This is a genomic window from Gemmatimonadota bacterium (genome assembly GCA_026387915.1).
Taxonomy (GTDB): domain Bacteria; phylum Gemmatimonadota; class Gemmatimonadetes; order Gemmatimonadales; family Gemmatimonadaceae; genus Fen-1231.
In genome coordinates this window covers 1-57059 of the sequence record JAPLKS010000017.1, presented here as the reverse complement: position 1 = coordinate 57059, position 57059 = coordinate 1, and the positions used below count along the sequence as shown (strand labels likewise).

The window sequence follows — 57059 nt, the reverse complement described above, 5'->3', positions numbered from 1 at the left end:
CGTTATCAGATCCGGCGCAATGGGTTTGATGACGAAATCCACAACGCCGAGCGCCCGCACCCGTTGAACAATATCGGCGGTCGCTTCACCTGTACAAAACAGGACCGGCACATCCCGTAACCACGGGAGCGTCCGCATCTCCTCGATCAGCTCAAGCCCGCTGCCATCGGGGAGCTGGATGTCGACCACCACCACACCGACAGGAACGGCGCGCAACTGTTCACGCGCCTCAGCAATCGTGCCTGCGAGTCGCGAGGGGAGTCGGAGCCGGCGCACGATCTGCGAGAGCAGCTCACCGGCAATCGGATCGTCTTCAATGAGCAGAATCATACCACCCCGCCTTTCTCCCGCCGCAATTGCGACAGCGCGCCCCGGAGTGGAACGCGCTGCTGCGCTGCTGGAGGTGCCCAGCCCTTCGTGTTAGGCCTTCGCGGTGACTCCAAACACGGAATCTGCAATCGCCTGACGCGTTTCCTGATTGTTCACCGTCGCGTGCATATCGAACGTTGGCGCCGATTCATTCATGGGCGGCAGTTCTTCGAGCGCCTTGGCGGAGCCAGCCGACGGGTCAAGAATCTGCATAAGGCGCAGCAGTTTCGATTCCATGTCGAGCAGCACATTCGACGCGTAGTTGATTTGTTGCGTCGTAATATCCTGGAACTGCAGCGCCCCGATGATGCCGAAGATTTCGTTGCGCAGCCCATCCTTGATGTTCTCGGAGCTTTCCTTGGTCGCGCCTTCGGCGTCGATTCTGTCAATCAACCCTTGCGCGCGGTCAAGTGCATCGAGAATGCCGGTCGTGGCCGTTTCCGTTGCCGAAGCTACTTCTTGCAACTTGGAGTGCGTATGCTGAATGCGCTCCACCGTGCTCTGCTCCAACATACTGCGACTGTCACGCAGGCTCTGAATGACATGCAAGATCTCGTTATTCGCCATCTGCAGGATGTACGGCAGCGACGCGAGCATGGTGCGCCCTTCTTTCGGTGCGTTTTCTACCGCCGGAGCAGGTTCCAGTCCGGCGTTCAGCTGTCCGAGTTCGCCCTCCACGAGCCGCAACGTTGCTTCGGACTCGTAGAGTACTTCAGCCGCGCGATTGGTTGACATGATGCATTACCCCGCCACCGCGGCCGTCAGCGCATCGATCTTTTCCTTCAAGATCTGCGGAGTGAACGGTTTCACGATGTAGTTGTTCACGCCCGACTCCAGGGCCGTGATGATGTCTTCCTTCAAGGAGCGCGTCGTCATCATGAGGATCGGGACGGTTTTGCCATCGTCTCGGGCCCGGACCGCACGCGCAAAGTCGACCCCACCGAGGTTCGGCATGTTCCAGTCGGTCACAATAAACCCGATGGAGCTGTCGAACTTGCCGAGGGCTTCTTTGCCGTCGGCAGCTTCGGTGATGTCGGTGAAGCCGATGCGCTGCAGCGAGTTCACGACAATCCGTCGCATCGTAGCCGAATCATCAATCACGAGGAACTTCATGAGACGTGCCCTGCTGGCTGAAGGTGTGTGACTAGAGGTCGCCGCTCTTCAGAATGCTTTGCGCGACCTGATCGACAATAGCGGTCGAGTCGTAGGCACCCTGCAGAATGCGCTGGCGAATAAGAGTGGTCCGCTCCGGCGTGAGCCCGCCGCCCTTGGCGAGCGCGCGCCCTTCTGCCGAGAGCTCGATGGTGTCGGGACGAGGCGCACGCGCCTGAGTCGCCTTGGCATCGACTTTCGTTCCCTGCGCCGGCGTCGCCGTATCACGGCTACGAATCGCTTGGGTTACAGCATCGAACGGAACCTTGGTGATTTTCATCGAAATCCTCCTGGGAGGTCAGTATCGGCGAGTGGGGAGCGAACTTGAATGAGCGTCACCGAGTGATGTCGAGTCGAGCCGTGGGTGCCGCAGCGGTCTCCGGCGGTTCGCCGGCTGGAGTGGCGGCGCGTGGCCCTCGTATGGCCAGTACATCCACCAGTTCCGATTCAGCATGCAGGCGGCCGAGTGCTTGGCGAATTGCGGCCGCCGAACGCCGGACCCGGTCCACGCCGACCGCGGCCTTCGCGATCACGTCGCCGATCTCCACGCGTTCAGCCGCGGACTCGTCATGACACACGACCTGATCGAACGAGGTGCGGACCAAGCCCGCCCACCGCGACGAAGGGGCATGCTGCCGTGCAGTTCCCATTAGCCCAAAACCTCCGGCGGTCTTTCCGCCGTACGGTACGCCGACGCCACGGCCTCGACTTCGTCGAGGTGCCGCGTTTCCTGCCGCACACGGTCGTCGGCCACTTCGAGTCGCGCATGTAGCGCGGCCCCAAAGGCCGACTCCGCTGCTTGGCTACTGACCGGGCGCTCAATGAGCTCAAGCGTTCCGGGCAGATGCCACTCGCGTCGGTTTATCACATTCTTATCTTCGGCACATTGGGCTCGGGACTTGAGCGGAAAAGTGCACCTTCTTCATTAGATGTAGCTGGCGCGATTGAGTTCGTTTTGTTCGGTATTTGTTCGTATTTATTCGGTCAATATGACCTGCACCCGGCAGAAAGGTCCCCTTTTGCCATCCTTCTACTGGCACGGATTCTGCACTCTCCCCTGTCGTTAGGATCAATCCGACCTCGGAGAACCCTGGAATGCGCATTACCAACAACCTCGCCACGCAACTCGCGATCTCGAACTTTACGACGGTTCGCGCGCAGCTCGACGCCGCCCAGTCCAAAGTCACGACAGGGCATAGCTTCGAAAAAGCATCGCAGGACCCGACGGCGGCGGCGAGCGTGATGCAGAGCGAGAGTCAGCTGAGCGCCCTCACGCAGTACACACGCAATGTCGGCACGGCGCAGCGGCGCGTGAGCGCCGAGGACAGCGCGCTCAGTCAGCTCAACGACCTGCTCACCCGAGCCAAAGAACTGGCCATGAGCCAGGCCACCGACACGGCGACGCCACAGACACGAGCCGCAGCCGGCGCCGAAGTGAACCAATTGCTCGCGCAAGCGGTGGCGATTTCCAACACAAAGGACGGCGACGAGTTCCTGTTCGGCGGCAACAACTCCACCGTCGCGCCCTACACGGCAAACACCGCCGGCGCGGCCTATACGTTCTCCGTCAATGCCGCCTCAGGCGGTGCCCGTCAGATTGAAATCAACCGCGGGCAGCGCATCGATTCCGCGCATGACGGCGCGCAGGTATTTGGCGACGCCAACTCAGGGATCCTGAAAACACTGCAGGACCTTGCCGGTGCGCTCAATGGCGGCACCCGCGACACCGTCGCCGCGACGCTCACGACGATCGACACGTCAATGAGCCAGATCCAATCGCTCATCGGCGAAACCGGCGCACGTGCCAACACGCTCGACATTACCAAGTCCAACATTACCGCGCTGTCCAATCAGCTCAAGGCATTCAAGTCCGACATACAAGACGTCGATCTTGAAACGGCGATGACTGAACTTGTATCTCGGCAGACGGCGTATCAGGCGGCATTGTCCGCTACCTCGCGCGTGCTAAACCTTTCGATCACGAGCTACTTGTGATGACCGCTTCGTCCATTGCGGTGCCGGTCGCCGGCGCGCGTCGTACCATTGCGTCGGAACTCTTCGGACCCGTCGACGTGGCGGAAGAACACATCCTCGAGTTCCGCGAAGGCATTTTGGGATTTCCCGCGTGCCACAGTTGGATTCTGATTGACGGTGCGAAGCCGGGAACCGCCTGGCTGCAGAGTGTCGACCATTCGACGCTCGCCTTTCTGCTCGCCGATCCGTTCGTCTTTTTCGAAGGATTCACGACGGAGCTTTCGCCGTCAGAGTTGTTTCGTTTAGATGCGCGCGATGCGAGCCAGCTCGCGGTGTTCGTGATTGTCACGCTCCCAGCGTCACGCACTGAGCAAGCCACCGCCAACTTGCAGGGACCGCTGATCATCAACGTCCATGCCAGCCGCGGCGCGCAGGTCGTGCTCGGCGAAACGGCGTGGAGTGTCCGTCAGCCTATCTCATTTAATTGAGAGCGATGCACGCGGTGCCAACACGGGCCGCGCGCAGACGCTGACGCACCATCACACCGACTCGCGCTAAAGTTCCTCGATGTCGCTCCGATACTGAACTCTGGAGCTACTGCACAGATGCAGCGGCTCATGAGGGAACGGATTCCCTCGACCATCAAACAGGGAGCAGGTCATGCGCATCAACACGAACGTCTCGGCACTTGCGGCAGCGAACAACCTCGGTCGCGTGCAGGACGCGGTCGCCAAGTCCAGCGAAAAGCTGTCCAGCGGTTTCCGCATCAACCACGCCTCGGATGACGCGGCGGGTCTTGGTATTGCCAACAGCTTGCGCGCCGACATCAAGGCGCTGACCCAGGCCTCGTCCAACGCCCAGCAGGCGAGTTCGGTGTTCGCCATCGCTGACGGCGCGGCGTCGTCGATTCAGTCCCTGCTCGAACGTATGAAGGAACTGGCCGCTCAGGCCGCGTCGGACACGGTTGACAACTCGGCTCGTGGCAAGATCTCGGCGGAATTCGTTTCGCTCCAGCAGGAAATCGACCGTACGACCGACACCGTGCAGTTCCAGAACCAGAAGTTGCTTGACGGCACCTACGGCGCCACGCAGTCCAACAACCTCGTCCAGGTTGGCGGACACACGTGGGACGTGACGTTCTCCGGCGCCCAGGCTGGCGCGTACACGCTGACATCGCTCTCCTCAGGCACGGACACGGCGACGTTGACGTTCGGTGGCGTGTCGCAGACGATCGCGGCCGTTGACAATCAGCGCACGTTGAACTTCGACGCGCTGGGCATCTCGATCGATACCGGCAACAACTACGCCGCGAACGATGGTACCACCGCCGGCTCGAACAGCACGAAGGTGATCACGGTGGTCGCCGGCTCGGGTAGCTTCCTCGTCGGCGCCGCGCACGGCGCGTACACGACGGATGACGTTCTTTCCGTCACCGGCAACAGCCTCGACCTGACGACGAGCACGATGGGCGTCGACACCGGAACGGTCGACGTACTCAGCCGCGCGAACGCTGCGGCCGCGCTGACCGCGATCGACACCGCGATTGGCACCGTGAACACCGCCCTTGGCGTCATCGGCGCCGGCCAGAACCGTATGACGGCCGCTATCGACAACGTCAAGACGACGATCCAGAACTTCAACTCGGCCGAGAGCATCATCCGCGACGTCGATATGGCGTCGGAAATGGTCAACTTCTCGAAGAACAACATCCTGGCACAGGCCGGCACCGCGATGCTCGCGCAGGCAAACCAGGCTGGTCAGAGCGTGTTGAAGCTCCTCCAGTAGTCTAAGGGGAGTGCAGGCGTAGCATGGGCGACGTCCCCGGGGCCGGTTTCGGCTCCGGGGACTTAGCCTCAGCAGGACCACACAGGGAGTAAGACCATGACGTCAGCTAGCGGTTCGTCCGGATTCGCCACCAATGCACAGCCCACTGCCACCGTCAACGGTGTGGTGAGCGGTATTCAATGGCAGACGATGGTTGACCAGATCATAGCGATCGACCAGAACAACGAACTCACGCCGGTCACGAACCGACAGTCCACGGCCCAGTCCGAAGCGGCAGCGTGGAATCAGATGAAGCAGGTGGTGAGCCAGGTGTATGTTGCGGCCGCCGCCATGAAGGACTCTTCCTCATTCGACCTGTTCAGCACAACCGTCGGCAACAGCGCCAGCACGGGTCATATGCTGCTCTCGGCCACGGCCTCCACGGGCGCGTCACCGGGGAAGTTTTCGGCCGAAGTGTTGCAACTCGCGCGCAGTGAAAAACTCGGCGGCAACGTCGTCACCAGCGCTTCCACGTCGCTGAACTTGAGCGGACAGTTTTCGCTCAACGGTGTCCTCATCACGGTCGTCGCCGCCGACTCGCTCGCGTCTATTCGCGAGAAGATCAACACATCGAATACCGGCACGACGCCATCCGGAGTCACGGCGACGATTATCGGCGCGGGTGCTGGTTCGCAGCTCGTGCTGACCAGCGACCTCACTGGCGCCGCCGGCATTCAAGCAACCGACACCACCGATGGCGTCCTCCAATCGCTGGGCTTCAGCGACGGTACGACGGTCGCTAATGTATCGGCATCGGGCGCCACGCAAACGAACCGCGTCTGGTCCACGACGACTGCGATCGCCGCCGCGCTTGGCGTGCCACTGCCGGCACCGTCCACGATTCGTGTTGGCGGGCAATCGATTACCGTGGATCTCAGCGTCGATTCACTCACGACGATCGCGGCCAAAATAAACGCAGCGCTACCGAGCAGTTCAGCGACCGTGGTGAGCGAAACCGTGGGAAGTCGCACCGCCTACCGACTACAGACCGATGCCACCGTCGAAGTCGACAGCGGCGCGGCGGTGCCCGCCGACAGCGCGAAGACGCTGCTGGCATTGGGATTCACCAACGCGGGGCGGGGCGGACTCACGGGCGCCATTGGCAGTGCGAACGTCTTTAGTAATGGCGTGGGCGGTGCCGCTGCCGGGGCAACGTTGTTGTCGAACGTCCAGATCGGCACACAAGCGCTGGCGCTCGCCACCAATGACGTGTTCACCATCAGCGGTACGCGTGGCGACGGCACGAGCGTCTCAACCACGTTCAAGATTACCAATGCGGCAACCGCCACGGTCAGCGATTTACTCGCGGCGATCAACGACGCTACATCGGGCTTCGGTTCTGGCACGCGGACAGCCACGGCCTCCATTGGCAACGACGGACGCATCGTCCTGACGGACAGCACCACGGGCGCTTCCCAGCTGGGACTGTCGCTCACCGTGGCGCGTGCGTCCGGCGGCACGATCAGCCTAGGCAGCTTCTCGACCGCCACGGGCGGCACGCTCGGTCGCAGTCGTGAACTCGTGGCGGGCACCGATGCGCAGATGCGCATTGACGGGCAAACCGTTGCGCGCGCGACGAACACCATCAGTGACGCAGTAGCAGGCGTCACATTCAACTTGCTCAGCGCCGAAGTCGGCTCAACCGTCACGGTGGATGTTTCGCATAATGTGTCCGCGCTCACCAGCGCACTCAACACGTTCGTGTCGGCCTACAACTCGGCAAAAAGCTGGGTCAAGCAGGCCACGGCAGCCGGTGGGGCGCTCGCGCACAACTACACGGCCAAGGCGATGGTGCAGTCGATGACGGACACGCTGCTTACGCCAATCATCGGCGCCAGCGGGTCGCTGACATCCGCCGCGATGGTCGGACTCCATCACGATAAAACCGGCGTATTGTCGCTCGATACGGCCGTGTTCCAGAAGATGGCCGCGTCGAACTTCTCGGATCTTCAGCGCTTGTTTACCGTCACCGGTACTACCAGCCACAGTCAGCTGTCCTTCATCGCTGCCGGATCCGCGGCGAAGCCATCGAACACACCGTACGCGGTCGCCATTACGCAGGCCGCGACGCTCGCGTCGGCATCGAGCTCGGTGTGGGCGGGTGGTCTATATGTGAACTCAGGAACCGCCGACACCATGGTGGTCACCGACGGCGCCAGCGGAAAGACAGGAACGATTTCGCTCGCGGGCGGCGACACGCTCGACGCTGTCGTGTCACGACTCAACACCGCATTTGCAGACAACGGCATCCGGTTGGTGGCATCGAACAGCGGCGGAAAATTCGCCGTCGATGCGCTCGACCACGGCACGCCAGGCGCGTTCACGGTGGCCTATACGCCGGGATCTGTTGGAGACGGTATTGCCTCACTCATTACGGCGGGATCGTACACCGGGCTCGACGTAGCGGGAACCATCAACGGCGAAGCCGCTACCGGGCGCGGTCAGCTGCTCACGGGAGCCAAGGGCAATGCGAATACGGACAGCATTCTCTTGCTCTTCGCCGGCACGACAACGCCGGTAAACGGTGACGCAGGAACGCTCTCGTTTTCGCTTGGCCTCGCCGGTACCCTTGCCAGGATTTCCGATGGCATTTCCGCGAACTTCGGCGGAACGGCCACGGGGCTGAGCTTTGCAGCCACCACGCGCGCCAGTAACCTCGACTCGCGGATCGCCGCCATTCAGGGGCGCCTCGATGCCCGACGCAAGCAACTCACCGCGCAGTTCACCGCCATGGAAGCCGCAATGTCGAAGTCGAACTCCTTGGGTTCGTACCTCACATCGCAGATGAATGCGCTTCAGGCGCAGTCGAAATAGCCGATACTCCTAAAAGACCTCTGAAGGAGCAACAGGCTTGTCTAATCCGTATTCCTCGTCGGCCAACACTGCGTACCGTGAATCGCAGGTCCTCACTTCGAGCCCCGGCCAACTGGTGGTGCTCACATTCGACGGGCTTCTCACTGCGCTCGCGCGGGCTCGGGTCGGCATTACGGCAAAGAAGGTCGAGGTCCGGTGCGCGGGCTTTGAGAAGTCGCTTGCGATCGTCGGTGAACTGCTGGGATCGTTAGACCGTGAGCGCGGTGGCAACATCGCACACGAACTCAGTGCGCTCTATGTATTCTTGCTCGGCGAACTCTCCACCCTCGGCGTTCGCCCCGATCTCGCCAAGCTCGACAAAGTCATCGCCATCGTGCGCGAACTGCGCGATGCGTTCCACACTATTGCGGCCACGCCGCGCCGAGAGGTTGCGTGATCGCTTCGCCAGAGTCTGTGATTGAACGGCTCGAGCAACTCGAGCGCCTCTTTGACCATGCCCGCTGCCACGCGGCGCATGATGCCTTGGCGCTCGGGGAAATTTTTGAGCAGGCCGACGGGATTCTCGCCGAAGTACGGGCGTCTGGCATTGAACAGACGACCGGACCGGGGCGCGACGCCGTGATCGAAGCCGCCGAGCGTGCTCGGCAGAGCCATGGTGCCATGACACACGCCATCGGCATCGAAGTCGCACGGGTGGGACGCGAGCTCGCCCAGCTGTCAAAAGGCAGCGCGGCGGCCGTCGGCTACACGAGCGCCTCTCGGAACTCAAATACCGGTCTGCTCAGCCGCTCGCTCTAGCAGGCCGGCTGGGCTCATCTACATCTATTAAGAAGCATCGTCGCGCACGGGGCTTTTGGACCGTTCGCGACCGTTGCTTTGTCACGGTATTTCGCCCCTCAACTCCCGAATACCACCCGGCAAGAGTTGCCGGGTGAGGGTTTTGGGTATATCGTTGCTCAGGTTGCACGATCCCCAGACGCCCCCGAATGGCTTCCATACTGTACGTCGACGACGATCCGTCAGTCGGCCTCATCTTGCAGGACACGCTCGAGCGCGCCGGTCATCACACGGCGGGCGCGCGCAACGTGCCGGAAGCTTTTCAAGTTCTCGCGCGCGGCGGCATTGACCTCATCATCTCGGATTACCGGATGCCGGGGTTGTCGGGCTTGGAGTTCCTGAATCTCCTCGCGCGCGATGGCTACGATGTGCCGCTCATTATGCTCACGGGCTACGCGAGCATTGAGAACGCGGTCGCAAGTATCAAAGCGGGCGCCGTCGATTACATCACCAAGCCTATTCGCCCGCAGCAGCTCGAGCTCGCCGTAGACCAGGCGCTTGAGTTCGTGCGCCTGCGCCGAGAGAACGAAGCGCTCCGTCGAGAGGTGATGGAGTTCCGCAACGAACGTCAGATTATTGGCGATTCCGTTCCGTTGCGCCGCATTCTCCAAACCGTTGCGATGGCCGCGCCCACGCGCGCCACCGTCTTGCTGCAGGGCGAGAGCGGCACCGGCAAAGAACTCTTTGCCCGCGCCATTCACGACCGCAGCGACCGCGCCGACCGCGCCTTTATTCAGCTGAACTGCGCCGCCCTCCCAGAGGGACTCATCGAAAGTGCGCTCTTTGGGCACGAGCGGGGCGCCTTTACCGGCGCTATCAAGCGGGTCGAAGGTGCCTTTGAGCGCGCCCACCGCGGCACGCTCCTGCTCGACGAAGTCAGTGAAATGCGGCTCGACTTGCAGGCCAAGTTGCTGCGCGTGCTCCAAGAGCAGGAGTTTGAGCGGGTCGGTGGCACCACGCCGATTCGCGTTGACGTACGCATTATCGCCACCACCAACCGCGACCTCGCCGCCGACGCCGCGGCCGGTACCTTCCGCCGCGATCTCTACTACCGGCTCGGCGTCATCCCGATTCTCATTCCCCCCCTTCGCGAGCGGCCAGAAGATATTCCGCTGCTCGCCATGCGCTTTGCCGTAAAGACCGGCACCGAAATGGGGAAGGAAGTCCGCGGCATCTCTCCGGAGGCGCTGGACTTCCTCACCGCCCAGGAGTGGCTGGGGAATGTTCGGGAACTGCAGCACGCGGTGGAACGCGCGGTCATTCTCTCGAATGACCCAATTATTCAGGTGCATGCCTTTGATCCGCTACGCTACGGGCTGACCCCCGTAGCCGGGATCAACCAGATTCCTCCGTCGGCACGCCCCGCCTCGCTGGGCGCGGGACCCACTCACTTCGCGCCCCCCGCCCCGCCTCTTCCGATGGCGGGGAGCGTCACCGAAGGGCCAACCGCTCCGAGCTCGATGTCCCGCCGTTCCGATGGCGGAGCACCGGCCGCCCAAAGTTCCTCGGGCGTGTTGCTCAACTCGCTGAATGTTGCGGACGCCGAACGGGTGCTGATCGAACGTGCCCTTGAGGCCGCGGGCGGAAACCGCACCCGCGCCGCCGAAATGCTGGGAATTTCGGTCCGGACGCTCCGCAATAAATTGAATAGCCCTGGCGGAGCCGATGGGGCCACAGAAGGTGTCATAGAAGGTGACAGCGCGCCTTAGGAACTAGACACATTGGGTTACCAGCGGGGGTCAGTCGGCAACTATTGCCGACTGACCCCCGCTTTTTGCACCCATCGGCCATCCTGACTAATGGTCCCAATTATGAGCTAACTCGTTGTCAATAAACAACTAACGCCGCGCATACGGACCACGCCGCGGGCGTGGCACTGGGGTTGCATTTAGGATGGTCGACAACCCTACCCGGAATCTCTATGTCGATCGACCTCGTTGGCAGAACCACGATGGCAAACCAGCTCAAGGCGAGCCTAGATGTGAGCGTTCAGCGCTCACGCTCTATCGCCGATCGGGTGGCACGTGCCACGGCTCAGCAGCAGGGCGGGTTTTCGCTGCCCGAGACCGGCGCCACGCCTGGGAGCCAAGAAGAAGGGCCGATCAACATCGAATCCGAGATGGTCAGCCTCGCCGACGAGCAGCTCCGCTTTGAAGCGACCGCGAAGTTGCTGAAAGAAGCCTATCAAGGGCTTCGCGAAGCCCTCAAGGGACAGTAAGCCATGCCAAAACCCATCGGATTTCTTCCCACCGGTGTGCAGCCGCTCGCGCGGCCGATGTTTCGCACACTGGGTATTGCCGCGAGCGGACTCTCCGCGCAGCGCGTGCGGATGGAAACCATCGCCACCAACATCGCCAACGCCGAAACGACGCGCACCGAAGGTGGTGGCCCGTATCGTCGTCGCGTGGTGGAAATGCAGGCCGCAGATCCGTCGCAGTTCAGCGAGGCCTATGCGAGTGCGAGCGGTGTGGCCGGCGTGACGTCGGTGACGCCGGACTCGGTGGTGGGCAATGCGCCCGCCGATCGCGCGGCCGGCGTGCAGGTCACGGCCATCACCGAAGACGCGCGCGAAGGACCGCTCGTGTACGACCCGAGTCATCCGGATGCCAACAAGGATGGCTATGTGCGCTATCCGAACGTGCGCGTGACCGATGAGATCGTTGACTTGATGGATGCGCGCCGGATGTACGAGGCGAACGCGACCGTGTTTCAGGCCACTAAGTCGATGCTGCGTCGCAGCATCGACATCTAAGAGATATCCAGATGAGTCTTTCCGGCGTCAACAACTCTCTCCGCGACGCGCTCACCGCGCGCCTCGATCAGACGCAGACGCGTCCTGCCAACGGCGAAGCAACTCGCGCCTTGGGCACGCGCGCTGACAGCTCGAAACTGGACAGTGCCGCCAACGCGCAGCGCCCGGCCGTCACGGCGAGTGGTGTGCAGGCGCCGGCGGGCACCGATCCGGCGCTCTGGAGCATCCTCACGAATGAAGAGCGCAACTTCTTTGCGCGCTCGGCGAGCTCTGGTCCGCTGACGTATTCGAAAGTCATGAATCTGAAGACCCCGACCACCAACGCGCCGCCGATTCGCGGTCGCCGACTCGACATCAGGGCCTGATTATGAGCGATCCAATTGGCGCAGCGGCGTCGCGATTCACGCAGGGACTGTCCACCAAGATCGGCCAAGGCCTCGGTGACACCGGTGCGAGGCAGGTACCGCTGCTCGGTGGCAACGACGGTTCGTCGTTCGGCGATTCGCTCAAGCGTGCGCTGAATGATGTGGGCGCCCAGCAGGACAAGGCGGCCGACACGCTCGGCGCGTTCATTCGCGGCGACAACGTCGAAATCCATCAAGTGATGGCCGCAACCGAAGAAGCGCAGATCTCGCTGCAGATGCTGATTGAGGTCCGCAACAAATTCACCGAAGCGTATCGCACGCTCGCCAACATGCAGGGTTGACGGTTAGATGCTCAACGAACTGATCGACCGCGTTGGAGGGTTGCGCCGAGTGTTGATCGGCGCTGTCGGCCTCGGTGTTGCCGTGCTGATTCTCGTCGCCTCACGTGTCGCGACCGCGCCGACGATGGTGCCGGCCATTACGAACGTGCCGCTACAGACGGCCTCGGAACTCGCCGACCGGCTCACGCAGGCTGGCATCAAGTACGAGCTCGCACGTGGTGGCGCGGAAATTCTTGTCGCCGAAACGGACTTGGCGCGCGCCCGCGTGGCGCTGGCGAAGGACGGACTCCCAGGCGGCAATCGTCCAGGGCTCGAGCTGTTTGACCGGCCGAGCTGGGGATGGAACGACTTTACGCAGCGCGTGAATTATCGTCGCGCGCTTGAGGGAGAACTCGAGCGCACGATTGGCCGCATGCGCGGCATTGAGCGCGCTGAGGTTCACCTCGCCATTTCGGAGCAGCCCGCGTTTCGCCGCGCCGATGACCGTCCGGCAACGGCGTCGGTGCTGATCGCGATGCGCAGTGGCGGACAGCCGGCCCCGGAAGTCGTGGCCGGCATCGCGCATCTGGTATCGTCGAGCGTCGACGGACTTGGCCCGGACAACGTCAGCATTCACGACGAAACGGGACGCCTCTTCTCTGAACCCAACGACGGCGGCACAGCGCTTGGCTTGAGCAGCAAGCAGCTGCGCGTGCAGCAGGACGTGGAGAAGTACCTCGAAAAGAAAGCGCAGGATCTTATTTCGGAGATGGTCGGTCACAACAACGCCAGCGTGCGTGTGTCGGCCGCGATCAACTTCGACAAAGTGGAGCGCACGGTGCAGGAGATCAATCCTGACAAGCAGGCGCTCACCAACGAACAGAAAAACGAAATCACGCCTGGTGCACAGGGCGGCGCGGCCAGCACGAACGTGGCCAATAGCTACGAAAACTCCAAGAGCACTGAAGTCTTCTCGGGCGCCATTGGCAACATCAAGCGGCTCACGGTGGCGGTGCTGATCAACGACAAGCGCATTGCCCAGAGCGGCGCGGCCGATACGATTCCCCGCTACAAGGCACGCACGGCCGAAGAACTGGCGCGCATTGAGATGCTCGTCCGTAGCGCCGTGGGTGTCGATAGTGCCCGTGGAGACGTAGTGAGTGTGGCGAGTCAGCAGTTCGAAACGCCAAAGACCGTCTTTGAACCCGCGCCGGCGCCGGACATGGCGCAGCGTGTGGAGCAGTTCCAGCGCCCAGTACTCACGGGTGTCGGTCTCTTGCTGGCGTTTGTGCTCGCGATGGCGGCGATGAAGTCGCTCAAGGGTAAGGGCACGACTGGCGGCGGGCGTGGCGCGCAGCTCGCGCTCGCCGGTGTTGGCTCGCCCGCTGCGCTTTCGGCGGGAGCCGATGCGCCGGTGCGTCAGGCGCTCAAGGCGCCTGCGGCGAGCCGGTTTGAGTTCCCAGAAGCCGACACCGAACTTCGTGATCGCGTAGTCCACACGGTCTCGAAGGATCCCGATAGTGCCGCGCGGTTGCTGAAGACTTGGATGAAGGAAGAGGCATAAACCATGGCACAGGCCATCCGCCTACACGACGATGGAAAGCCGCGCTACAATGGTCGCCAGAAGGCGGCGATTCTGTGCATGGCACTCGGTGCTGAACAGGCCGCGAAGATCACGCAGAAGTTGAGCGGCGACGAAGTGGAAGCGATCTCCTTTGAGATTGCGCGTATGGATCGTGTCGAGCCGGCCGCCGCCGAACAGGTGTTGCTGGAATGGGTCGAGACGGCCGTCGCCAGCGAGGCGCTCTCCACGGGCGGCGTGGACTATTGCAAGGAAATTCTAGAGAAGGCCTTTGGCGCACAGAAAGCGCAGGGCATTCTCAAACGCGTCGTAAGCCAGCTGTCCGACAACGCGGGGCTGCAGCGCCTGCGCACGGCAGACCCGGTGCAGATTGCCAACACGTTCCGCAATGAACACCCCCAGACGATCGCGCTGATTCTCGCGCATCTCGCGCCGCCGCAGACCGCGGCGGTGTTCAAGGAATTTGATCCGGCCCTCTCCACCGACGTGGCCTACCGCATGGCGAAGATGGAGAAGGTGTCGCCAGAAATGTTGATGCTCATCGAACGCTCCCTGGGCACCGACATCGACCTCGACTTTCAGGCGGGGATGGCGCTCGCCGGTGGGCCGGCGGCCGTGGCGGCCGTGCTCAATCTCGTGCAGGGTGGACTCATGCAGGCGATTCTCGAGAAGGTCGCCGAGCACGACAGCGAGCTTTCGACGCAGATCAAGAACTTGATGTTCGTGTTCGAGGACATGATCCAGCTCGAAGATCCCGCTATTCAGCGCGTCCTCAAAGATATCGATACCAAAACACTCGCTCTTGCCCTCAAGGGCGCGAGCGCGGAACTCAAGACCCGCATCATGGCGCAGATGTCGCAGCGCGCCGTCACCGGGCTCAAGGACGAAATGGAAATGCTGGGACCGGTACGCATGAAGGAAGTCGAAGCGGCACAGGCGGCCATTGTTGCTCAGGCTCGCGTACTCGAAGAGGCCGGAGAAATCGTCCTCAACGCCTCGGCAAACGACATTGTCGTTTCGTAACGCTTCCAGCTTCCGGCACGCTGGGTTGGCGGGCACCACGTCTACGTGGAGTCCCGACGATCTCGGCGGCGGCCGGCCAGCGTTCGACGCCTTTGGGGTCCCCACTCCGCGCCTCGATCCGGCTGCCGAAGCACAGCGTTTGCGCGACAAAGAACTGTCCGATGCCTACGCGCTCGGCTTTGAAGAAGGACGTCGTGAAGGCGAGGAAGGCGAACACGCGCGTTTGCAGCACGTGTTGCGCGCCGCAGAAGACGCCCTGAACGTGCTTCGCACGAACGAAGAACGTTGGAATGGATCGATCGAAGAAAATATCGCGGCCTTGGCCACCATCATCGCGCGACACGTGATTGACCGTGAAATCGCGTCCGACGAAGGCATCGTGCTGAAGCTCGTGCGCCGCGCGCTTGGTGAGTTCCCGATTGATCAGGCGGTTCGCATTCGTGTCAATCCCAACGATCTCGCATTGATCGAAGCCCACGGCGGCCTCGATCAGGCCGACCTTGGGCCGCGTCGCGAATCGCACTGGATTGCCGATCACCGCATCTCGACGGGTGGCTGCGTCGTTGAAGGCCGCGATCGGATCATCGATGGTCGCGTAGACACTGCGCTCGAACGCGCGTACCGCCGCCTCGCCTACACCTCCACCAATGCCTGAGTTGCTCGCTCGCCGCATCGCCGATCTGCCGCGCCTCGCGCGGTATGGTCGCGTCGTTCGCATCACCGGACTCGTCGTGGAGGCCGTGGGCATTGACGTCGGACTCGGCGAGATCTGCCGGATTTCGTCGTTGACCGAAGGACGCTCTGTGCTGGCCGAAGTGTGCGGCTTTCACGACAAAGGTGTCTTACTCATGTCACTCGGCGAACTCGAGGGCATTCACCCCGGTTCGATGGTGGTGCCGCTCGGCCGTTCGTTTGGTGTTGACGTGGGCCCGGGCCTGCTCGGCCGCGTGCTCAACGGACTCGGCCAGCCGATTGACGGCGGCCCCAAACTCGACTTCACAGAACGCATGCCGCTCTCCGCGGAGCCGCCGAACCCCTTGCATCGCCAGGTCATTGACCAGCCGATGGAGACGGGCGTGCGCACCGTGGACGGCCTGCTGACCATCGGTCGCGGCCAGCGCGTGGGCATCTTCGCCGGTTCGGGCGTGGGCAAGAGTACGCTACTCGGCATGATTGCGCGCCAGGCCAAGGCCGACGTCAACGTCATTGCCTTGCTCGGCGAACGTGGTCGCGAAGTGCGCGACTTCATTGAAAACTCTCTCGGCCCCGAAGGACTCGCCCGCTCGGTGATTGTCGTAGCAACCGGCGACCAGGCCGCGCTCGTTCGCGCACGCGGTGCGTTGGTGGCTACGGCCATCGCTGAATATTTCCGCGATCAGGGCAAGCAAGTGTTGCTGATGGTTGATTCCGTGACGCGCGTTGCGATGGCGTGGCGCGAGATCGGTTTGGCTATTGGCGAGCCGCCAACTACAAAGGGCTATCCGCCCTCGGTGTTCGCGGCGCTACCGCGCTTGCTCGAACGTGCCGGCAACGGCGCCAAGGGTGGTATCACTGGCATCTATACGGTGCTTGTGGACGGCGACGACTTCAACGAGCCCGTGGCCGACGCTGCGCGATCCATTCTCGACGGCCATATCGTTCTGACCCGTAAGCTCGCCGCCGGCGCGCATTATCCGTCGATTGACGTGCTCGACAGTAAGAGCCGCGTGAAAGACCATGTCACGACGAAAGAGCACCAGCAGGCCGTGCTCACGCTCATGCGCTGCGAAGCGGCATTCCGCGAGAAAGAAGACCTGATTCTCGTGGGCGCGTACGCCAAGGGGAGTGATCCGATGGTGGACGCCGCCATTCAGTTGCGTGAACCTATCCTGAACTTCCTTCGGCAGACGCCGCTCGAACACACGGTGTTTGGCGACGCGCGGAGTCAGTTGATTGCGCTCGCCGCAAAGATCGACGCCGCATGTAACCGTAGGTCCGTGGCATGACCGCGCCGCGTTTCCGATTTGCACTTCAACGTCTACTCACGATGCGGCAGAAAGCCGAACGTGAAGCAGCCGTTGAACTTGCGACGGCGAACAACGCCGAGTCGGCTGCGCGACTCAACAAGGACGCCTTGGCGGAACGCCGCGCCGAGGCACGCGATGTCATGCTCCCCGGTCTGGGTCAGTCGCAGACCATCGGCGCGATCCGGCAGGTGGCATTTCTGATGGAGCAGCTCGACACCCGAATCGTCGGCGCCGCCGAGTTGGTCGCGGCTGCGGAACGGAGTGTGCAGGAGAAACAGGGTAAGCTCGGCGAGCGTGTGCGGGATAGGCGAGTGTTGGACCGCCTGCGCGAGCGTCAGCTGGAGAGCTGGAAGGTGGAAGATGCACGGGCGGAGCGGGATGTGATGGATGGCATTGGCCGCACGCGCTTTATGGATAACGGCAGGCAGGCTTCTCAAACGAACGACGATCAATGAAAAAGTCCATTATCATCGCTGCTATTCTTTTTGCACTCGGACTGGGCGGTAGTATCGCCGTCGTCGTGCAACGGGAAAAGGCTGCCGTTGCGGAAGCGACGAAGAAGCTTGCGGCGAAGACAGACAGTCTCGCAAAGGCGAAAGCACCGACAGCCGCAGCCCCAAGTGAAGAGCTTGCAAAGGCCGCCGCGCTTCCGGAGGCGGCCGCTGTTGAGCCCGCCAGCGCCGAAGCCACGAAGGAAGCTGCCGCACCGGCCAAGGCCGAGCCGATGGCCGCGCCTGCTACGGCAAAGGTTGCCGGGTCGGATGCGAAAGTCGTGAGCGCCCCAGAATCGAAAAAGACAGCGCCCGCCACTCCCGCAGCAAAGGTGGCAGCACCCGCGCCCGCGACTGTTGGATCACCGAATATTGTGGCCGGTGGACGTCTATCGAAAATCTTTAGTACGATGTCTTCAAAGGACGCGGCGAAAGTGCTCGAGCAGATGGATGAAGCCGATGTCCTGACCATCCTCGGCGCCTTGCCAGACAAGAAGGCCGGTGAGGTGATGACGATGATGCCCGCAGCACGCGCGGCCGCTCTGAGTAAAGTGCTGCTCAAGGGTAAGGTTGCGTCCAAGTGAGCAACGTCATGCCGACCTTCGCGCCTTCGGGCGCGCCCGTGGGAGGAGGAGCGCCATTCTCGGCGATGCCGGGGAGCGGTGCGGACTCGCAGCGGATGGATGGTACGTTGCCCTCGGCTACGCACGCGCGTTTTGCCGGGCTACTCGCGCGTGTGTTGAAGCCGAACGCAAACGCTGAGAGCGACAACGTTTCGAGTGACGGTACGATCCTGCCCCCGAGCGAAGGTTCGGTCATGACCGTGTCGTCGGATAATGCGCAAATGCCGGTCGATGCTTCGTCGCAGTCGTCGTCTGGCGATGGCACGGTGCAGAGCGATGCGAATGTTTCCACAGCCGATGCGGCGTCCAGTTCGGCCGCGCTCGTAGACGAAAATGCTGGCGCTGTGACCCCACGGCATGCCGCGACCGATGCGCTACGTGAACTGATCGCGCGCGTAGCCGGTGATTCTGACGCTAAGGCGGCAGATGCTAAGGCGGCAGATGCTAAGGCGGCAGATGCCGCTGCGGCAACTGCCACAGCGTTGACCACCGACGCGAAGGCCGCATCGGCCGACGCTTCGACCGCTGCTCCGACCGATGCTTCGTCGACGGATTTGACCGGAGCCGCAACCAACGCCGCGGGCGCATCTCCACTCGACGCCAGCCGCGCACTCGCTGCGGTTGATCCGACACTTATCGTGCGTGATGTGAGTTCGCTGCAGCCGGAGTTCCGCGCGAAAGTAGAACGCGTCATCGAGCGAATGAAGGACGAGTTCGGACACGACGTCACGGTCAATGAGGCGTGGAGAAGTCAAACGCGCCAGGATTATCTTGCCGAACAGGGGCGTACACGTCCCGGTCCGGTGGTCACTTGGACGCGTGCGTCGCAGCACTCCGCTGGCGCCGCCGCAGATCTTGTAGTGGACGGTAAGTGGGACAATGCGGCTGGGTATCAGCACTTAGCCCAGGTTGCGCAGGAAGAAGGGCTGCAGACACTCGGACCGCGCGACCCAGGACATGTGCAGCTGCCGGGTGGTCGTTCGGTGAGCGACATTGGCAAGTTTGCGACTGTGACTGACGTGCAGATTGCAGCGACGGTGAACCCCGCCGCTGACACGGCCACGAACGCTAGAGCTGTTGCGTCCTTGACGCAGGAATTGCCAGCGTCGGCAGCCGCGCTGAACGTGGCGCGGGTGGCCCGTGTGGCAGCTGTTGCCGCTGTGGCCGGCGTGGCGCGTGCGGCGAATGTTGCCGCAACAGGAACGCCCGGCTCCGCAGCGCCCAGCTCCGCAACGCCCGGCTCCGCAACGCAGGTCACAAGTGACACGCTGGTGACCGTAGGCGGCACGCGCAACGACGCCAGCACGCGTGGCGATCGTGAGCGTTCGGCACCGGATCGTCAAGGCGCTGCGGTTCGGAGCGCCTCGGATGCATCGACGTCGCCGACTGATTCGCGCGAGCCGCGTACTCCGGAAGCGCGCCTGGCCGACCTTCGGTCTATTGGCAGTGAGATGACGCGTGCGTTGGTGACACCAACGGAAGGATCGGGACTTGTGGGTACCAGCGCGGCATCGCGTGTGGACCAGGTGCTCGCCCTGCAGGATGCGCGCGACGCGCAGCCGGCCTCGTTCATGACGCTCAAGATGGACAATGGTGAGGGCGGCGAAGATCGTATTCGCGTCGGGGTGCGCGGCTCCACTGTGGGCGCCACGATCGACGTACGAGATGCCGCCACCGCTGAACAGATCAACAACCGGATTCAGGAACTCAGTTCGGCGCTCGAAGCGCGGGGGTTGTCGACCGACGCCCTGCGGGTTCGCGCCTCGGCATTGATTGCCGGCAGTTCGGCGCCCGACTCCGCGCGCGGTCTCGCCGCGTCCGGCGCGGCTGCTCTCGCACGGCCCGGCACGCTTTTCGCAGAGACTTCTTCATCGTCGCGTTCACGCGGCGATGCTCAGGGACAGCGTTCACAACAGGACCCGTCCCGCAACCGCTCCCGTCGGGAGCAGAAGGGAGATACACCGTGACAGCACCAATCGGCAGTACGGGCTACACCAGCACCACCTCCGGCAGCACGGTTGATCCGCTGACGGCCGGCGCTGGCGGCGCCATGGGAAAGGATCAGTTCATCAAACTGCTCATTGCCCAGATGACGCACCAAGACCCACTCGCTCCGCAGGACGGGTCGCAGATGGCGTCGCAGCTCGCGCAGTTCTCCTCGGTGGAGCAGCTCCAGAGTATCAACAGCACGCTGACGGCGCAGTCCAACAGCAATGCATCGCTGGTCAATGCCATCAACAACTCGGCGACGCTGGGCCTGATTGGTAAGAACGTGGAAGTGGCTGATCCGCAGATCGCCGTGGGCGGCACGTCTCCCACGTCGGCGGCGGCGGTCAACATTCCGAACGGTGGTGGCAAACTCACCGTCCGCATCACGGATGCGAACGGCAACACGTTACGGTCACAGGACATGGGAAGTGTGACCAGCGGCAAGCACAGCTACTCGTTGACCACGCTCTCCGACGGGCTCATCCCCGGCACGTATAAGGTTGCGTTCGACTTCAAGGACGGCACGGGAAAGGTCACAAATCCCACGCCTCTTATCACAACGCGCGTCGATGGAATTCAGTTTGGCACGAACGGTGCAGTAATAACCAGCGGTACTCGAACCTTCTCGTCCGGGACGGTCGTGCAAGTGTTCGGCGCTAACTAAACCTCAGGAGTTCTTTAATGCTTCGTTCTCTTTTCGCCGGCGTGTCTGGCCTTCGGAATCACCAGATCCGAATGGACGTGATCGGCAACAACATCTCGAACGTCAATACAGTGGCGTTCAAGTCCGGTCGTGTCACGTTCAAGGAAGGCTTTGCCCAGCTATTGCAGGGCGGCAGCCGTCCGCCTGGCGATCAGGGCGGTATCAACCCGGTGCAGGTCGGACTCGGCATGCAGATCGGTTCCGTGGACACGGTGTTCTCGCAGGGCAACCTCGAAACGACCGGCCTCAACACCGACGTCGCGATTCAGGGCGATTCGTTCTTCGTCGCGCGAAAGGGAACGCAGAGCTACTACACGCGCGCCGGTAACTTCCAGGTGGACGCCAACGGTAAGCTTGTGTCGCCGTCGAACGGATTTGTGGTGCAGGGCAAGGTGGCCATCAACGGCGTGTTTCAAGAAGGCATTACGGACATTCAGCTTCCGTTCGGCCAGAAGACGGCGGCCAAGTCGACCTCGAGCGTCAAGCTCGCCGGCAACCTCGATGCATCCGCGCCGATCTTTGATCTGACCGATCCAGACGGAGCCGGCGCCGGCAACCCTCTCGTCGGTGGATTCGGAACGGATACGCGTGCTGTGGCCGCGAATGCCAAGTCGTGGACGGAAGCGTCGATCACGACCTTCGATTCCCTCGGCACCAAGTACGACGTCAAGGCGTATCTGTACAAGTCCGACGACAGTGAGTGGACGTGGGAAGTTGATAAGGCTGACCTGGCGGCGCAGGGTGTGGACCCCACCACGGTCGCGGGCGGCGGTGTCTTTACGTTCCAAACGGACGGCACCATGTCGTCACCGACACTCCAGACCATCACGTTTACTCCGCCCGGCGCTGCCGCGGTGAGCATCGCCATGGATCCGGGTGTCGGCGTGAACGGTCTCACGCAGTTCTCGGGCAGCACCACCGCCGTGCTGCGCGACCAAGACGGCTACACCTCGGGCACGCTCCAGAACTTCACGATCGATCGCACCGGGAAAGTGACCGGCGCGTTCACGAACGGCGTCAACGTCGCGCTCGCGCAGATTGCGCTTGCCGACTTCAACAACCCCGCCGGCTTGCTGCGCGTGGGCGATAACATGTACTCGGAGTCGTCCAACTCCGGCGGCGCGGTGCTCGGCTTTGCCCTCGAAGGCAGCCAGTCCACGCTCACCAGCGGCGCGCTCGAAATGTCGAACGTCGATCTGGCACAGGAGTTCACCTCAATGATCATCGCTCAGCGTGGCTTCCAGGCCAACAGCAAGGTCATCACGACGAGCGACGAACTGCTGCAAGAGCTCGTGAACCTCAAGCGATAGGCCGGATGGTCGGCGGACTCACACACTGATGTGATCTGAGCGGAGCAGAGCCAGACAGGAGGGGGAGCCGGTCCTACGGGGTCGGCTCCCCTTCTATATAAAGGGGCGGGCACATTGAGCCGCCAAAGACTCGGCAATTATTGCCGTATTTGACGCTCCAGCGGCATTATTTACGGCAATACACCATCCGTAGATATACTGTAACTCGTTGCGAATAAAGGGTTTGACTTAATAAACCTCAAGTCCAGTCTCGGTGGCACGGGGTCTGCCTATAGAGAGCTCGAAAGCAGTTCTCTCAGACTTTTGCCAGACCGAGATTATGGCTGACGAGCAGACAGAAGTAGTCGCCGAAGCAACCGAAGCCCCAAAGAAGGGGAAGCTTGGACCGATCATCATCGTCGCCGGGTTGGTTTTCGGCGTCGGGATGGGCGCATTCGTGGCAGGCCCGACCATCGCCCATCGGCTCGCTCCGCGACCGGCCGGCGACAGCGCGGAAGCTGGCAAGGAAAAGAAGGCGGAAGCGAAGGGTGAGGCTGGCAAGGAATCCCCGGTGCTACTGCTCGACAACCTCGTGATGAATCCGGCCGCGTCTGGTGGCCAGCGCTTTCTGCTCATCTCGATCGGCCTGCAAGTCAGCGATGCGCTGGCGCACGCTGAACTCAAGAAGCGCGAGATCGAAGCACGCGACGCCATTCTGCGCATCTTCGGCACCAAGACCACCGAAGACCTCTCCGACGTCTCGCAACGCGATGGCTTCAAAAAAGAAATCAAGACGGCTCTCGATTCGCTGCTCGGACCCAACGTGATCCGCGGCGTGTTCTTTCCGCAGTTCGTGCTTCAGTAGAGGGATCTCGACATGGCCGAAAAACTTTCCCAGACTGAGATCGATGCCCTCTTGGGCAGCAGCGCAGATCCGCTCGCAGCAGCCGACCCTGGCTACACGACGAGCGAAGATGTGCAGCTGTACGATTTCCGCCGTCCGCGCCACGTCTCCAAAGAGCGTCTCCGGACGCTCGAAGCGATGTACGAGCGTCTCACGAAATCGCTTGAAGCATGGCTGATCGGCCGCGTGCGCCGTCAGGTGGAACTCAAGCTGCAAAGCGTGGAGCAATTCACCTTCGGCGAGTTCACATTCTCGCTGCCGACGCCGTGCGCGTCGTACGGTTTTGACATCGTGAACGTGCCCGGTCAAAAGGGCGTGATCGACGTCGGACACGAGTTCGCCTACTTCCTCGTCGACCGCTTCTTTGGCGGCAGTGACAACCCGGCGCTGATGCAGCGCGCGATGACGCCCATCGAGCGGCTCGCCGTGCGTATGGTCGTCGAACGCATTTCCGGCCTGCTCGCGGAGATCTGGCAAGATTTCGTGGGGCTCGACCTCGCGATCACGACGTTTGAGTCGTTCCCCGAGATGGTGCAGGGCGTGGCCCGCGAAGATCCGGTGCTCGTCGCCAACATCCAGGTGAGCTCGGGCTCGCTCACCTCGCTGCTCGTGGTGTGCCTACCGCTCTCCGTGCTCGACAAGTTCTTCTCGTCCAGCGACTCCAAGCGCGTCAAGGAAATGACGGGCTCTGATGAGGAACGCCGTCGGACGCGCGAACTCGCCGAAGATTCGCTGCGCGCCACCAACGTGGATATCACCGCGCGGATGCCAATGTTCAACGTCACGATGCGCCAGCTGCTCAACCTCCCGATGGGCAGTGTGATCCCCACCGGCATTCCCACGGATACGCCGCTCGAGCTGCATATCGGCGGCCACAAGCGCTACAGTGCCGCCGCCGGCCGTATTGGCAAAAAGCTTGCAGTTCGACTCCTCGACGCCCCAGAAGCACCGGGCACCCGCTGACCTCTCTCTGACCACTGCCATGACTGACAGCCAACAGCCCAACTACACCGAACTCACCACGACCCTCAACGGCCAGGGTGAAGTTCCGCTCTCTATGCTGCTCGACCTCAACCTGCCCGTGTCGATCGAGCTCGGCCGCACCAAGATGACCGTGCAAGAAATCCTGCGCCTCGGACGCGGGTCCGTCATTCAGCTCGAGCGTCTGGCCGGCGAGCCGGTGGACATCTATGTCGGCGACCGTCGCTTTGCCGAAGGCGAAGTGGTCGTCATCGACGAACACTTTGGCATTCGCCTCACCTCCGTGGTGCAGGGCTTCAGCCCGATCGAGGCCGCCGCGTGACCATTGGGTCGTTCATTGGCGTGATGGGCATGCTCGGGCTTGTGCTCGGGCTGCTCGTGCTCACGCTCCGTTTGCTCAAGCGCTATGCGCCGACCACGGCGAGCGGCACCAGCCGTATGCCGCTCGAGGTAGTCCAGCGCTTGCCGCTCGGACCGCGTCAGGGCATCGCGATTGTTCGCATCGGCGAGCAACTCATTGCGGTGTCCATTGGTGAGGGCGGCGTCCGCACGCTGGTCGAAGTCGACACGCCGGCCGGCGCTGATGCGATTGCTGTTCCGACCACCACGGATGTTGCTGGCGGATTCGGCGGCACGTTGCGCCAAGCGCTGCGCCAGTCCACCGGACTGGTGTTCGCGCTGATGTTGGCCATCGGTTCGCTGCAGGCACAGAACGCCGCGCCGACGAAAGCCGCCCCTGTACAAAACGCTGCACCGACCAAGGCCGCGCCGGCTCAGCCATCCGCCGCAACCAAGGCGCCGACACAGAACCCTGCCGCCACGACCAAAACGGCGCCAACGAAAGCCGCGCCCGCCAAGGCCGCGACCGCTGGCCCGACTGTCGCACGCGCGGACACGATGATCGCCAAGCTCGCGCCGCGCATCGACCTACGCGTCGGCGAACAGGCGGGTGGCCTGCGACTCTCCGGCACCGTCGGCGTGGTCGTCATGATGGGACTGCTCACGCTACTGCCCACGGCCATCCTGATGATGACGGGCTTCACCCGCATCTTCATTGTCCTACACTTTCTGCGTCAGGCGATGGGCACGCAGAGTGCCCCGCCGGGGCAGTTGATTGCCGCGATGGCATTGATCCTCACGGGCTTCGTGATGACGCCGACGCTCACCGAAGTGAATCGCACCGCACTCGAGCCTTGGCTCGACGGCAAGATGGAACAGTCCACGATGCTCGCCGAAGGCGTCAAGCCGTTTCGCACCTTCATGCTGCGCCAGGTGCGCGAGCGCGATCTCGTGACCTTCATGAGCATCAGCCGCCAGCCGGCCGTCTCCCGCCCGGAAGATGTGCCGCTCGTCGTGCTCGTCTCCGCCTTTGCCACCAGTGAACTGCGCATCTCGTTTCAGATTGGCTTCGCGCTCTTTCTCCCCTTTCTCGTCATCGACGTCGTGGTGGCTTCCGTGCTCATGTCCATGGGCATGATGATGTTGCCGCCCGTGATGGTCTCCCTGCCCTTCAAGCTGCTCCTCTTTGTGCTCGTCGACGGGTGGTCACTGCTCATTCAGGGCCTCGTCCAGAGCTTCCGCTAATGTCTGATACCATCGTCGTCGACCTCGCACGCAACGCGTTGCTGTTGGCCGCCTCACTCGCAGGGCCGATGCTTCTCGTCGCCCTCATCGTGGGATTGATCATCAGCATTCTGCAAGCCGTCACGCAGATCCAAGAGCAGACGCTCGCCTTCGTGCCAAAACTCACCGCCGTGGCCATGGTCTTTTTGATTGGCCTGCCGTGGATGATTCAGACGGCGGTGCGCTATACCGCCGAACTGCTCCGCAGCATTCCGAATCTCGCGTCATGAACATTGCGGTCGCGCCCTTCGATCTGTTCTCCCGCGGCTCCGGAGAGGCACTCGTGCTCGCCGGTGCGCGCATGGGCGGATTGATGTTGGTCGCGCCGGCGCTGTCGGAGACCGTGGTGCCGCGCATGTATCGCGCGATGCTCGTGGTCATTCTCACCCTGCTGTTGCAGCCCATGGCCTTGTCGGCGATGTCGACGGTACCCCACATCACCGGCGCAACGCTCATTACGGAAACCGTCATCGGTTTCTCGATCGGACTGGGGGCGGCTCTTCTCATTGCCGCCGCCGAGACGGCCGGCGACGTGGTCGCCGTGCAGATCGGCTTGAGCGGCTCGGCGATTCTCGATCCGCTCAGCAACGAAAATCTGCCGGTCCTCGGCACCTTCATGCGGCTGTTCGCCGTCACGTTGCTGCTCTCGTTCAACCTGCACCTCCAAATGCTGTCGGCGCTCGCCGACTCGTTCCATGCGCTGCCGCTGGGTCAGCCCGTATCACTCCCGGGCGGAATGATGGCCATGCTGCAGCTGGGCGGAGCGCTCTTTGCCTTTGGGGTGCGCTTTGCGGCACCAGTGATTGCCGCCGTGCTCATCACCAACGTGGCGCTGGCCGTCCTTGGACGCGCGGCTCCGCAGCTCAACATTCTCTCAGTTTCGTTCCCGATTCAGATCGCCGTCGGCTTGCTGACACTGATCGCCTCCTTGCCGGCCATCGCCCGATTCTTCGGCGGATGGTCCGGTGTCTACGACGGCATGCTCAGCGTCGTTGCCCGCGGCTTTATGGCCGTGGCTATCCGCTGAGGCGCGATTATGGCAAACGATTCTGAACAGGAAAAAACCGAACAAGCAACACCGCGAAAGCGACAAGACGCCAAGGAAGAAGGCCGCATCCCGCGATCGCCGGAACTCGGCACCGCGGCGCTTATGCTGAGTGCGGCCTTTACGATCAACACCGTGGCGCCGGCGATTTCCGCACGAATGATCGAACTCTTTGCGAGCGGACTCCGTCAGGTGGGCGCGATGAAGGGCGGCGAAGGTGCGGCCGTGTCATTGCTGCAGCAGACGGGCCGTGAAACGCTGTACATCATTGCCTTTCTCGCAGCGGGTGTGGCCGTGACGGCACTCACCGTTGCCACCGTTCAGGCACGCGGCACCTTGACCATCAAGCCGCTCGGTCCGAACTGGGAACGCCTCAACCCGATGACCAACGCGGGTCAGATGTTGGGCTGGCGTCAGGTGGCGGAGTTGATCAAGGCGCTTCTCAAGGTTGCGATTATCGGTTGGGCCGTATGGCGCGCACTGTCGGCGGCGTGGCCGGAGTTCACCGAACTCTCGTCGAGAGATCCGGCCAGCTTGCTCGAGACGACGCGTCACTACTCCGTGAAGATGCTCGTCAGCGCCGGCCTCGCGTATCTCGTGCTCGCCGCGGCGGATTATCTGTTTCAGTGGTGGCAGTACGAAAAGAACCTCAAGATGAGTAAGGAAGAGGTTCGCCAGGAATCCAAACAGTCCGAAGGCGATCAGCAGATGAAGGGTCGCATGCGGGCGGCGGCGCGCGCGCGGATGCGTCGCCAGATGTTCCAAGACGTGCCGAAGGCCGATGTGATCATCGTCAACCCGACGCACGTCGCCGTGGCGCTGCTTTATGACGCTCTCAAGGCACCGGCGCCGATTGTGCTCGCCATGGGTCAGCGCAAGATCGCCGAACGCATCAAGAAGATCGCGTACGAGAACAACGTGCCGGTCATTGAAAACAAACCGTTGGCCTGGGCGCTGCTCGGGTCGGCGCAGGTCGGCATGATGATTCCCGCCGACTTGTACGCCGCCGTTGCTGAAGTCCTCGCCTTTGTGATTCGTCAGCGCGCCCGTCGTGGCGCGCCGGCTCGCTCTTCAACCGCCGTCACCGTATGAGCACCATGATCGTTCCGGGCCCGGATGTGCGCCGCGCGCGAATCGCCGAAGTTGGCGTCGCCGTGGCCGTCGTCTTCGTCATCGCCTTGCTGGTGGTGCCGCTGCCGCCGTTCATGCTCGACTTGTTCTTGGCGCTCTCCATTGGCGTGTCGCTGGTAGTCTTGCTCGCGGCGCTCTATACCACAGACCCGCTTGAGTTCAGCTCCTTCCCCGCGCTGCTGCTCTTGCTCACGCTCTTCCGCCTCGCGCTCAACGTGAGTTCCACACGGTTGATTCTTGGGCAGGGCCATGCGGGACAGGTGATTGAGGCATTCGGCAAGTTCGTGATCGGCGGCAACTATGCCGTGGGTCTCGTGCTCTTCCTGATTCTCGTTGGCATCAATTTTATCGTTATCACGAAGGGTGCTGGACGCGTGGCCGAAGTGGCGGCGCGCTTCACCCTTGACGCCATGCCCGGCAAGCAAATGGCGATCGACGCCGACTTGAGCGCCGGTCTTATTGACGAGGCCACCGCGCGCGAACGTCGCTCGATCATCAGCCGCCAAGCCGATTTCTTTGGCGCGATGGACGGCGCCTCAAAGTTCGTAAAGGGCGACGCGATTGCCGGCCTGCTCATTACGGGCATCAATATTCTGGGCGGCATCTTTATTGGTGTGGTGCAGCGCGGCCTCCCGATTGCCGATGCGGCTTCGACGTACACCATCCTCACCGTTGGTGAAGGACTCGTCGCGCAGATTCCCGCGCTGATCGTCTCCACCGCCGCTGGCCTGATGGTCACGTCCGCGGGTGGCACGCGCCTCGGCAACGTGTTGAGCTCGCAGCTCGGCGCGCAGCCCAAGGCCCTGTATATCACCGGTGGTGTGTTGGCGTCCTTCGCTATCATCCCGGGCCTCCCCACGATTCCGTTCTTGATTCTGGCCGGTGTGTTTGCTGCGATTGGTAAAGTGGCCACGGACGCTCAGGATCAGCGCGAAGCGAAAGCCGAGTCGGAGCGCATTGTGCCCGAAGCGGCCGCACCGCCCGCACCGTCGCCGCTCAAGGACTTGCTGCAACTCGACCCGATCGAAATCGAAGTGGGCTACGCGCTCATTCCGATCATCGACGAGTCGCAGGGCGGCGACCTGCTCGAACGCATTAGCCTCCTCCGCAAGCAGGCCGCGGTGGACCTCGGCATTCTGGTGCCGGCCATTCGCATTCGCGATGACGTCCGTCTGCCGGCCAACGAATACATCATCAAGCTCCGCGGCTCCGAAGTCGCGCGCGCCGAGGTGCTCCCGCGCTTTGTGCTCGCGCTCGATACTGGCGCTGTGCTCGAGCCGATTGACGGCGTCGAAGCATCGGATCCGAGTTTCGGTATGCCGGCGCGTTGGATCAATCCGTCGCGCCGCACCGAGGCTGAAGCGCTGGGCTACGTCGTAGTTGAACCGACCACGATGGTGGCCACGCACTTGATGGAGACCATCAAGGCCAACGCCGCTGAACTGCTCGGTCGCCAGGACGTGCAGGAAATGGTCGAGACGCTCAAGCGGACGCATCCGGCACTTGTTGAAGAAGTCGTGCCTGCCAAAATCTCACTGGGCATTCTGCACCGCGTGCTGCAGCGCCTTCTCCGTGAGCGCGTTCCGATTCGCGACCTGGTCACGATTCTCGAAGCGCTCGGCGACAATGCCGACGTGGTCAAAGATCCGGAACAGCTCACCGAGCACGTGCGCCGTTCGCTCGGCAACGTCATTGCCAATCAGTTCATGGGCGAAGACGGCGCGCTGCGCGGCATTACGCTTGGACCGCGCCTCGAGGCATCGCTCATGGGGCTCTTTGCTCCGCGCTCGGCTCAGCCTGGCACGAGCCTGCTCACGCCCGATTCTTTGGCTGGACTGCTCCGCGAACTGCAGAACCTTATGGCCGCCGCGCCCGACGCGCGCACGATGCCGCTCTTCGTGCCGCCCGGTCTCCGCGTTGGCGTACGTCGTCTGATTGAGCCTGTGATGCCGCAGCTGCCCGTGGTATCGCTCGCGGAACTGCCACCGTTCGTCAACCTGAGCACTATCGGGACGTGGGAGCTGAAACATGCGGCTTGAACGATTCCGTGGCCGAGATCTGGCCACCGTGTACCGCGACGTAAGCCTGACACTCGGCGACGACGCCATGATCGCGCACTCGCGCGTGGTGCGCGAGGGCCGACAGACATTTATCGAAGTCGTCGCCGTGGACGCGCGCGAGATCGCCCGCTTTCGCCGGCAGCTGACTCCAGCCGCACCTCCCGTATTCGCACCACGTGGCGTGCGCCGCGATCGTCCATATGTCGTAGCCCTCGTGGGGCCAACGGGCGGCGGCAAGACACTCACGGCACAGAAGCTCGCCGTGAGTGATGATGCGTTTGGAGCGTCGCGCGCCGGTCTGCTCGTGATTGATCCGGACCGGAGCGGCACGTTTGAGAGCCTTATTCGCTTTGCCGACGCGCACGACTTGGACGTCGAAGTCGTGCACGACCAGAAGAGCATTCACACCGCGCAGCGCCGCCTCGCGGCGTGTGACGTGATTATTGTCGACACGCCCGGCTGCGCGCCGCGTGCCGCACGCGCCGTATGGCGTTCGATGCTCCGCGAGATCAATCCAGACGAAACGCATCTCGTTTTTCCGGCTACGACGCGCTTTGATCTCGCGTCGCACATTCGCGAAGACGCCGAATCGCTCGGCGTGTCGCACGCGTTGCTGACGAAGCTCGATGAAGTGCCCAACGACGCCAATCTCGCAATGATCGCGAGCGCGCTGAGTCTGCCCGCCCGTTGGATTACTGATGGCCAGCTGGCCGGCGGTGATCTCCACTTGGCCGGGCCGATGATTATCAACGCGTTTGATGTGGCACCGGACGAACAGGTCGCATTCGCATGACCGCACCGCGTTCGTTCAACGGTCGACGCGCAGCGGCGCAACTTGGCGACACGCGCATCATCGCGGTGAGTGCGCCACGCCGAGGATCTGGCGTGTCGGTGATGGCTATGCTCATGGCCGTAACTGCCGGTGCGGAGTCACGGCGCACGATGCTCGTCGGCACCGCCAACGATGCGGATGAACGTGCCAAAATGCTCGGCGATTCTGCCGACCAGCTCGGCATCAGCACGGCAATGCTTGCCGGGGGGGATAGTCGCTCCGCGGTCAGGAAACTCCTGCCAGCGTTTCGCGAACATGAAGTGGTGGTGATCGATGCTGGCTCGCAGCACGACATGATCAGTGCTGTGGCGAGCACGCTGGATGCGCACCACTTGGTGGTGAGCGCGAGTATTGACGCTGGCTCGCTCGCGGCAGCGTACGCCGTGGTGAAGTCCATTCACGAAGCCGCTCCGCTCGCGGTGATTGATTTTGCCGTCAATCGCCAAGATACCGCACGCGGTCTTGACGCATTTCGATCGGTGCAAAGTGCCGCTTCGCGGTTCCTCAACCGCGAACTGCGATACGCTGGCACGATTCCTGAAGATGAAGAGTTGCGGGCGGCTATTCTTGCCGCCCATCCGCTCCCGTATGTCGCTGACCGGTTCCGCGCCGGACAAACCGGATTAGAGATCGCAGCACGACTGGTTACTGAAATCACCACCACAGCGTTCGCTTCCCATGCGGCGCGCCAGCATTCCTGGAGAGACTGAGATGATGGACCTCGATCCGATCTGGACGCGTTACCAGAAGGGCGACGCCGATGCCCGCCAGCAGTTATTGAACGAGCACCTCGGCCTTGTGTACTTCGTCGCTCGTCAGCTCGCGTCCGGCCTTGGCGCCGACGTGGAGTTCGACGAGTTCGTGAGCGCCGGCACGCTTGGCCTCATGAGCGCGCTTGAGAGCTTTGAGCCCAGTCGTGGTCTTGCTTTCAGCACCTTTGCCGCCCCGCGTATTCGCGGCGCGATCCTCGACGAGCTCCGTCGCCAGGATCACGTGCCGCGCTCCATTCGCCGCAAGTCGCGGCAGATCAGCGTGGCGCACGAACAGGCGAGCCGCACCATCGGCCAGGATGCCAGCGACAAGGAAACCGCTACAGCGCTTGGCGTCGATGTGCAGACGCTCTGGAAGTGGCAGGCCGACATCGAAGGCGCGGTCCATATTCCGCTGGACCGCAGCACACGCGAGAACAACGAAGAGTCGCCGACCCCCGCCGAAACGCTGTCGAGCCCAGATGAAGAAGGGGTTGAGGAGCGCATCAACTTCGACCAGGAAGTCGACATTCTGCGATCGGCCATCCAAGGGCTCGGTGAGCAGGAGCGCATTGTGCTGACGCTGTACTATTTCGAAGAGCTCAAGCTCCATGAAATCGCGGCGATTCTTGAACTCACGGAATCGCGGGTGTCGCAGATCCGGTCCAAGGCGCTTGGCCGGCTCCGCAAGCAGCTTCAGCCGCTCCGGGCGAACGTCGCCTGAAAGGACCAACCGGGTAGGCCAAGTACCCGGCAAAATCTTCCTAAATGAACACCCCGGCCCCGCTCAGGTGGCGCCGGGGTGTTTCTGTAAGTGATTGTAAATCAACAGGTTAGCGAGCGAGCGGCGTGGCACGGACGTTGCACTTGTAGTTGGCGAACCGGAGGATCAAGATGGGTACTGGAATTCGTCCAACTGGACTCGACAACGCCGCCGCGGCACTCCGCTATCTGGAGCGCCGCCAGGAAGTCGTGGCCAACAACCTCGCCAACATCAATACGGACGGCTTCAAGGGGGAGCGCGCTTTTGCGCGTCTCCTCTCGGACGGCAGTACGCCGGCCGTTGAAACCGCCACTGACTTTCGCGCCGGTCCCATGACCAATACCGGCGCACCGCTCGATCTCGCCATTGCCCGCGACGGCTTTTTCGTGGCGCAGGGCACGACGGAGGGAACGGCGGGTGAACGTCTGACCCGTGGCGGCTCCCTGCACCTCGATGACCAGTCGCGCATCGTGGATCAGGCTGGGCATCCGTTGCTCGGCGAAGCCGACGACGCCGGCGGTGTGGACGGACCGATCGTCGTACCGCATGCCACCAAGGCGCTCACCGTCAAAGAAGACGGCGCCGTGCTGGCCGACGGCAAGCAGATCGCGCGCCTTCGTATTGAAACCGCTCCCACGGGCTCCCGTCTGCAGCATGAAGGCGGCGGCCTCTTTATTCCCGGCGCCACGCGCCAACGCCTCGCCCCCGCCGACCGCTCGGTGCGTCAGGGTTCACGCGAGGAGAGCAATGTCGGCTCCATCGACTCGCTCGTTGATATGATCGCCGTCCAGCGCGCGTACGCCAGCGTGCAGAAAACTATCTCGACCATTGATTCGGCCCGCGGCATCGCGGTGACCGAACTCGGCAAGCCCAGCTAACTCCGGAGTCATACATGGATCCCGCTCTTCGTGCCGCCGCCACGGGAATGATGGCGCAGCAGACCCGCACTGAGGTCATCGCCAACAATCTCGCGAACGTCAACACGACCGGCTTCAAACGCAGCCGCGCACACTTTGAAGACCTGCTGTATCAAACGGTCCAAGGTGCGGCGGTTGTCAACGCCACCGACGCCAGCACGACGCCCGCCATTCAGGTGGGACGTGGTACGCGGCTCGCTGGAGTGGAGCGTATGCATTCGCAGGGCGCGCTCGAGCAGACCAATCGTCCGCTCGATCTCGCGATCCAAGGCGAAGGATTCTTTCAGGTGCAGCTCCCCAACGGCCAGACGGCGTATACGCGCGACGGTTCGTTCCAGATCTCGGATCAGGGCACGCTCGTGACGAGCGAAGGGCACACGATTGTGCCTGGCATCAAAATCCCTGCTGGCCTCGCCAATCTCGCGATCTCTCCCAACGGCATTGTGACTGCCACGATGAGCACGGACGCAAAGCCGGTGGAAATCGGCCGCATCGAGCTCGCGCGGTTTGCCAATCCGTCTGGGCTGCAGTCGATGGGCGGCAACTTGATGGCGGCCACGAGCGCGTCCGGCGATCCGGCCACTGGGTATCCCGACGAAGATGGCATTGGTCAGGTCTCGCAGGGTTACCTCGAAGCCAGCAACGTCGAAATCGTGCAGGAGATGGTGGATATGATCTCCGCCATGCGCGCGTACGAAATCAATTCGAAGGCCGTCAAGAACAGCGAGTCGATGGCTGACATCTCGAACAACTTGGTGCGCTAATCATGACGCATCGGGCGTTGCTCGCGGGACTCTTGCTCGTCGCCGGCGTTCGCGCTGCCGACGCGCAGGGGGCAGCTGCGTCGGCAACGCAGAGCGTGCAGGTGGCATCGGCGGGTCGTGTGGCCCCGGCCACGCTTCGCGCCGCGCGCGATCTGCCGCGGGGGCTCGTGCTCTCGCTCGGTGATATTGTCGCCGAGGCAGATGGCAATCCTGCTTCTATAGATGGCTGGATCACCCGTCGCATTGTCCGTCAGGGCGAAGCGTTGCGGGAGCCGGCAATTGCTCCGCCGCAGTTGGTCCATGCCGGCGCCCCAGTACGGGTGCAGGCGACAGTAGACGGCATTGTGGTTTCGCGTGATGGCACCGCACTCGGCCCTGGTGTGCTAGGGGAACGTGTGCGCGTGCGCTTGGATGCCCAACGCACTATTACCGGGACCGTGACTGGCCCCGCGACTATTTCGCTTCCATGAGGAGTTTCACGATGACCCCGTTCCTTCGCCGCGCGTGCTGTGCGGCAGCGCTGTTGCCGATGACCGCATTGGCGCTCGCTGCCCAGAGCAAGACGGCGCCCAAGCCGGTGGCGGATTCGTTTGCGCTACAGCCGCCGGTGCGTCAGTCGTGGACCTCAGACAAGATGCGCTACGGCGTTGGGGACATCATCATGGTGATGATCAACGAACGCACCAGTGCCAATGCCAACCTCACCGACAACAACTCGGAGAATCGCTCTAAGTCGCTCGGGCTGAACATTCGGCCGCCCGCTTCGCCTGGCGCGCCGTCGGCCAACGTCGATGTGAGCATGGACTTCGACAACAACGGCAACTCGCGCAAGGCGGGCCTCGCCAATCGCGGCAACGATTTCCGGTCGCAGATGAGCGTGCGTGTGATCGGCGTGTCGCCCCAGGGCATGCTGCAGATTCGCGGACATAAACTCGTGAACATCGACAAGAACCAGCAGGACGTCGTCGTCACGGGCTGGATCCGGCCGCAGGATGTGGATGCGGCGAGCAACGCCGTGCTCTCCACCAAGATCGCAGACGCGCAGATCGAGTACGCCCAAAAGGGTGGATCGCTCGGCACGCCGCGCTCGGGTATTCTCTCGAAGGTTCTCGGACTCGTCTGGCCATGATGTCACTTTCGTTTGTGGTTCGTCGCGCGGTATTCGCCGCTCTCCTCCTCTCGGTGGTGGCTGGTACGGCACGCGCCCAGGATGTGCGCGTGCGCGACCTCGTGATGACCGATGCCGCGCCGCCGGTGCGTTTGATGGGCTACGGTCTCGTGACCGGCCTCAACGGGACCGGCGATCGCGTGATGGGCACCTCCGGTTCGCGGCAGACCGTGCAGTCGGTGGTCAACCTGCTCCGTCGTTTCGATGTGGAAGTACCCGCTGAAATGCTGCGCACGCGCAATGTGGCGGCGGTGCTCGTGACGGCTGAAATCTCTCCGTACCTCCGCCCGGGCGGACACTTTGAAGTGCGCGTGTCGTCGCTAGGCGATGCACAGTCGCTGCGCGGTGGCGTGTTGTGGATGACGCCGCTCGTTGCGGACGCTGGTGGCAAGCCACTCGCCGGTGCGCAGGGTGCGCTCGTGGTGAGCGTTGGTGGCGTCAGCCGTCAGCAGGCGCAGCTGCTCACCACCGCGCGCGTCCCAGATGGTGGCATGCTCGAAGCCGACATGCCGCGTCCGCAGATGGCGACCTCCAATAAGTTGTTGCTGCGTGAACCAGACCTCGTGACCGCCACCCGTATGGCCGCGGCGATCGACTCGGCGCTAGGCGCCAAGGGGATTGCGAAGGTCGAGGATCCCGGGTCAATCGTCCTCGCGTTCAAGGACACCGCCGGCGGATTCGCGAATGCGCTCGCACGTGTGCGTGATGTGAAGGTGCGCCCGGCTCGCGCGGCCAAGCTTGTGATTGACGGACGCGACGGCACGGTGGTGGCAGGCGGCGAGTTGCTAGTGGGTGAAGCCACCGTGAGCCACGCTGGCATTACGCTCAGCATCGGCCCGTCAACTGATACGACAGCATCGGTGCGCGGCATGCGCGTGCCGACCGGTACGCCGGTGCAGAAGATCGCCTCCGCACTCCACGCCATGCAGGCAACGGCCAGTGAGATCGGCGCGATCTTCGAAGCCCTGCGCGACGTGGGCGCGATTACCGCCGAGGTGGTGCTCCGATGACGATTCCGAATGTGACCGGCGCCGCGACAGCGGCTCCGCGTCCCGATGAAGTGGAACGCCTCCGGAAAACTGGCAAACAGTTTGAGGGTGTGTTCGTGATGCAGCTGTTCAAGGCCATGCGTGACACCGTGCCCCAGGATGAAGGCGTCCTGAGCGGAGGCGCAGGCGAAGACATGTTCAACTCGATGCTCGACCAAAAGATGTCCGATAAACTACCCGAGCAGTGGCACCATGACTTGAGCGACGTGATGGTTGCGCAGCTCAAGAACCGGTTGTCCCCGCAGCAATCGCCTGTTGCCGAAAGTCCGAAGTTGCCGCGCCCTGAGGCGCCGGAGATCCGTTGACCAACGTGATGCCCGCAGTGATTCCTGCTGGAAATCTCATGCTCATGCGCACGCCCATTGCTCACACGTCGGCGACGGTGGCGGCCCTGGGTGACGCGTTGCATTCTGAGGCGCGGTTGCTCGCCGATCTCATTGCGATCATGCGTCGTCAGCGCGACGCCGTGGCGCGCGACGACCTCGACGCCGTGGACGATTCTGTATTTGCGACGCATCGTGTGCTCGTCACACTCGGCGAAGCGCGTCGTCGTCGCCGCTCACTGAATCATATGCTCGGCGAGGGTGATGACCTCAGCCTCTCCGGCATTGAAGACTTCTTTGTTGGCGAGGCGCCTGAGGCGGTGCGCGAAGCGGTGGCGGTGGTGACGCGCGAAGCGCGGTTGTTGCAGCGCGAGGTGGAGGTCAACCGCCGCGTGCTCCGCGGCGCGATTGATTCCGCGGATCAGTACGTGCGGGCGATGTGCGGCGTGGCCGCGACGCCTGCGTCTGGGTATCCCGCCGCCGCCGTTGCTGGTGGTGCGGCAGTCACTTATGCGCCCCGTCAAGGTGGCGCGCTACTCGACCGGAGAGTCTAATGGCCTCGATGGACTCCCTCTTCGGCGTCGGGCGCTCGGCGATTCTGGCGCAGCAAGCGGCGATTCAGGTTGCCGGTCACAACATCGCGAACGCCGAAACGCCCGGATATACCCGTGAGAGCGTGCAACTCACGGCGGCGCCGCCCGAGTATAGTGGGCTCCACACCTTTGGCACCGGCGTCGCGATCTCCAACGTCGTGAGCGCGCGGGATGCGCTGCTCAGCGCCGAGGTTCGTTCGCAGAACACGCCTGCCAGTTCGTTTAAGACGCGGGCTGGACTGCTGGGGCAAGTGGAAACCGTGCTTGGCGACCCGAACACGAACGCACTCAGTGGCGCGATCGACGGGTTCTACAATGCGTGGAGTGATCTCTCGTCAAATCCCGCTGACGCGGCTTCGAAAACGGTCGTGCAACAGCGCGCGCAGACGCTCGTCGATTCGTTCCACACCTATGCGAGCCAGTTGACGGAAGTCGGGACGCAGGCCAGCAACAGCCTCGCCGACTCCATCCGTACAGTCAACAGCCTCACCACGAAGATCGCCCAGATCAATAAGCTCATTGTGCCGGCCGAGGCCACTGGCCAGCCAGCCAATGATTTGCGTGACCAGCGCGATCAGTTGATTGACCAGCTGTCGACGATCGTGCCGATCACCGTCATGGATCGTGCGGACGGCGGCAATCAAATTGTGATTGGCAGCGTGTCGATCGTGGACGGTGGCGACGCCAAAACGCTTACTCTGAATAACACGACCGTTTCCGTCACGTCGCCCACGGGCACGGGAATGCCGCTGCGCAGTTTGGGTGGCCAGATGGGCGCCTACATCGATTTTTTGAGCACCGACCTGCCGGGAGTGCAGGGGCAGCTCAACGCCATCGCGTCCGCGATCATCACGGATGTGAACACCGTGCACAAGACCGGGTGGTCAACGGCGGAGGGTGCGGGCGGGGTCGCTGGAAACTGGGACGTCAACGCGCCGCCGACCGGATCGAACGTCGATTTCTTCGACTCGACCCCTGGAAACGCCTCGGCAATAAATATCAGTCTGTCGGCTTCTGTCGCCGCCAGTGCCTCGGCCATTGCCTCGGGTAACACACGCAACGCCGCGGGGAACAACACGGTCGCGCTCAATGTTGCGGCTTTGCGCGACAATTCCCCCTCCGCTGCCGGAAATTCGGTCACCGGCGCCTTCCGGACCCTTGTGTCCGGCCTCGCCGTGAAGAAGAATTCAGCAGACGATTCCGCGACGGTTTACAAAACCTTGGCGGATCAGGCTTCCAACCGTCGACAAAGTGCGACCGGCGTGAACACCGATGAAGAACTGATGAAGCTGATTCGCTATCAGCAGGCATTCATCGCGGCGTCGAAGTACATGCAGACGGTCAACGAAATGTCCCAATCGCTGATGTCCATCAAGCAGTAAGAGGCCGCAGTATGCTCATCCTGAGCCGCAAGGAAGGCGACTCGATTGTGATCGGCGGGGACATTCGGATCATTGTCCTCAGTACCGATCGCCACGGCGTGCGTTTGGGCATCGAAGCCCCCACGGACGTGCGCATTTTACGCGGCGAAATCGTGAGTCAGGTGGAGAAGGAAAATCAGCGCGCCACCGAGGGCGGTTCGGCCATCGAGTGGGCCGATCTCGTTCCGCCACCGCCAAAGAAGTAGCGCCATTGCCGCCAGACGGCGGCCGCACACCGCGCGCCGCCGCGCTCGCTTATCCGCCGCGCTCGCTTATCCGCCGCGCTCGCTTATCCGCCGCGCTCGCGCCGCCGCAAAAACGCCAGTGATCCCACACGCAGTCGCACGCACACGCCGCCTCGCGGCGTTTTTTCCACATGCACTTCGCCCGCCGCATCGCGCGCGAGCCAGCGCACGCCGTGAATTTCTTCCGGCCACTCCGACTGCATCGCCGCCGGTCCGCTGGTTTCCGCAATGATTTCCACAGCGTCGGCATCACCGGAATAGCGAAGCACCACCCCGGCCGACACATCGTCAGGGTTTAGGTGCCGCCCGGCCGCGCTCAGCAGGAGCAGCAACGTCTGCACCATCGCCGTGGAGTGGTAGAGCACCGGCGGGGTCGCGGGGTCGCCCTCGACTCGGCACAGGACATCACGCAGCCCGTAATGGTGCTCAAAGAGGGAGACTGCGGCGGCGACCGCTTCGGCCACTTGGGAGGGCTCCGGCGCAGGGCTCCCGACAAAGGGGAGCAATCTATAGAGACGGAGCAACTCCTCCATCCGGTCGATCTCCCCTTCGACTCGCTGGCCCATCGTTTGGGTGCCGTCTTCGCTTCCCAGCCCTGCGGCTACGGCGCCGAGCGAGGAGAGGCGGTTACTGAAACTATGGTTGAGTCCGCGTAACACGTTGCCAGACAACGAGTTCCACGCTTCTGCAGCCAAGCCAAGGTTTGGGGCTTCGTTTTGTGTCGTCACGACGGTATTTGGCAGTGAAAATGGTAGAGTTTCACCCAGTGCGGGACGATACTCTCCTTTGCGGACAGGAAGTCCTGGCTCCACCTCGGTATCGGACGAAACGCTGTGTTCCTAATCATCGGTCTTGTAATCGTCTTCGGCAGTATTGTAGGCGGTTATGTCATGCACCACGGCGAACTCGCCGTTTTGGTGCAAGTCAACGAATTTCTCATCATCGGCGGCGCTGGCCTGGGGTCCCTCATTATCGGGAACCCGCCAGGCACGATGAAGTCTGCGCTTACCATGACGCTCGGGCTGCTGAAGCCTGATCCGTTTAACGGGAAGGCGTACGGCGAACTGCTACAGGTACTCTACGAGATTCTCCGCACCGCCCGCAAGGACGGACTGATCGGCCTCGAAAAACACATCGAGAATCCGGCGGAAAGCGAGATCTTTGTGAAGTATCCGAACTTTCTGCATCACGGCGCTGCCGTGTCGATGCTGTGCGACACCCTCAAGGTACTGCTGAGCGGGACGGTGGAGGATCACCATCTCGCCGAAATCCTCGACATTGACCTCGAGCAGCAGCACCACGAGGCGATGGCCGCCCCGGCCGCCATCAACAAAGTCGGCGACGCGATGCCCGGATTCGGCATCGTGGCCGCCGTGCTCGGCGTCATCATCACCATGGGCTCGATTGGCGGCGCTGCCAGTGAAATCGGCGAGAAGGTCGCCGCGGCACTCGTCGGCACCTTCTTAGGCATTTTGCTCTCCTATGGCGTGATGGGTCCCATCGCGCAGGCGATCGAAGCGCGCATTGCCTCGGAGCACGCCTATATGCTGTGCATCAAGACGGCCCTGTTGTCGTTTGCGCGCGGCGACGCGCCGATGTCGGCCGTGGAATTTGCGCGACGCAACATTGAACCTGGTCATCGTCCGTCGTTCGCCGAGCTCGAAGCGCTGACGCGGCCGAAGGCGGCGTAAGTGAGCAAAGACGCCTCGAAGCGCCCTATCATCATCAAGCGAGTCAAGAAGGCGGCCCACGGCCACCACGGCGGATCGTGGAAGGTCGCGTACGCCGACTTCGTGACCGCAATGATGGCGTTCTTCATGGTGATGTGGATCCTCGGCATGGACGACGCCACCAAAAAGGCGATCGAAGGCTATTTCTCGAGTCCCGCGGGATTCAAGAAAGGCTACGGCTCAGGCGCGAGTCCGTTGTCGACGGGCAACACGCCGACGAAGCTGAAAGACGAAGCCATCAAGCTGATCGTCCACACCTCGCAGGAAAAAAACTTCATCAAGGTAGCGGGGCAGATCAAAACGCGCCTCGACTCTGCCAAAGGCGCGCTGGGCTCGGCGAAGTTTGAAGTCACGGTCACGAGCCGCGGCCTGCGGATTGATCTCATTGAAAGTGGGAAGGGCGAAAATTTCTTTCCGCGCGGATCGGCGTCTATGACGTCCGTCACGCGCATTAGCTTAGCGCTGATCGCCGACGAACTCCTCGCGCTCAAGAATCCAGTCGTCGTCGAAGGGCATACCGATGCGGCGACCTACGCCGCGCATGCGCAGTATACGAACTGGGAGTTGTCCACCGATCGAGCGAACGCCGCACGGCGCGTGCTTGCGGATGCCGGCCTGACCGGCGGACGCGTGGTGGAGATTCGCGGACTCGCCGACACGCAGCTGCGAAACCCCAACGACCCCACGGCATCGGAGAACCGGCGCATTTCGCTCTTGCTGCCGTTCAGCGATCCGCCGCCGTCGAGTCCGGAGCCCACATCGCCAACAGCGCCAGGGACTCCAGGCGTCGGTTCGACGACAGCGGCCGTGCCCACCGTCGTGGTGCCGCCTACTGCGGGTGGTGCCGCAGCAAAAACGGTGGTGAAGTCCACGCCTGGCGCGCAGTAGTCGGCAGGAGGGTGCGGTGATATGACCGCTCCCGCAGCTGCTACCGCTGCTGTTAGCGTTGCTGCAGAACCTCGCGGGCCCAGGCGCCGGCTTCGGAATACCACTCGGGGAGTTGATCGATCACACCGAGTTCGGTTCCGCGTGTAATCGCCTGTTCCCAGTCACCGCGCGCATAGCTGGTGGCCGTCTCGAGATATGGCGTGTACGGCCCCGCCTCCTTCAGTAGCGCAAGCTCCACTTCCGACGACACGCGCACCTGCCGGAGGAGCTCCGGCATCGGCAGACCGAGAATGGCGTCGAACACCGAGAGTACGCCGGTGAGAAAGAGCGATGGGGCCGCAGCTTTCATTCCCGTGTTGAGCGCCAGCAGCTCGCAGAGCCGGCCTCGCTCGAGTGCGGAGAGCATCATTTCGCGGTCAATGCCCGTGCTCATAGGCGCGCTATTCACAAAGAGCAGCGTAAGCCAGCGGTGCAGCGGCGCGCGTCCAATCATGCGCACGGCCTGTTGAATGGATTCAATTCCCGAGCCGCCCATGCCCGCCGAGTTGACGATGCGGAGCAGTTTGTAGCTCAGCCCTGGATCCGAGCGGAACGCCGTTTCGAGATCGCGATCGGTGGCGCGCTGGTCGAGCACCATGTTCATCACTTTCACCACGCCAATCATCCCGGCGGGGAGATCGCGGCGTTTGACAATTTCTGGGCGGCTAAAATAGTAGCCCTGAAAGAGCGTAAAGCCGAGCGCGCGGCATTGGGCAAACATCGCGGCATCTTCAATGCGTTCCGCGAGTAGCGTCACCTTATACGGCTTGAGTCGCTTGACGAGTGCCTGCAAGTGTTCGCTGGTGGCGCCGAGGACGTCGACCTTGACGATATGCGCGAGCTTGAGGAATGGCTCGTATTCTTCGCCCGCGGCAAAGTCGTCGAGCGCGAGGCGAAATCCTTTTTCGCGCAGCGCGTGCGCGGCCGCGATGGTTTCGGCATCGCACTCAATGGTTTCGAGCAGTTCGATGGTAATCGACGACGGATCAGTGAAGGCGAAATCGTGATTGAGGAGCAGCTCGCGCGGAAAGTTGATAAACGCGGGCACGCCGCCGGTGAGCTGTTCGAGTCCGATCGTGAGAATCCCCGTCACGATGGTCGTACTGCTCATCTTCATCGAGTCTTCTTGCCCAGCCGCGGTCGCCGTTTTGGCTGGGCGGTAGAGCAGTTCGTATCCGGCCAGCTTATTGTCGAGATCGAAAATCGGCTGGCGTGCGATGAAGGCTTCGCTCACGGCGGTGTCGTTGGCGCAGGGGGAGAGGCTGTTTCGTCGGCGAAACAGCGCATTTGTATGAGTATCGGCTTGGGACCGCTGGCGCAACAACTCGAGGGTGCCGACACCGTTACGGAGCCGCCGGTTCCCCAGCGAGTAGGCCCCGCTCGGCGCGCTCCACAATGGCGCCAGCCTCCGGCCCCGCCACAAATAGAAATTCACGATTGGTGAGGTGGCTGACCGTCCCCACCTTCTCGCCGCGCGGGTTGTGAATGCCAATCTGGGCGCCCACATACCGCCGGAAGGCCACCGGCATGGCTGCGACTTCGCCATGCGACGACTCGAGTAGCGCAACAATGTCGTCGTAGTGGAAATACCCTTCGTTACTGAACGACACTATGCAGTAGCGCGCCGGAAGCGCCCGCACGAGTTCGGAGAATGCGGTCCAGGCGCGCGCGCGCACATTGTAAGCACTTTTGGTGGTGCGGCAATCCACGCGCTTGCGCGCCACGCCGTACGCCTCGGGCGCATCGTGGCGGACGATGGTCTCCCACACGTGATAGTTGGAGAAGTATGAATGCTGATTGTACGGCGGATCGAGATAGGCGATGTCCATCGGCGCGAGCTGGGTGGCTAGCACATTCGCATCTTCGCGAAACACCGTGCCGGTGCCGGCAATCAGTTCCGGCATGCGGAGCTGCATCGTCTGATGCGAGCGTGGCGCCCAGCCCTTGAGATACGCCATCTGCAGGCCAGTCGTGGAATCCACGCGGTCGGCCGCGAGGAGCAGCGCTGTCAGTAGCACCGCGCGCTCGGTGGCGCCCTCAGCGACGCCGTCGAGCGCGTCGCGAATGGCATCAATCCGGCGGCCGTTGAACGGCTGAAAATAGCGCGCTTCTTCACAGAAGGTGCGCGTGACGTAGCCATCGTGCCCTGGCAGCGCATCGAGATACTGCAGCTTGTCGGCGATCGCGCGCACGGCGGCCGCATCGCTGCCATCCATGGCGATGTAGCAGGTCGCGAGTATTTCGCTGTACGAGGCGAGGTCATTGGCCGTCACGGCAAAGCTGCGGCGCTTGAGCGCCTGAGCGACACGCGTGGTTCCGGTGAACACATCGGCCACGGTGTGCGCGCCACTCTGCTCACGCACGGCGTCCGCCAGTGCCACGAGCCGTGGCACCAACGTCCGCTTCGAGCCTAAATACTTAATCACCCCTCAGCCTTGGCCCGCTCTTTGGCAATGAGTTCGCGACGGAGAATCTTGCCCGATGCCGACTTGGGAATCTTGTCTACGAATTCCACCACGCGCACTTTCTTGTACGGCGCCACCACGCCGGCGACGAACGCCATGATCTCCGCTGCTTCGCACGGCTCACGCAGCACCACGAATGCCTTCGGTACTTCGCCAGCCTCTTCGTCCGCCAGCGGAATCACCGCGGCGTCCGCCACCTTCGGATGCGTGAGCAACACCGCCTCGAGTTCGGCGGGCGCCACCTGATAGCCTTTGTACTTAATGAATTCCTTGAGGCGGTCCACGATATAGAAGAAGCCATCATCGTCGGCGTAGGCGACGTCGCCCGTCCGGAGCCAGCCTTCGGCATCGATTGCCGCCGCCGTAGCTTCGGTCTGATTTAGATAGCCTTTCATCACCTGCGGACCGCGGATGTACAGTTCACCGCGTTCATTGGGGCCCAGTTCGCGCCCATTTTCGAGATCCATAATCCGACACTCGGTGTTGGGCACCACCAATCCACACGAACCGGGCTTGTACTGCGAGCGATCGAACGGCGTGAAGTGCGTGACCGGGCTCGTCTCCGTCATACCGTAGCCCTGCTTGGCAAACACACCAAGTCGGTCGTCAATGGCTTTCTCGAGTTCGCCGCTCAGCGGAGCCGCGCCCGAGTTAATCATCTTGAGCGACGAGAGATCGTATTTGTCCACCATCGGATGTTTGGCCAACGCCAACGCGATGGGCGGCACGAGATACGCCGACACCACTTTGTATTCCTGCGAGAGCCGCAGGTAGGTCTCGAGATCGAACTGCGGCAGCGTGACCACGGTGGCGCCGCGACGCAGTACAGCGCAGAGGATGACGACCATGCCGTAGATATGAAAAAACGGCAAGATCCCCATCGTGTGGTCGCCGGGGTTCGAAATGTCGATGAAATCGCACTGTGCGACGTTCGCCACGAGGTTGCGATGCGTGAGCATTACCCCTTTGGGCAAGCCGGTCGTGCCGCTGGAGTACGGGAGCGCGACAATATCGTTGGCTGGATCGATCGGCGGCGCTGTGGCCGTCCCATCGTTGTCCACAAATGAGGCGAAAGTGGTGCAGCCAGGGGCCTCACCAAAAACGATGACTTCCGCTCCCCCGACCAGCGCCGCAGCCTGCAGCGTACGCTCGGCGAGGGCCGGGATCGTCACAATCAGGCGGGCACCGGAGTCGCGCAACTGCTTGGCCAGTTCCTCGGCGCCATACATCGGGTTAGCCGTGGTGTTCATCCCGCCCATCGAGGCCACGCCGAAGAACACCGCCGCGTACTCGGGGATATTGGGGCTGAAGATGCAAAGGGCGTCGCCCGGCTTGAACCCACGGGCGGCCAGCCCCCCCATCACCCGCCGAATGAGTGTCTGGAGCTCCCCGAAGGTGACGCGCCGGCCGGTGGGGCCATCAATAAGAGCGGCGTAATCCCGAAATTCGTCCACCCGGGCAAAGACGTAGTCAGTGAGCGCAACGTCGGGGATGACGGCGTCCGGAAAGCGGCTGCGGAAAATCATCGGTCAAAACCCTGTGGTGAGGGGGGCAGCGTGGGTAATAGCTCTTTCGCGGCCGCTCGGCAATCCGGGACGACAGCCGAACCGACTGGCTGACGCTACATTAAAAGGAAGCGCGGCGAGCTTTGCAACCCGCGTCTCACTTTTCTGCCTCACGTTCGAGGATTCTGATGCGAATCACCAAAGTCGGTGTAGTCGGCGCCGGCGTGATGGGACACGGCATCGCCGCGCTCTGTGCCTCCGCCGGATTCCCCGTTGTCCTGCTCGATATTCCGGGCTCGGACGACCCCTCCTCCCCGGATCGCTCCGCACCCGCCAAAGGCGGCCTGCAAAAAGCGATCAAGAACAAGCCGGCCGCGTTCATGGACACGGACCGCGCCGCGCTCGTGCAGACCGGCAACACGGTCGACCATCTGCAGCTGCTCGCCGATTGCGACTGGATTGTGGAAGTCATCATCGAGCAACCCAAGCCGAAACAGGAATTGTTCGCGCGCATCGAACAGATCGCGCCGAACGCGATCGTCACGTCGAACACCTCGGGCATTCCGATGTCCGTGCTGCTCGAAGGACGCAGCGACAAATTCCGCCGCCAGTTCTGCGGCACGCACTACTTCAATCCCCCGCGCTACATGCACCTGCTTGAAATCATCCCGACGCCCGACACGGCGCCGGAGGTGCTCGACGCGGTGCGTCACTTCCAAGAACGCATCCTCGGCAAAGGCATTGTCATTGCCAAGGATGTGCCGGGTTTTGTGGCCAACCGACTCGGCGTGCATGGCATGGTCGTGGCGGGTCGCGCGATGATGAAGCACGATCTCACGATCAGCGAGGTGGACACGCTCACCGGCTCGCTGATTGCTCGCGCCAAAACCGCGACCTTCCGCACCGGCGATCTCTCGGGCATCGACGTGCTCGTGCATGTCACCAAAGGGTTGAGCGACACTACGGGCGAAGATTTGTCGCTCGCGCCGTGGATTCACGATCTCGTCAAGAGCGGCCGCCTCGGCGACAAAACCAAGGCCGGCTTCTACAACAAGAAAGGCAAAGACATTCTCACGCTCAACTGGAAAACACTCGAGTACGAGAACCAGGGGCGTTTCTCTTCGCCGGAGTTGGACGCGCTGCAAAAGCTTCCGGCCGCAGCGCGCATCAATAAGGCCAAGGATCTTCCGGGCAAGCACGGCGATTTCCTGCGCGACATCCTGATTGAGCAGTGTCACTATTGCCTCACGCTCACGCCGACGCTCGCCTACGACATTGTCGCAGTTGATCGCGCGCTCGTCTGGGGCTACGGATGGGAAATCGGACCGTTCCAAGTGATGGATGCGCTCGGACTCGATTGGCTGCGCGCGCAGTTCAAGGCCGCAGGCAAGGATGAGCCCGCGCTCCTCAAGGCGACCGGCGCCAAGTTCTACGACGGCGAAGGGACTGCGGTCACCATTCCCGCTATCGAAAAGAATGCACCGAATGGCAAGCGTACCGGCGTGCCTGCCATTCCTGGGCAGTTGGTACTCGCGCACACGACGATTATCGATTCCAACAAAGAAGCGCGCGTACGCGATCTCGGCGACGGTGTGCTCTGCCTCGAATTCTGCGGCAAGATGAATACCCTCGGTGCTGGCGTGCTCGACATGGTGGCACGCACCATCGATCGCGTCAACACCGGCAAGTATGTGGGCCTCGTGCTGGGCAATGACGACCCGCGTACCTTCAGCGCCGGCGCCAACCTCGGCGCAGCGGCTGGTGCGGCGGCGAGCGGCGACTGGAAAGCCATTGAAGCAAGCGTGAAGGCGTTCCAGGATTCCGTGATGAGCGTGCGTCGCGCACCCTTCCCCGTGGTGAGCGCGCCGTTCGGACTCACGCTCGGTGGCGGCGTGGAGTTCTCGCTCCACTGCGACCGCGTGCAGGCGCACGCCGAGTTGTATATGGGATTGGTGGAAGTCGGCGTCGGCATCATTCCGAGCGGTTGCGGCACCAAGGAACTGATTTTCCGCTTTACCGAGGCGCTCAAGCCGTACGAAGAGGCTGATCCATTTGAGGCGGCCAAGCGTGCGTTCAAGCTGATCGCGCTTGCCGCGACCAGTTCAAGTGCCAGTGAAGCTCGGAAGATGGGTTTCCTGCGTCCGATGGCCGATCGTATTTCGTTCAACCGTGACACCCTCATCACCGACGCCAAGATGCGCGTGCTGGACTTAGCACCCGACTATGTGGCGCCGGCGATGAAGACCATTCGAGTAGGCGGCAAAGAAACGCTCGGCAATCTTGACTATGCGCTCTGGTCGTTCAAGGAAGCCGGTCAGGCCAGCGAACACGACGTGCGCATTGGGCATTGGGTGGCCTATGTGCTCGCCGGCGGTGATGGCGCCCCGCGCGACGTCACCGAACAGGATCTGATCGATCTCGAGCGCGAAGCGACGCTCTCGCTCCTCGGCACCGCCGAGACGCAGGCGCGCATCAAGCACATGCTCGAGACCGGCAAGCCGCTCCGCAACTGATGCCCTTGATCCGTGCATCCGTTGTTTACGGATCACGGGTCACGGTTAACCGTCAACTGCCTACTTGGTTTTCACACCATGACTCAATTGAAAGAAGTTGTCATCGTCAGTGCCGTTCGCACGGCCGTCGGCCGCGGTAAGAAAGACGGCGCGCTTGCGAACTGTCACCCTATCGATCTGTCCGCCACCGTTCTCCGGGGCGTGGTGGACAAGATTAAGCTGGACCCCGCCGTTATTGACGACGTGCTCTGGGGCTGCGCGATGCCTGAGTCGTCGCAGGGACTCAACGTCGCGCGTCTCGCTGTGATTCGTGCGGGCTTTCCGGTGGAAGTCAGTGCGGCCACCGTCAATCGCTTTTGTTCTTCTGGCCTGCAGACCATCGCGATGGCCGCGCAGGCTATTGCCTCTGGAATGAATGACGTCATCGTGGCCGGTGGCGTGGAGATGATGAGCCAAGTGCCGATGAGCGGCTATCACACGCGCTTGCATCCCGAACTCACTGAAGCCAGCATCGGCATGGGGTTTACCGCCGAGCGTGTGGCCAAGCGGTGGGGCATTACGCGTGAGATGCAGGATGCTTTCGCGGCGGGTAGCCAGACGAAGGCCGCCGCCGCGATTGCTGCTGGTAAGTTCACATCGGAAATCGTGTCGGTGAATGTGCCGGTCACCTCGTGGAAGGGTTCCAAGAAATCGGAGAAGATCGTGAGCGTCGCGACCGACGAACTCCCGCGCGCCGGCACCACCGCGGAATCGCTGGCCAAGTTGCCGCCCGCGTTCAAGCCAGGTGGCAGCGTGACGGCTGGTAACTCGAGCCCGTTGAGCGACGGCGCTGCGGCATTGGTGTTGATGAGCGCCGAACGCGCCAAGGCACTTGGCCTCAAGCCGTTGGCACGGTTCGTGACGTTCGCCACGGCTGGTGTTGAACCCGACGTGATGGGCATCGGCCCTGTGAAGGCCGTGCCGAAGGCGCTCTCGCGCGCCGGTCTCACACTTGGCGATATTAAGATGATCGAACTCAACGAGGCCTTTGCTGCACAGGGACTCGCCGTAATGAACGACCTCGGCATGAACCCTGAACTCGTGAACGTGAATGGTGGGGCGATTGCCCTTGGCCATCCGCTCGGTGCGACGGGCGCCAAGCTGTCCACGCAACTGGTGCACGAACTCGGCCGCCGCGGTGGCGGACTCGGGATGGTGACGATGTGCGTCGGTGGCGGTATGGGTGCTGCTGGCATCTTTGAAGTGTTCGCCGCGTGAACGGAAGAGCAGTCGACGATTTCACAGGGAGCGCACGATGAGTCTACGTACGACGCTGCGTGACCATCTCGTCACCGTGTGGGTGGGCGATCCGTGGTATGGCAACTCAGGACGCAAGATTCTCGAAGGTGTCACGGCGGCCGAAGCGGCGCAGCATCCCATTGCCGGGGTGCAGAGCATTTGGGAGTTCGTACTGCACCTGACGGCGTGGACCGAAGAGTGTGCGCGCCGTGTTGAGGGAGAGCCCGCGCACGATCCGGTGCGCGGCAACTGGCCCGCGGTGCCGTCAGCGACAGACGACGCCGCTTGGAAAGTGACGCTCGACGAACTCGGTAAAGCGCGCCAGCATGTGCTGGACGCTATTGAGAAGGCGCACGAGGAAGATCTCTACGGCCTGGTGGCCGGTGCGCCTGCTGGTTCCACGCCACGCACGCGAGCAGAAACGGCGGCTGGGCTCGTGGAGCACGACGTGTATCACTTTGGGCAGATTGCGCTGGTGAAGAAAGCGATTCGCGCCGGCGCCGCCAAGTAGCTGGCCAGTGGAACCGCGAGTCGCGGTTCCACTGGTTGTACAACTCCTGTTAGCGCGCGGCGTCGAGCGCAGCCCGCAGGCCGCTCAGTACCGCAGTCGGCGCGCCATCAGCCCAAAAGTGGATGTAGTAGATCTTGGGCGTCTCGCCAATCATGTGCGAATGCACGGCCGTCGCGGTGATGCCGTTTTTCGCGAGCGCAGAAATCACGGGCTGCACGCGGTCCTCCAGCACGGAGAAATCGCCCGTTGCCACGTACCGCGCGGCATCGACCATCTGAACATTGATCGGCGTGCCGTAGCCTTGAGCGGGCACGACCGTCATGCCGTGCATGGTCACCGGCACCTTTGGAATCACGACAGAGATTTGCACAATGGCGCCAGTCGCGCGGCCCGGTACGCCGAGTGTGCGAAAGACGAGGCCGCTGTCGATAGTGACGGGAGCTGGCGCGGCCGCGGTAACCGGCCGCGGCGTGTGTGTCTTGGCGAGCACTTTGTCGAACTTCACGGCTAAGGCGAGTGCGGAGCCCATGGCCTCGACGTGCACATAGGCGATTTGCGGCTCGCCCACTACGTGATTGTGAATCGCGGTGACCGCGATTCCCTGCGCGCTCAACTCGGCGAGCGTCGCCGTCATTTCGTCGCCCGGAAGTACGAGATCGCCCATCACGGTCGTTGCGGCCGGCGTACCTGCGAATCCGAGCCAGGTGCCCAGCGCTAGCGCGGGCGACACCGTCACATCACGCACCTTCAGCGTCAGGTCACGGCGAGGAAAGTTGTAGCGGATGTAACCATCGGCACGCGTGGGCGCGGTCTGTAGCACTTTGCCTACCGAATCCCACGTGGCCTGTGCATCCAGCTGTTGTGCTCCACCCATGCGCGAGGTGGCAATCATCATTACGGCAAAAGCGAGTAAACGGGTCGCGCGCATGGGGGGCTGCCTCATATCAGTGGTGTGCTACTCGGGTCCCTCCGCCGGCCCAGGGTCCGGCAGAGGGTTTGTTATTACGGCTTTCGCGGTGTGTCGTATACCGTGCTGGCCTTCACGTCGTTCCGTAGCATGTCGGCATTCACCCAATACGCATCGCCAAAGGGCTGCTTGCGCGGCCATAGCTCATCGAGCGAGAAGCCGTCGTACAAGGTACCACCCTTCATCACCCACTTGATGTCCATCGTGTTGCGGATGTTGTCGAGCGGGTTGGAGTTGAGCACCATAAAGTCTGCGAGCTTGCCGACTTCAATGCTGCCAATGTCTTTATCGGCACCGAGGAAGATGGCGCCGTGCTTGGAGGCTACTTCGAGCGCGCCCATGTTACCCAGTGCGGAGGCGCCCATCCACACTTCCCAATGTGGCGCGAGTCCGTGGTGCTCGCCGTGCGAACCCAGCGCGCCGTGGCCGCCTTCCTTAATAATGTCGGCCATCGCCTGCGCGATCAGCGGATAGCTGTAATCGGTGGCCGGACGCAACGTGCGCGTGCGCAACTGCGGCACGAGCGCGCGCCAGGGGAACCAATGCTGCTGCTTGGGATCCTTCCACCAATCTTGGCTCGCAAACCAGTACTCAATGTTCCAGCTCTGCGGACCTGCCACGACGAGCGTCGGTGAATAGGTGGCGCCTGCTGCACCAAGGAGCTTGGCGCCGTCGGAGTACATCGGCACTTCGCTGAACGGATGCTCCCACCCTGTTTGGCCGTCGAAGATCATGCCGAGATCTTCAAAGAAGTCACTCCCTTCGCTCGTGACGTTGAGGCCAATTTGGCGCGCGGCTTCGGTGACCCACTGCCGTTGGTCGCGACGGGGCTGCGCGTACTGCTTCATTTGTGTGGCGCCCCAATCGGACATACGCCGCACCAGCGCGAGCGCGCCGGCCAGATTGGAGATTTCGTTTGTGCGCGATCCGTCGCCGCTGCTGGCGTTGTCGCCGGTGCTGAAGGCGCGCGGGCCCACCATCGCGCCCGTCTCGATCATTTCAGCCGTGGGGAACACATTCTGACTCCACGTGCTGTTGTCCATCGTGGTCGTCACCCCGTAGGCGAGATAGATGGCCTGCTCAAAATCGTGCGCGGGCCGCATGCCACGCCACTCGCGATAATGGTGCGAGTGCATATCCACAAAGCCCGGGATAATTGTCTTTCCTTTGGCATCAATCACCTGCTGCGCACCAGCCGTACTGCACGTTCCCACGCAGGTGATGCGGCTTCCCTTCACGATGATTGTGCCGCGCTCAATCACCTTCCGCTGATCCAACGTCACAATGCGCGCGCCGGTAATCGCGACCGTGCCCTGTGGCACCGCGCGCGCGGCCTTCACGTTGAACGCCGTGGTGTCAATCTTCTTGGTGTCGGCGTGCCAAGCGAACATATGGTTGCCACTGCCCCACTCGAGCACCGCCGCCGTACGCCAACGCGGGAAGATGCCGCCGTCACGCGAGAGCTGTGTGACGGGGAATGCGCCGCGACGCTTCTGTACATCCTGTGGCGTGCCGCCAAGCCCGCCCCAGGCGAACGGTGTCACATACACATTGTCGCCTTCCTGAAACGCGAGCCAGGCACCATCTGGGCTCGGCACCATTTCGTCGGCGGCAGGGAATGTGACGTGCAACTGACGATCACTACCGTCGGCTTTCACACTCGAGAGCCCAGTCCCGCCGCCGCGACCACCGGCCGGCGCGCTGCGCTCGTCTGGCCAGAACAGACGCCCCTCGGGGCCGAAGCTCGGACGCAGCAGCTGACGACGCGCTTCGTTGCCCACACTCTGCCCCGTGGGACGTGACACCGTAGTGATCACCACGCCCGTGTCGTTGCCGTTCGCCGAGTAGCGTGCGAGATCGTACCACGCATTGTGCGTGAGCGTGCGACCGCGCGCCGTGGCACCTTCGCCGCGAGCGACCACCACCGAGCGACCATCGGGGCTCCACACGGGATCTACAAAATCGCCGGCGTCTGACGAGAGCCGCACCGGTTCGCCACCAGCGGCTGGCACTTTCCACAACTGACCGCGCGCGCCGTCATCCATCGACACAAAGGCAATCCACTGCCCGTCGGGGCTCCACACCGGCGCGTACTCAAGCGGCTTGAACGACGGCGGCGTTACACGATGCGGCGCGCCATTCGACCCGCTCTGCACATACACGCGGCCGAGCGCCTGAAAGAGCACGCGCGCGCCATCCGCCGTGGAGGCCGGCCAGCGCACGAACTGCGCTTTCACGGAATCGTCTGAAATACGAAACTGCTTGCGCGCCATTTCACCAATGGTGCGCTGCACCTTGGCGGTAAAGGCAATCGTGGATACCGCTCCACTCGCCACATCGAGACGGCGCAACTTGCCACCCTGAGCGAGCACAATCGATTTGCCATCGGCCGCCCACTTGTAGCGCGGCAACACACCGAGCGTTTTGGAGCCACTCGTCACAATCGGATCAATGGGATCCATCACCAATCGCTCGGCACCGGTTTTCATATCGCGCAGCCAAAGCGACGAACGGGGACCGTATTTGTGTCCTTTGAATTCGTAGAGCCCGTCAGGAATCTGGCGCGCAAAGGCCAGCCAGCGTCCATCGGGGGAGATTTCGGGTGCCACCGCGCCGCCGCTCGAGAAGCGACCAGCGGCCGCACCAACACTCTCTCCGTTGGTGACATCTACAATTTCACCGCCCTTAAAGCCGAACCGGCGAAGTTGCATCGAACCGGCCAGCAGATCGTGGTCGGTGATGGACGGCATGCTCACGTGATAATACAGGTACTTGCCATCACGACTCACGCTCGGCCACGCGCCACCATTCACCAGCATCACGCCGCTGCCACCATCCTTGTGGTACATCGCGAGCCCGGAACCGCCGCCGGCGCCCCCTTCCCCACCACCGCGACCGCCGCGGCGCACCACCACATACTGACCGTCTGGTGTCCACGCCGGTTCGGCCGCGGTCACGTTGAGATCGGTGTACACCGGGCGCGGATTCTTACCGTCGGCGTCCATCACCCACAGGTTGTTCTGCCCGCGGCGATCGGAGATGAACGCGACCGTCTTGCCGTCAGGACTCACGCGCGGCTGATAGTTGAGCGCCACGCCACTGTTCTGCGTGAGGCTTTCCGCCTCGCCACCGGCGCTCCGCACGCGGTACACGTGGCCTAGCAGGTCGAAGTAGATCCACTGCCCATCAGGGGATGGGTCGGCCGACATCCAGGTGCCTTCGGTGGTGGTGAAGGCGATGTCGCGCGTCTTGCCACGGGCGAGGCTGGCATCCCATCGAGCGCCGGCTGAATCCGCCGGCGCGCCGCCTCCGCGTTGGGCGTGCGCAGTGGTCGGCAGGAGAACGCACGACAGAAGGGCGGCCGCAGCGATGCGGCGTGGGAAATTCATAGCCATTTGAGCACCTCGGGGTGGAGTCAGCCCGGAAAACGTATCCCGTGCTGTACGCCTCAGCCAGAGGAGATGCTGAGCTTTTGCCCTGTGAAAAGGGGGTTGGGGCCACCGGACATACCCCGGTCCGTGTATCTTTCAGGGATTGCACGGGCAGGCCGAACCAGCGGCCCCGCCGAGTTCGCACGCATCACCCGAAAAGACGACCTACACGTGGCCAATATCCTCCAGTCCCTCCCCGTCGGCGAAAAGGTCGGCATCGCCTTTTCCGGCGGGCTCGATACCAGCGCGGCACTCCATTGGATGCGCGAAAAGGGCGCTATTCCGTTCGCCTACACCGCGAACCTCGGCCAGCCCGACGAAACCGACTACGACGAAATTCCGCGCAAGGCCTTGGCCTACGGCGCCGAGAAGGCGCGCCTGATTGAATGCCGCGCGCAGTTGGTGATGGAAGGGCTCGCCGCGCTCCAGTGCGGCGCCTTTCACGTGACTACCGCCGGTGCCACGTACTTCAACACGACCCCGCTCGGCCGCGCGATTACCGGCACGATGCTCGTGGCCGCTATGCGCCAAGACGACGTCAACATCTGGGGCGACGGCAGCACCTTCAAGGGCAACGACATTGAGCGGTTCTATCGCTATGGGTTGCTCACGAATCCCGATCTTCGCATCTACAAGCCGTGGCTCGATCAGCAGTTCATCGACGAGCTCGGCGGTCGCAAGGAAATGTCGGAGTACATGAACAGCCGTGGCTTTGCCTACAAGATGAGCACGGAAAAAGCGTACTCCACCGATTCCAACATCCTCGGCGCCACGCACGAAGCTAAGGATTTAGAATTCTTGAATAAGGGCATGCACATCGTCGAGCCGATTATGGGCGTCGCTTTCTGGAAGGACGACGTCAAGATTGCGCGCGAGACCGTGAGCATTCGTTTTGAAGAAGGGATGCCGGTGGCGATCAACGGCAAGACGTTTGAGTCGGCGCTCGCGCTGTTCACGGAAGCCAACGCCATTGGCGGTCGCCACGGGCTCGGCATGAGCGATCAGATTGAGAATCGCATTATCGAAGCCAAGAGCCGCGGTGTGTACGAAGCGCCGGGGATGGCGCTGTTGTACATCGCGTATGAGCGCCTTGTCACCGGCATCCACAACGAAGACACGATTGAGCAGTACCGCATCAACGGACGCCGACTCGGCCGCCTGTTGTATCAGGGGCGTTGGCTTGACTCGCAGGCGATGATGCTCCGCGATTCGGCGCAACGCTGGGTGGCGCGCGCTATTTCCGGCGAGGTGACGGTGGAGCTACGTCGCGGCAATGATTATTCGATTATGGACACGACGAGCCCGAACCTCACGTACAAGCCAGAGCGGCTGACAATGGAGCGCGGTGAAGCGTTCTTCACGCCGCTCGATCGTATTGGTCAGCTCACGATGCGCAATCTCGACATTGTGGATACGCGCGAGAAACTGATTCTCTACACGCAAACAGGCTTGCTGCGCGCGCCCAAGGACAGCGGCGTGCCGCAGCTACCGAGCGGCGACGAGTAGGTTCGGCGGCCGGTGATGAACAAATGCGGGGGGCCACGATCCACGTGGCCCCCCGCAGTATTTGCCCCTGTTGCTCTTACGGTTTTGCTTTTGCCACGCGTTTGGCAGAGAAGGAATCTTCCGCTTGACCGCCGAAGTCGACCGTTCCGGTCATGTCGTCGCCCACGATCTTGGCATGCACGGTGAGGGTGAGTCCGTTGCCGTTGTATTCCACGGTGTAGTTGAAGGCCACGGCGTCGCCCTTGATGATGCCGATGAGCGGCACGTCACCCGCCGAGCGTTTGACCACGCCGGAGAGGGAGTCGCCTTTGACGACGAAGGTGATTTTGTATGGACGGGCGCCGCCGGGGGTGTTGATGGAGGCGTCCCATTCGCCGGCGATCGACTGCGCGTGGGCGGCAGGGGCGATGGCGGCGGACAGTGCGAAGAGGAGCGCGATGGCAATGGTGCGCATCGGGGGACTCGGGGTGTGAGTGAGGGGGTGGCTGGCCGACTTATAAAGTATAGCCGCCTCCGCAACGGAAGGTAGGAGTGGCGGACGTTGTCACGATCCTCTCGGCCGCTTGGACCGCGCTAACTCTTCACGCACCACGCGGCGCACGATTTTCTCGAGCGGCTCCCGTTTGCGTTCCATTTCGCGGCGCAGGGCGTCGTTGATCATCGTCTGATAGTTGCCACCACCCGCCGTCTCGACCGTATCGCGATACCAGTCGAGGATATCGGTGTCGAGCCGAATGGTAATGCGCGTCTTTCCCGGCGGCGGCGGCACAACAGGGCCGCGCACTCCCTTCGAAAAGTCATATCCCGCACGCATTGCTCTGCTCCCATGAAGTACCAAAGTCGCTCCCGCCGGGCCGCCTGACGCGCGGAAAACATCCATCCCAGCGGTGACGAATCGCGCTTCCACCGGGTGTGGGTCGGGAATGGTCAGCGCGCGAGGATCGTCAAAGATCGCTAGCGCATCGGAGAATTTGACGCCGTGTTTTTCCCAGTTGGACGCCGCTTTCGCCGGATCCCATTCAAAAGACATGGGGCAGTATATGTACAATTGTACATACACTGCCCCATCACATCAATACACCCAACGCCGATTTACCGCCTGACGCGCACCACCCCAATGAGGCTCCGCCCTCTCTCCGTCATCGACCACGCCATCACCGCTCCGGCGGCCGTTTCGGCCAGCTGGGGATAGTTGCCGAGGCCCACGTTGCCCGCCGAGAGTTCGTCGAACGACGGCTTGCCGCCATCGTCGGCTTTGGCGCGAGCCAAATGAATCTTGCGACCGCCCGCTCCGATTTCGTCCCAGGCGAGCAGTAGCGAACCATCGGCCACCGTGATCAACTGCGCGTGGTGCGCCGCGCCCTTGGAGGGCACACGCACCCGCGGCGAAAACGAGCGTCCATCTTTGCTCATCGCATAAAAGAGCGCGAGCGGCGATTCCGTTTTTCCATCCGGCGGCGTGGGCCACACCACGTGCGCGCGCTTCTTACCATCCACCGCAAGCGTGGGGCCGTTGTCGGGGCAGCCGTCGAATGCCCAATGGTC

General features: G+C 62.5%; 61 protein-coding genes and 1 pseudogene (1 of these 62 running past the window's edge). 46 read left to right on the top strand and 16 right to left on the bottom strand.

The genetic code is table 11. The features are described 5' to 3' along the window. The 6 genes from NTZ43_10055 to NTZ43_10030 all read right to left on the bottom strand — a co-directional run. On the bottom strand, positions 1–330 hold the 5' portion of the coding sequence (locus NTZ43_10055; protein ID MCX5767550.1) for a response regulator. Its footprint begins 387 nt before the window's first position; 330 of the gene's 717 nt are visible here — the first part of the coding sequence; it begins with the start codon at positions 328–330; its stop codon lies beyond the left edge, outside the window. Between the two features lie 90 nt (positions 331–420). Next, positions 421–1104: a hypothetical protein gene (locus NTZ43_10050; protein ID MCX5767549.1), complete on the bottom strand. Its 684-nt coding sequence runs from the start codon at positions 1102–1104 to the stop codon at positions 421–423. Between the two features lie 6 nt (positions 1105–1110). Next, complete coding sequence (locus NTZ43_10045; protein MCX5767548.1) at positions 1111–1482, bottom strand: response regulator; 372 nt, start codon at positions 1480–1482, stop codon at positions 1111–1113. 31 nt (positions 1483–1513) lie between these two features. Then, on the bottom strand, positions 1514–1801 hold the full coding sequence (locus NTZ43_10040) for a hypothetical protein (protein MCX5767547.1): 288 nt from the start codon (positions 1799–1801) through the stop codon (positions 1514–1516). Between the two features lie 55 nt (positions 1802–1856). After that, positions 1857–2171 carry a hypothetical protein gene (locus NTZ43_10035; GenBank protein ID MCX5767546.1) on the bottom strand — a complete coding sequence of 105 codons (315 nt, stop codon included), beginning with the start codon at positions 2169–2171 and terminating at the stop codon, positions 1857–1859. Next, positions 2171–2389, bottom strand: a complete 219-nt coding sequence (locus tag NTZ43_10030) for a hypothetical protein (GenBank protein ID MCX5767545.1) — start codon at positions 2387–2389, stop codon at positions 2171–2173. The genes NTZ43_10035 and NTZ43_10030 overlap by 1 nt, the downstream gene beginning before the upstream one ends. 227 nt (positions 2390–2616) lie before the next feature. Between NTZ43_10030 and flgL the strand changes: the two genes are divergently transcribed. The 40 genes from flgL to csrA all read left to right on the top strand — a co-directional run bounded on the left by flgL (position 2617) and on the right by csrA (position 38642). Further along, on the top strand, positions 2617–3516 hold the full coding sequence (gene flgL / locus NTZ43_10025) for a flagellar hook-associated protein FlgL (GenBank protein MCX5767544.1): 900 nt from the start codon (positions 2617–2619) through the stop codon (positions 3514–3516). Continuing rightward, positions 3516–3983: a flagellar assembly protein FliW gene (gene fliW, locus NTZ43_10020; protein MCX5767543.1), complete on the top strand. Its 468-nt coding sequence runs from the start codon at positions 3516–3518 to the stop codon at positions 3981–3983. The genes flgL and fliW overlap by 1 nt, the downstream gene beginning before the upstream one ends. Before the next feature lie 172 nt (positions 3984–4155). After that, positions 4156–5280 carry a flagellin gene (locus NTZ43_10015; GenBank protein MCX5767542.1) on the top strand — a complete coding sequence of 375 codons (1125 nt, stop codon included), beginning with the start codon at positions 4156–4158 and terminating at the stop codon, positions 5278–5280. Positions 5281–5376: 96 nt separating this feature from the next. Further along, positions 5377–8133 (top strand): flagellar filament capping protein FliD, encoded by a 2757-nt coding sequence (gene fliD, locus NTZ43_10010; GenBank protein MCX5767541.1) that lies wholly within the window; start codon positions 5377–5379, stop codon positions 8131–8133. Positions 8134–8170: 37 nt separating this feature from the next. Next, positions 8171–8569: a flagellar export chaperone FliS gene (gene fliS, locus NTZ43_10005; GenBank protein ID MCX5767540.1), complete on the top strand. Its 399-nt coding sequence runs from the start codon at positions 8171–8173 to the stop codon at positions 8567–8569. Next, positions 8566–8931: a hypothetical protein gene (locus NTZ43_10000; protein ID MCX5767539.1), complete on the top strand. Its 366-nt coding sequence runs from the start codon at positions 8566–8568 to the stop codon at positions 8929–8931. Before fliS ends, NTZ43_10000 begins: the two co-directional genes overlap by 4 nt. Before the next feature lie 188 nt (positions 8932–9119). Further along, a complete protein-coding gene (locus NTZ43_09995; protein MCX5767538.1) occupies positions 9120–10679 on the top strand; it encodes a sigma-54 dependent transcriptional regulator in 1560 nt (519 codons plus the stop codon). Positions 10680–10891: 212 nt separating this feature from the next. Then, on the top strand, positions 10892–11188 hold the full coding sequence (locus NTZ43_09990) for a hypothetical protein (GenBank protein MCX5767537.1): 297 nt from the start codon (positions 10892–10894) through the stop codon (positions 11186–11188). A 57-nt stretch (positions 11189–11245) separates the two neighbouring features. After that, on the top strand, positions 11246–11722 hold the full coding sequence (flgC, locus tag NTZ43_09985) for a flagellar basal body rod protein FlgC (GenBank protein ID MCX5767536.1): 477 nt from the start codon (positions 11246–11248) through the stop codon (positions 11720–11722). Positions 11723–11733: 11 nt separating this feature from the next. Beyond that, positions 11734–12087 carry a hypothetical protein gene (locus tag NTZ43_09980; GenBank protein MCX5767535.1) on the top strand — a complete coding sequence of 118 codons (354 nt, stop codon included), beginning with the start codon at positions 11734–11736 and terminating at the stop codon, positions 12085–12087. Positions 12088–12089: 2 nt separating this feature from the next. Then, a complete protein-coding gene (gene fliE, locus NTZ43_09975; GenBank protein ID MCX5767534.1) occupies positions 12090–12428 on the top strand; it encodes a flagellar hook-basal body complex protein FliE in 339 nt (112 codons plus the stop codon). Positions 12429–12435: 7 nt separating this feature from the next. Then, a complete protein-coding gene (gene fliF, locus NTZ43_09970; protein MCX5767533.1) occupies positions 12436–13971 on the top strand; it encodes a flagellar basal-body MS-ring/collar protein FliF in 1536 nt (511 codons plus the stop codon). Between the two features lie 3 nt (positions 13972–13974). Further along, positions 13975–15012 carry a flagellar motor switch protein FliG gene (gene fliG, locus NTZ43_09965; GenBank protein ID MCX5767532.1) on the top strand — a complete coding sequence of 346 codons (1038 nt, stop codon included), beginning with the start codon at positions 13975–13977 and terminating at the stop codon, positions 15010–15012. Continuing rightward, positions 14999–15667, top strand: a complete 669-nt coding sequence (locus tag NTZ43_09960) for a FliH/SctL family protein (protein MCX5767531.1) — start codon at positions 14999–15001, stop codon at positions 15665–15667. The genes fliG and NTZ43_09960 overlap by 14 nt, the downstream gene beginning before the upstream one ends. Continuing rightward, the gene (locus NTZ43_09955) at positions 15660–16997 is read left to right on the top strand and encodes a FliI/YscN family ATPase (protein ID MCX5767530.1); all 1338 of its coding nucleotides are present in this window, start codon (positions 15660–15662) and stop codon (positions 16995–16997) included. The genes NTZ43_09960 and NTZ43_09955 overlap by 8 nt, the downstream gene beginning before the upstream one ends. Further along, positions 16994–17473: a flagellar export protein FliJ gene (fliJ, locus tag NTZ43_09950; protein ID MCX5767529.1), complete on the top strand. Its 480-nt coding sequence runs from the start codon at positions 16994–16996 to the stop codon at positions 17471–17473. The genes NTZ43_09955 and fliJ overlap by 4 nt, the downstream gene beginning before the upstream one ends. Continuing rightward, positions 17470–18093: a hypothetical protein gene (locus tag NTZ43_09945; GenBank protein ID MCX5767528.1), complete on the top strand. Its 624-nt coding sequence runs from the start codon at positions 17470–17472 to the stop codon at positions 18091–18093. The genes fliJ and NTZ43_09945 overlap by 4 nt, the downstream gene beginning before the upstream one ends. Before the next feature lie 8 nt (positions 18094–18101). Further along, the gene (locus NTZ43_09940) at positions 18102–20099 is read left to right on the top strand and encodes a hypothetical protein (protein ID MCX5767527.1); all 1998 of its coding nucleotides are present in this window, start codon (positions 18102–18104) and stop codon (positions 20097–20099) included. Then, the gene (locus tag NTZ43_09935; GenBank protein ID MCX5767526.1) at positions 20096–20785 is read left to right on the top strand and encodes a hypothetical protein; all 690 of its coding nucleotides are present in this window, start codon (positions 20096–20098) and stop codon (positions 20783–20785) included. Before NTZ43_09940 ends, NTZ43_09935 begins: the two co-directional genes overlap by 4 nt. Positions 20786–20802: 17 nt before the next feature. Then, positions 20803–22134, top strand: coding sequence for a flagellar hook protein FlgE (locus tag NTZ43_09930; GenBank protein ID MCX5767525.1), 1332 nt, complete (start codon positions 20803–20805; stop codon positions 22132–22134). A gap of 319 nt (positions 22135–22453) precedes the next feature. Then, positions 22454–22978 (top strand): flagellar basal body-associated FliL family protein, encoded by a 525-nt coding sequence (locus NTZ43_09925; GenBank protein MCX5767524.1) that lies wholly within the window; start codon positions 22454–22456, stop codon positions 22976–22978. Between the two features lie 12 nt (positions 22979–22990). After that, on the top strand, positions 22991–23980 hold the full coding sequence (locus tag NTZ43_09920; GenBank protein MCX5767523.1) for a FliM/FliN family flagellar motor switch protein: 990 nt from the start codon (positions 22991–22993) through the stop codon (positions 23978–23980). Positions 23981–23999: 19 nt separating this feature from the next. After that, positions 24000–24320, top strand: a complete 321-nt coding sequence (gene fliN / locus NTZ43_09915; protein ID MCX5767522.1) for a flagellar motor switch protein FliN — start codon at positions 24000–24002, stop codon at positions 24318–24320. Then, positions 24317–25582 (top strand): flagellar type III secretion system pore protein FliP, encoded by a 1266-nt coding sequence (gene fliP / locus NTZ43_09910; GenBank protein ID MCX5767521.1) that lies wholly within the window; start codon positions 24317–24319, stop codon positions 25580–25582. The genes fliN and fliP overlap by 4 nt, the downstream gene beginning before the upstream one ends. Continuing rightward, positions 25582–25851 carry a flagellar biosynthesis protein FliQ gene (fliQ, locus tag NTZ43_09905; GenBank protein ID MCX5767520.1) on the top strand — a complete coding sequence of 90 codons (270 nt, stop codon included), beginning with the start codon at positions 25582–25584 and terminating at the stop codon, positions 25849–25851. Before fliP ends, fliQ begins: the two co-directional genes overlap by 1 nt. Beyond that, positions 25848–26648 (top strand): flagellar biosynthetic protein FliR, encoded by an 801-nt coding sequence (fliR, locus tag NTZ43_09900; GenBank protein ID MCX5767519.1) that lies wholly within the window; start codon positions 25848–25850, stop codon positions 26646–26648. The genes fliQ and fliR overlap by 4 nt, the downstream gene beginning before the upstream one ends. Before the next feature lie 9 nt (positions 26649–26657). Continuing rightward, complete coding sequence (locus tag NTZ43_09895; GenBank protein MCX5767518.1) at positions 26658–27758, top strand: EscU/YscU/HrcU family type III secretion system export apparatus switch protein; 1101 nt, start codon at positions 26658–26660, stop codon at positions 27756–27758. After that, on the top strand, positions 27755–29836 hold the full coding sequence (gene flhA, locus NTZ43_09890; GenBank protein ID MCX5767517.1) for a flagellar biosynthesis protein FlhA: 2082 nt from the start codon (positions 27755–27757) through the stop codon (positions 29834–29836). The genes NTZ43_09895 and flhA overlap by 4 nt, the downstream gene beginning before the upstream one ends. Continuing rightward, a complete protein-coding gene (locus NTZ43_09885) occupies positions 29826–30650 on the top strand; it encodes a hypothetical protein (GenBank protein MCX5767516.1) in 825 nt (274 codons plus the stop codon). The genes flhA and NTZ43_09885 overlap by 11 nt, the downstream gene beginning before the upstream one ends. After that, the gene (locus NTZ43_09880) at positions 30647–31399 is read left to right on the top strand and encodes a hypothetical protein (GenBank protein ID MCX5767515.1); all 753 of its coding nucleotides are present in this window, start codon (positions 30647–30649) and stop codon (positions 31397–31399) included. The genes NTZ43_09885 and NTZ43_09880 overlap by 4 nt, the downstream gene beginning before the upstream one ends. 1 nt (position 31400) lies before the next feature. Next, positions 31401–32162 (top strand): FliA/WhiG family RNA polymerase sigma factor, encoded by a 762-nt coding sequence (locus NTZ43_09875; protein ID MCX5767514.1) that lies wholly within the window; start codon positions 31401–31403, stop codon positions 32160–32162. A 170-nt stretch (positions 32163–32332) separates the two neighbouring features. Continuing rightward, positions 32333–33079, top strand: coding sequence for a flagellar hook-basal body protein (locus tag NTZ43_09870; GenBank protein MCX5767513.1), 747 nt, complete (start codon positions 32333–32335; stop codon positions 33077–33079). A gap of 14 nt (positions 33080–33093) precedes the next feature. Next, positions 33094–33882 carry a flagellar basal-body rod protein FlgG gene (gene flgG, locus NTZ43_09865; GenBank protein ID MCX5767512.1) on the top strand — a complete coding sequence of 263 codons (789 nt, stop codon included), beginning with the start codon at positions 33094–33096 and terminating at the stop codon, positions 33880–33882. A gap of 2 nt (positions 33883–33884) precedes the next feature. Further along, the gene (flgA, locus tag NTZ43_09860) at positions 33885–34352 is read left to right on the top strand and encodes a flagellar basal body P-ring formation chaperone FlgA (protein ID MCX5767511.1); all 468 of its coding nucleotides are present in this window, start codon (positions 33885–33887) and stop codon (positions 34350–34352) included. A gap of 11 nt (positions 34353–34363) precedes the next feature. Continuing rightward, complete coding sequence (locus tag NTZ43_09855) at positions 34364–35011, top strand: flagellar basal body L-ring protein FlgH (protein MCX5767510.1); 648 nt, start codon at positions 34364–34366, stop codon at positions 35009–35011. Then, positions 35008–36060, top strand: coding sequence for a flagellar basal body P-ring protein FlgI (locus NTZ43_09850; protein ID MCX5767509.1), 1053 nt, complete (start codon positions 35008–35010; stop codon positions 36058–36060). Before NTZ43_09855 ends, NTZ43_09850 begins: the two co-directional genes overlap by 4 nt. Further along, positions 36057–36404, top strand: coding sequence for a rod-binding protein (locus NTZ43_09845; GenBank protein ID MCX5767508.1), 348 nt, complete (start codon positions 36057–36059; stop codon positions 36402–36404). Before NTZ43_09850 ends, NTZ43_09845 begins: the two co-directional genes overlap by 4 nt. An 8-nt stretch (positions 36405–36412) precedes the next feature. Further along, complete coding sequence (flgN, locus tag NTZ43_09840; protein ID MCX5767507.1) at positions 36413–36976, top strand: flagellar export chaperone FlgN; 564 nt, start codon at positions 36413–36415, stop codon at positions 36974–36976. Positions 36977–36984: 8 nt separating this feature from the next. Continuing rightward, complete coding sequence (gene flgK, locus NTZ43_09835; protein MCX5767506.1) at positions 36985–38397, top strand: flagellar hook-associated protein FlgK; 1413 nt, start codon at positions 36985–36987, stop codon at positions 38395–38397. Between the two features lie 11 nt (positions 38398–38408). Further along, positions 38409–38642, top strand: a complete 234-nt coding sequence (gene csrA / locus NTZ43_09830) for a carbon storage regulator CsrA (protein MCX5767505.1) — start codon at positions 38409–38411, stop codon at positions 38640–38642. 83 nt (positions 38643–38725) lie between these two features. On the opposite strand, the gene NTZ43_09825 is transcribed toward csrA, so the two are convergent. Next, positions 38726–39409, bottom strand: coding sequence for a hypothetical protein (locus tag NTZ43_09825; protein ID MCX5767504.1), 684 nt, complete (start codon positions 39407–39409; stop codon positions 38726–38728). A gap of 105 nt (positions 39410–39514) precedes the next feature. Here NTZ43_09825 and motA point away from each other — a divergent pair, with 105 nt between their 5' ends. Together motA and NTZ43_09815 are read left to right on the top strand one after the other, a co-directional pair. After that, positions 39515–40372 carry a flagellar motor stator protein MotA gene (gene motA, locus NTZ43_09820; GenBank protein ID MCX5767503.1) on the top strand — a complete coding sequence of 286 codons (858 nt, stop codon included), beginning with the start codon at positions 39515–39517 and terminating at the stop codon, positions 40370–40372. Continuing rightward, positions 40373–41299 carry an OmpA family protein gene (locus tag NTZ43_09815; GenBank protein ID MCX5767502.1) on the top strand — a complete coding sequence of 309 codons (927 nt, stop codon included), beginning with the start codon at positions 40373–40375 and terminating at the stop codon, positions 41297–41299. Positions 41300–41351: 52 nt separating this feature from the next. Here the strand turns inward: NTZ43_09815 and NTZ43_09810 are convergent, their stop codons facing one another. The 3 genes from NTZ43_09810 to NTZ43_09800 form a co-directional block, all read right to left on the bottom strand. After that, on the bottom strand, positions 41352–42572 hold the full coding sequence (locus tag NTZ43_09810; GenBank protein ID MCX5767501.1) for an EAL domain-containing protein: 1221 nt from the start codon (positions 42570–42572) through the stop codon (positions 41352–41354). Between the two features lie 109 nt (positions 42573–42681). Next, on the bottom strand, positions 42682–43764 hold the full coding sequence (locus tag NTZ43_09805; GenBank protein ID MCX5767500.1) for a DNA adenine methylase: 1083 nt from the start codon (positions 43762–43764) through the stop codon (positions 42682–42684). Then, positions 43761–45329 (bottom strand): 4-coumarate--CoA ligase family protein, encoded by a 1569-nt coding sequence (locus tag NTZ43_09800; protein MCX5767499.1) that lies wholly within the window; start codon positions 45327–45329, stop codon positions 43761–43763. Before NTZ43_09800 ends, NTZ43_09805 begins: the two co-directional genes overlap by 4 nt. A 167-nt stretch (positions 45330–45496) precedes the next feature. On the opposite strand from NTZ43_09800, the gene NTZ43_09795 reads away from it, so the two are divergent. The 3 genes from NTZ43_09795 to NTZ43_09785 all read left to right on the top strand — a co-directional run bounded on the left by NTZ43_09795 (position 45497) and on the right by NTZ43_09785 (position 49610). Next, positions 45497–47821, top strand: a complete 2325-nt coding sequence (locus NTZ43_09795; GenBank protein MCX5767498.1) for a 3-hydroxyacyl-CoA dehydrogenase/enoyl-CoA hydratase family protein — start codon at positions 45497–45499, stop codon at positions 47819–47821. Between the two features lie 87 nt (positions 47822–47908). After that, positions 47909–49078: a thiolase family protein gene (locus tag NTZ43_09790; GenBank protein ID MCX5767497.1), complete on the top strand. Its 1170-nt coding sequence runs from the start codon at positions 47909–47911 to the stop codon at positions 49076–49078. 37 nt (positions 49079–49115) lie between these two features. Then, positions 49116–49610: a DinB family protein gene (locus NTZ43_09785; GenBank protein ID MCX5767496.1), complete on the top strand. Its 495-nt coding sequence runs from the start codon at positions 49116–49118 to the stop codon at positions 49608–49610. Positions 49611–49659: 49 nt separating this feature from the next. Here the strand turns inward: NTZ43_09785 and NTZ43_09780 are convergent, their stop codons facing one another. Continuing rightward, on the bottom strand, positions 49660–50538 hold the full coding sequence (locus NTZ43_09780) for a DUF1259 domain-containing protein (GenBank protein MCX5767495.1): 879 nt from the start codon (positions 50536–50538) through the stop codon (positions 49660–49662). A 74-nt stretch (positions 50539–50612) separates the two neighbouring features. Next, positions 50613–53972, bottom strand: coding sequence for an amidohydrolase family protein (locus NTZ43_09775; protein ID MCX5767494.1), 3360 nt, complete (start codon positions 53970–53972; stop codon positions 50613–50615). A 207-nt stretch (positions 53973–54179) separates the two neighbouring features. Between NTZ43_09775 and argG the strand changes: the two genes are divergently transcribed. Continuing rightward, positions 54180–55514 (top strand): argininosuccinate synthase, encoded by a 1335-nt coding sequence (gene argG / locus NTZ43_09770; protein ID MCX5767493.1) that lies wholly within the window; start codon positions 54180–54182, stop codon positions 55512–55514. A 76-nt stretch (positions 55515–55590) separates the two neighbouring features. Here the strand turns inward: argG and NTZ43_09765 are convergent, their stop codons facing one another. From NTZ43_09765 to NTZ43_09750, 4 genes and pseudogenes are all read right to left on the bottom strand, one after another. After that, positions 55591–55968, bottom strand: coding sequence for a hypothetical protein (locus tag NTZ43_09765; protein MCX5767492.1), 378 nt, complete (start codon positions 55966–55968; stop codon positions 55591–55593). A gap of 90 nt (positions 55969–56058) precedes the next feature. Then, a complete protein-coding gene (locus NTZ43_09760; protein ID MCX5767491.1) occupies positions 56059–56328 on the bottom strand; it encodes a BrnA antitoxin family protein in 270 nt (89 codons plus the stop codon). A gap of 123 nt (positions 56329–56451) precedes the next feature. Beyond that, positions 56452–56544, bottom strand: a pseudogene (locus NTZ43_09755) (BrnT family toxin). A gap of 62 nt (positions 56545–56606) precedes the next feature. Beyond that, positions 56607–57059 (bottom strand): hypothetical protein (locus NTZ43_09750; GenBank protein ID MCX5767490.1); only part of this gene is annotated, 453 nt, incomplete at its 5' end.

Coding starts and splice junctions, on each gene's coding strand:
- NTZ43_10050 (MCX5767549.1), bottom strand. CDS start 1,104: ATGTCAACCAATCGCGCGGCTGAAGTACTCTACGAGTCCGAAGCAACG.
- NTZ43_10045 (MCX5767548.1), bottom strand. CDS start 1,482: ATGAAGTTCCTCGTGATTGATGATTCGGCTACGATGCGACGGATTGTC.
- NTZ43_10040 (MCX5767547.1), bottom strand. CDS start 1,801: ATGAAAATCACCAAGGTTCCGTTCGATGCTGTAACCCAAGCGATTCGT.
- NTZ43_10035 (MCX5767546.1), bottom strand. CDS start 2,171: ATGGGAACTGCACGGCAGCATGCCCCTTCGTCGCGGTGGGCGGGCTTG.
- flgL (MCX5767544.1), top strand. CDS start 2,617: ATGCGCATTACCAACAACCTCGCCACGCAACTCGCGATCTCGAACTTT.
- fliW (MCX5767543.1), top strand. CDS start 3,516: ATGACCGCTTCGTCCATTGCGGTGCCGGTCGCCGGCGCGCGTCGTACC.
- NTZ43_10015 (MCX5767542.1), top strand. CDS start 4,156: ATGCGCATCAACACGAACGTCTCGGCACTTGCGGCAGCGAACAACCTC.
- fliD (MCX5767541.1), top strand. CDS start 5,377: ATGACGTCAGCTAGCGGTTCGTCCGGATTCGCCACCAATGCACAGCCC.
- NTZ43_09995 (MCX5767538.1), top strand. CDS start 9,120: ATGGCTTCCATACTGTACGTCGACGACGATCCGTCAGTCGGCCTCATC.
- NTZ43_09990 (MCX5767537.1), top strand. CDS start 10,892: ATGTCGATCGACCTCGTTGGCAGAACCACGATGGCAAACCAGCTCAAG.
- flgC (MCX5767536.1), top strand. CDS start 11,246: ATGTTTCGCACACTGGGTATTGCCGCGAGCGGACTCTCCGCGCAGCGC.
- NTZ43_09980 (MCX5767535.1), top strand. CDS start 11,734: ATGAGTCTTTCCGGCGTCAACAACTCTCTCCGCGACGCGCTCACCGCG.
- fliE (MCX5767534.1), top strand. CDS start 12,090: ATGAGCGATCCAATTGGCGCAGCGGCGTCGCGATTCACGCAGGGACTG.
- fliF (MCX5767533.1), top strand. CDS start 12,436: ATGCTCAACGAACTGATCGACCGCGTTGGAGGGTTGCGCCGAGTGTTG.
- fliG (MCX5767532.1), top strand. CDS start 13,975: ATGGCACAGGCCATCCGCCTACACGACGATGGAAAGCCGCGCTACAAT.
- NTZ43_09955 (MCX5767530.1), top strand. CDS start 15,660: ATGCCTGAGTTGCTCGCTCGCCGCATCGCCGATCTGCCGCGCCTCGCG.
- fliJ (MCX5767529.1), top strand. CDS start 16,994: ATGACCGCGCCGCGTTTCCGATTTGCACTTCAACGTCTACTCACGATG.
- NTZ43_09945 (MCX5767528.1), top strand. CDS start 17,470: ATGAAAAAGTCCATTATCATCGCTGCTATTCTTTTTGCACTCGGACTG.
- NTZ43_09940 (MCX5767527.1), top strand. CDS start 18,102: ATGCCGACCTTCGCGCCTTCGGGCGCGCCCGTGGGAGGAGGAGCGCCA.
- NTZ43_09930 (MCX5767525.1), top strand. CDS start 20,803: ATGCTTCGTTCTCTTTTCGCCGGCGTGTCTGGCCTTCGGAATCACCAG.
- NTZ43_09925 (MCX5767524.1), top strand. CDS start 22,454: ATGGCTGACGAGCAGACAGAAGTAGTCGCCGAAGCAACCGAAGCCCCA.
- NTZ43_09920 (MCX5767523.1), top strand. CDS start 22,991: ATGGCCGAAAAACTTTCCCAGACTGAGATCGATGCCCTCTTGGGCAGC.
- fliN (MCX5767522.1), top strand. CDS start 24,000: ATGACTGACAGCCAACAGCCCAACTACACCGAACTCACCACGACCCTC.
- fliQ (MCX5767520.1), top strand. CDS start 25,582: ATGTCTGATACCATCGTCGTCGACCTCGCACGCAACGCGTTGCTGTTG.
- fliR (MCX5767519.1), top strand. CDS start 25,848: ATGAACATTGCGGTCGCGCCCTTCGATCTGTTCTCCCGCGGCTCCGGA.
- NTZ43_09895 (MCX5767518.1), top strand. CDS start 26,658: ATGGCAAACGATTCTGAACAGGAAAAAACCGAACAAGCAACACCGCGA.
- flhA (MCX5767517.1), top strand. CDS start 27,755: ATGAGCACCATGATCGTTCCGGGCCCGGATGTGCGCCGCGCGCGAATC.
- NTZ43_09885 (MCX5767516.1), top strand. CDS start 29,826: ATGCGGCTTGAACGATTCCGTGGCCGAGATCTGGCCACCGTGTACCGC.
- NTZ43_09880 (MCX5767515.1), top strand. CDS start 30,647: ATGACCGCACCGCGTTCGTTCAACGGTCGACGCGCAGCGGCGCAACTT.
- NTZ43_09875 (MCX5767514.1), top strand. CDS start 31,401: ATGATGGACCTCGATCCGATCTGGACGCGTTACCAGAAGGGCGACGCC.
- NTZ43_09870 (MCX5767513.1), top strand. CDS start 32,333: ATGGGTACTGGAATTCGTCCAACTGGACTCGACAACGCCGCCGCGGCA.
- flgG (MCX5767512.1), top strand. CDS start 33,094: ATGGATCCCGCTCTTCGTGCCGCCGCCACGGGAATGATGGCGCAGCAG.
- flgA (MCX5767511.1), top strand. CDS start 33,885: ATGACGCATCGGGCGTTGCTCGCGGGACTCTTGCTCGTCGCCGGCGTT.
- NTZ43_09855 (MCX5767510.1), top strand. CDS start 34,364: ATGACCCCGTTCCTTCGCCGCGCGTGCTGTGCGGCAGCGCTGTTGCCG.
- NTZ43_09850 (MCX5767509.1), top strand. CDS start 35,008: ATGATGTCACTTTCGTTTGTGGTTCGTCGCGCGGTATTCGCCGCTCTC.
- NTZ43_09845 (MCX5767508.1), top strand. CDS start 36,057: ATGACGATTCCGAATGTGACCGGCGCCGCGACAGCGGCTCCGCGTCCC.
- flgN (MCX5767507.1), top strand. CDS start 36,413: ATGCCCGCAGTGATTCCTGCTGGAAATCTCATGCTCATGCGCACGCCC.
- flgK (MCX5767506.1), top strand. CDS start 36,985: ATGGACTCCCTCTTCGGCGTCGGGCGCTCGGCGATTCTGGCGCAGCAA.
- csrA (MCX5767505.1), top strand. CDS start 38,409: ATGCTCATCCTGAGCCGCAAGGAAGGCGACTCGATTGTGATCGGCGGG.
- NTZ43_09800 (MCX5767499.1), bottom strand. CDS start 45,329: ATGATTTTCCGCAGCCGCTTTCCGGACGCCGTCATCCCCGACGTTGCG.
- NTZ43_09795 (MCX5767498.1), top strand. CDS start 45,497: ATGCGAATCACCAAAGTCGGTGTAGTCGGCGCCGGCGTGATGGGACAC.
- NTZ43_09785 (MCX5767496.1), top strand. CDS start 49,116: ATGAGTCTACGTACGACGCTGCGTGACCATCTCGTCACCGTGTGGGTG.
- NTZ43_09780 (MCX5767495.1), bottom strand. CDS start 50,538: ATGCGCGCGACCCGTTTACTCGCTTTTGCCGTAATGATGATTGCCACC.
- NTZ43_09775 (MCX5767494.1), bottom strand. CDS start 53,972: ATGGCTATGAATTTCCCACGCCGCATCGCTGCGGCCGCCCTTCTGTCG.
- NTZ43_09765 (MCX5767492.1), bottom strand. CDS start 55,968: ATGCGCACCATTGCCATCGCGCTCCTCTTCGCACTGTCCGCCGCCATC.
- NTZ43_09760 (MCX5767491.1), bottom strand. CDS start 56,328: ATGCGTGCGGGATATGACTTTTCGAAGGGAGTGCGCGGCCCTGTTGTG.